At 62.0% G+C, this 54,248-nt stretch carries 57 protein-coding genes, 2 pseudogenes and 1 riboswitch (1 of these 60 running past the window's edge); of the genes and pseudogenes, 33 read left to right on the top strand and 26 right to left on the bottom strand.

Features of this window, described 5'->3' with window-relative positions:
• The first annotated feature begins 64 nt into the window (after positions 1 to 64).
• On the top strand, positions 65 to 1,054 hold the full coding sequence (locus KQ659_RS19800) for an NAD-dependent epimerase/dehydratase family protein (protein ID WP_216685751.1): 990 nt from the start codon (positions 65 to 67) through the stop codon (positions 1,052 to 1,054).
• A 147-nt stretch (positions 1,055 to 1,201) separates the two neighbouring features.
• On the opposite strand, the gene KQ659_RS19795 is transcribed toward KQ659_RS19800, so the two are convergent.
• From KQ659_RS19795 to KQ659_RS19785, 3 genes are all read right to left on the bottom strand, one after another.
• The gene (locus tag KQ659_RS19795) at positions 1,202 to 2,938 is read right to left on the bottom strand and encodes a T9SS type A sorting domain-containing protein (RefSeq protein ID WP_216690539.1); all 1,737 of its coding nucleotides are present in this window, start codon (positions 2,936 to 2,938) and stop codon (positions 1,202 to 1,204) included.
• Positions 2,939 to 3,181: 243 nt separating this feature from the next.
• Positions 3,182 to 3,949 (bottom strand): DUF475 domain-containing protein, encoded by a 768-nt coding sequence (locus tag KQ659_RS19790; protein ID WP_216690540.1) that lies wholly within the window; start codon positions 3,947 to 3,949, stop codon positions 3,182 to 3,184.
• 33 nt (positions 3,950 to 3,982) lie between these two features.
• Complete coding sequence (locus KQ659_RS19785; protein ID WP_216690541.1) at positions 3,983 to 4,945, bottom strand: alpha/beta hydrolase; 963 nt, start codon at positions 4,943 to 4,945, stop codon at positions 3,983 to 3,985.
• Between the two features lie 136 nt (positions 4,946 to 5,081).
• Here KQ659_RS19785 and KQ659_RS19780 point away from each other — a divergent pair, with 136 nt between their 5' ends.
• Complete coding sequence (locus KQ659_RS19780; RefSeq protein WP_216685754.1) at positions 5,082 to 5,822, top strand: DUF3891 family protein; 741 nt, start codon at positions 5,082 to 5,084, stop codon at positions 5,820 to 5,822.
• On the opposite strand, the gene KQ659_RS19775 is transcribed toward KQ659_RS19780, so the two are convergent.
• Entirely contained in the window at positions 5,819 to 6,646 is an 828-nt protein-coding gene (locus KQ659_RS19775) for a hypothetical protein (protein ID WP_216679511.1), read from the bottom strand. The genes KQ659_RS19780 and KQ659_RS19775 overlap by 4 nt on opposite strands.
• Before the next feature lie 165 nt (positions 6,647 to 6,811).
• Here KQ659_RS19775 and KQ659_RS19770 point away from each other — a divergent pair, with 165 nt between their 5' ends.
• Together KQ659_RS19770 and KQ659_RS19765 are read left to right on the top strand one after the other, a co-directional pair.
• On the top strand, positions 6,812 to 7,783 hold the full coding sequence (locus tag KQ659_RS19770) for a YihY/virulence factor BrkB family protein (protein WP_216690542.1): 972 nt from the start codon (positions 6,812 to 6,814) through the stop codon (positions 7,781 to 7,783).
• A gap of 162 nt (positions 7,784 to 7,945) precedes the next feature.
• Positions 7,946 to 8,956 carry a hypothetical protein gene (locus KQ659_RS19765; protein WP_216690543.1) on the top strand — a complete coding sequence of 337 codons (1,011 nt, stop codon included), beginning with the start codon at positions 7,946 to 7,948 and terminating at the stop codon, positions 8,954 to 8,956.
• 89 nt (positions 8,957 to 9,045) lie between these two features.
• Here KQ659_RS19765 and rlmN read toward each other — a convergent pair whose 3' ends face one another.
• Entirely contained in the window at positions 9,046 to 10,125 is a 1,080-nt protein-coding gene (gene rlmN / locus KQ659_RS19760; RefSeq protein ID WP_216679515.1) for a 23S rRNA (adenine(2503)-C(2))-methyltransferase RlmN, read from the bottom strand.
• 76 nt (positions 10,126 to 10,201) lie between these two features.
• Positions 10,202 to 10,300: riboswitch (TPP riboswitch) on the top strand.
• An 80-nt stretch (positions 10,301 to 10,380) separates the two neighbouring features.
• On the opposite strand from rlmN, the gene thiS reads away from it, so the two are divergent.
• The 6 genes from thiS (at position 10,381) to thiH (ending at position 16,135) form a co-directional block, all read left to right on the top strand.
• A complete protein-coding gene (thiS, locus tag KQ659_RS19755; protein ID WP_216679516.1) occupies positions 10,381 to 10,584 on the top strand; it encodes a sulfur carrier protein ThiS in 204 nt (67 codons plus the stop codon).
• 169 nt (positions 10,585 to 10,753) lie between these two features.
• Complete coding sequence (gene thiC, locus KQ659_RS19750; RefSeq protein ID WP_216679517.1) at positions 10,754 to 12,631, top strand: phosphomethylpyrimidine synthase ThiC; 1,878 nt, start codon at positions 10,754 to 10,756, stop codon at positions 12,629 to 12,631.
• 148 nt (positions 12,632 to 12,779) lie between these two features.
• Positions 12,780 to 13,523 (top strand): hydroxymethylpyrimidine/phosphomethylpyrimidine kinase, encoded by a 744-nt coding sequence (locus KQ659_RS19745; protein ID WP_216690544.1) that lies wholly within the window; start codon positions 12,780 to 12,782, stop codon positions 13,521 to 13,523.
• Positions 13,524 to 13,529: 6 nt separating this feature from the next.
• Positions 13,530 to 14,153 (top strand): thiamine phosphate synthase, encoded by a 624-nt coding sequence (locus KQ659_RS19740; RefSeq protein ID WP_216690545.1) that lies wholly within the window; start codon positions 13,530 to 13,532, stop codon positions 14,151 to 14,153.
• Positions 14,154 to 14,158: 5 nt separating this feature from the next.
• Positions 14,159 to 14,941 (top strand): thiazole synthase, encoded by a 783-nt coding sequence (locus KQ659_RS19735; RefSeq protein ID WP_216679520.1) that lies wholly within the window; start codon positions 14,159 to 14,161, stop codon positions 14,939 to 14,941.
• An 84-nt stretch (positions 14,942 to 15,025) separates the two neighbouring features.
• Positions 15,026 to 16,135 carry a 2-iminoacetate synthase ThiH gene (gene thiH, locus KQ659_RS19730; RefSeq protein ID WP_216679521.1) on the top strand — a complete coding sequence of 370 codons (1,110 nt, stop codon included), beginning with the start codon at positions 15,026 to 15,028 and terminating at the stop codon, positions 16,133 to 16,135.
• 30 nt (positions 16,136 to 16,165) lie between these two features.
• Here thiH and KQ659_RS19725 read toward each other — a convergent pair whose 3' ends face one another.
• Entirely contained in the window at positions 16,166 to 16,774 is a 609-nt protein-coding gene (locus tag KQ659_RS19725; protein WP_216690546.1) for a thiamine phosphate synthase, read from the bottom strand.
• 6 nt (positions 16,775 to 16,780) lie between these two features.
• Positions 16,781 to 17,206 carry a thioesterase family protein gene (locus tag KQ659_RS19720; protein ID WP_216685759.1) on the bottom strand — a complete coding sequence of 142 codons (426 nt, stop codon included), beginning with the start codon at positions 17,204 to 17,206 and terminating at the stop codon, positions 16,781 to 16,783.
• Between the two features lie 21 nt (positions 17,207 to 17,227).
• Here KQ659_RS19720 and mnmD point away from each other — a divergent pair, with 21 nt between their 5' ends.
• Positions 17,228 to 17,935: a tRNA (5-methylaminomethyl-2-thiouridine)(34)-methyltransferase MnmD gene (gene mnmD, locus KQ659_RS19715; protein ID WP_216690547.1), complete on the top strand. Its 708-nt coding sequence runs from the start codon at positions 17,228 to 17,230 to the stop codon at positions 17,933 to 17,935.
• A gap of 71 nt (positions 17,936 to 18,006) precedes the next feature.
• Here the strand turns inward: mnmD and KQ659_RS19710 are convergent, their stop codons facing one another.
• Both KQ659_RS19710 and KQ659_RS19705 read right to left on the bottom strand, forming a co-directional pair.
• Positions 18,007 to 18,387, bottom strand: coding sequence for a LytR/AlgR family response regulator transcription factor (locus tag KQ659_RS19710; RefSeq protein ID WP_216690548.1), 381 nt, complete (start codon positions 18,385 to 18,387; stop codon positions 18,007 to 18,009).
• Positions 18,388 to 18,808: 421 nt separating this feature from the next.
• Positions 18,809 to 19,204, bottom strand: a complete 396-nt coding sequence (locus tag KQ659_RS19705) for a hypothetical protein (RefSeq protein WP_216690549.1) — start codon at positions 19,202 to 19,204, stop codon at positions 18,809 to 18,811.
• A 279-nt stretch (positions 19,205 to 19,483) separates the two neighbouring features.
• Between KQ659_RS19705 and KQ659_RS19700 the strand changes: the two genes are divergently transcribed.
• From KQ659_RS19700 to KQ659_RS19690, 3 genes are all read left to right on the top strand, one after another.
• Positions 19,484 to 19,882, top strand: coding sequence for a DUF2157 domain-containing protein (locus tag KQ659_RS19700; protein ID WP_216690550.1), 399 nt, complete (start codon positions 19,484 to 19,486; stop codon positions 19,880 to 19,882).
• Positions 19,883 to 19,887: 5 nt separating this feature from the next.
• Entirely contained in the window at positions 19,888 to 20,769 is an 882-nt protein-coding gene (locus KQ659_RS19695; RefSeq protein ID WP_216690551.1) for a hypothetical protein, read from the top strand.
• Positions 20,770 to 20,931: 162 nt separating this feature from the next.
• Entirely contained in the window at positions 20,932 to 21,483 is a 552-nt protein-coding gene (locus KQ659_RS19690) for a GDYXXLXY domain-containing protein (RefSeq protein WP_216679527.1), read from the top strand.
• A gap of 97 nt (positions 21,484 to 21,580) precedes the next feature.
• On the opposite strand, the gene KQ659_RS19685 is transcribed toward KQ659_RS19690, so the two are convergent.
• The 5 genes from KQ659_RS19685 to pheS form a co-directional block, all read right to left on the bottom strand.
• Complete coding sequence (locus KQ659_RS19685) at positions 21,581 to 22,426, bottom strand: energy transducer TonB (RefSeq protein ID WP_216679528.1); 846 nt, start codon at positions 22,424 to 22,426, stop codon at positions 21,581 to 21,583.
• A 133-nt stretch (positions 22,427 to 22,559) separates the two neighbouring features.
• Entirely contained in the window at positions 22,560 to 23,147 is a 588-nt protein-coding gene (locus tag KQ659_RS19680; protein ID WP_216690812.1) for a 5-formyltetrahydrofolate cyclo-ligase, read from the bottom strand.
• 14 nt (positions 23,148 to 23,161) lie between these two features.
• The gene (gene bshC / locus KQ659_RS19675; protein ID WP_216679529.1) at positions 23,162 to 24,757 is read right to left on the bottom strand and encodes a bacillithiol biosynthesis cysteine-adding enzyme BshC; all 1,596 of its coding nucleotides are present in this window, start codon (positions 24,755 to 24,757) and stop codon (positions 23,162 to 23,164) included.
• A gap of 188 nt (positions 24,758 to 24,945) precedes the next feature.
• Complete coding sequence (rimO, locus tag KQ659_RS19670) at positions 24,946 to 26,259, bottom strand: 30S ribosomal protein S12 methylthiotransferase RimO (protein WP_216679530.1); 1,314 nt, start codon at positions 26,257 to 26,259, stop codon at positions 24,946 to 24,948.
• A gap of 84 nt (positions 26,260 to 26,343) precedes the next feature.
• The gene (gene pheS, locus KQ659_RS19665) at positions 26,344 to 27,414 is read right to left on the bottom strand and encodes a phenylalanine--tRNA ligase subunit alpha (protein WP_408610796.1); all 1,071 of its coding nucleotides are present in this window, start codon (positions 27,412 to 27,414) and stop codon (positions 26,344 to 26,346) included.
• A gap of 100 nt (positions 27,415 to 27,514) precedes the next feature.
• Between pheS and KQ659_RS19660 the strand changes: the two genes are divergently transcribed.
• From KQ659_RS19660 to KQ659_RS19645, 4 genes are all read left to right on the top strand, one after another.
• Entirely contained in the window at positions 27,515 to 28,150 is a 636-nt protein-coding gene (locus tag KQ659_RS19660; RefSeq protein ID WP_216679532.1) for a hypothetical protein, read from the top strand.
• Between the two features lie 267 nt (positions 28,151 to 28,417).
• A complete protein-coding gene (locus KQ659_RS19655; protein WP_216685768.1) occupies positions 28,418 to 28,747 on the top strand; it encodes a hypothetical protein in 330 nt (109 codons plus the stop codon).
• Between the two features lie 175 nt (positions 28,748 to 28,922).
• Positions 28,923 to 29,345 (top strand): hypothetical protein, encoded by a 423-nt coding sequence (locus KQ659_RS19650; RefSeq protein WP_216690553.1) that lies wholly within the window; start codon positions 28,923 to 28,925, stop codon positions 29,343 to 29,345.
• A 181-nt stretch (positions 29,346 to 29,526) separates the two neighbouring features.
• Positions 29,527 to 29,901, top strand: a complete 375-nt coding sequence (locus KQ659_RS19645; protein WP_216679535.1) for a hypothetical protein — start codon at positions 29,527 to 29,529, stop codon at positions 29,899 to 29,901.
• A 159-nt stretch (positions 29,902 to 30,060) separates the two neighbouring features.
• On the opposite strand, the gene KQ659_RS19640 is transcribed toward KQ659_RS19645, so the two are convergent.
• Positions 30,061 to 31,314 (bottom strand): M16 family metallopeptidase, encoded by a 1,254-nt coding sequence (locus tag KQ659_RS19640; protein ID WP_216679536.1) that lies wholly within the window; start codon positions 31,312 to 31,314, stop codon positions 30,061 to 30,063.
• A gap of 332 nt (positions 31,315 to 31,646) precedes the next feature.
• On the opposite strand from KQ659_RS19640, the gene KQ659_RS19635 reads away from it, so the two are divergent.
• On the top strand, positions 31,647 to 34,037 hold the full coding sequence (locus KQ659_RS19635; protein WP_216690554.1) for an ATP-binding protein: 2,391 nt from the start codon (positions 31,647 to 31,649) through the stop codon (positions 34,035 to 34,037).
• Here KQ659_RS19635 and KQ659_RS19630 read toward each other — a convergent pair.
• Entirely contained in the window at positions 34,034 to 34,753 is a 720-nt protein-coding gene (locus KQ659_RS19630) for a LytR/AlgR family response regulator transcription factor (RefSeq protein WP_216679538.1), read from the bottom strand. The two genes, KQ659_RS19635 and KQ659_RS19630, sit on opposite strands and share 4 nt — an antisense overlap.
• Before the next feature lie 491 nt (positions 34,754 to 35,244).
• On the opposite strand from KQ659_RS19630, the gene KQ659_RS19625 reads away from it, so the two are divergent.
• The 4 genes from KQ659_RS19625 (at position 35,245) to ytxJ (ending at position 38,776) form a co-directional block, all read left to right on the top strand.
• Positions 35,245 to 37,269 (top strand): alpha-ketoacid dehydrogenase subunit alpha/beta, encoded by a 2,025-nt coding sequence (locus KQ659_RS19625; protein ID WP_216690555.1) that lies wholly within the window; start codon positions 35,245 to 35,247, stop codon positions 37,267 to 37,269.
• Between the two features lie 78 nt (positions 37,270 to 37,347).
• Positions 37,348 to 37,962: a hypothetical protein gene (locus tag KQ659_RS19620; protein ID WP_216690556.1), complete on the top strand. Its 615-nt coding sequence runs from the start codon at positions 37,348 to 37,350 to the stop codon at positions 37,960 to 37,962.
• Positions 37,883 to 38,323: a hypothetical protein gene (locus tag KQ659_RS19615; RefSeq protein WP_216679541.1), complete on the top strand. Its 441-nt coding sequence runs from the start codon at positions 37,883 to 37,885 to the stop codon at positions 38,321 to 38,323. Before KQ659_RS19620 ends, KQ659_RS19615 begins: the two co-directional genes overlap by 80 nt.
• A 108-nt stretch (positions 38,324 to 38,431) precedes the next feature.
• Complete coding sequence (gene ytxJ / locus KQ659_RS19610; protein ID WP_216679542.1) at positions 38,432 to 38,776, top strand: bacillithiol system redox-active protein YtxJ; 345 nt, start codon at positions 38,432 to 38,434, stop codon at positions 38,774 to 38,776.
• Between the two features lie 77 nt (positions 38,777 to 38,853).
• Here the strand turns inward: ytxJ and KQ659_RS19605 are convergent, their stop codons facing one another.
• On the bottom strand, positions 38,854 to 39,261 hold the full coding sequence (locus tag KQ659_RS19605; protein ID WP_216679543.1) for an OsmC family protein: 408 nt from the start codon (positions 39,259 to 39,261) through the stop codon (positions 38,854 to 38,856).
• Positions 39,262 to 39,370: 109 nt separating this feature from the next.
• Here KQ659_RS19605 and KQ659_RS19600 point away from each other — a divergent pair, with 109 nt between their 5' ends.
• From KQ659_RS19600 to KQ659_RS19590, 3 genes are all read left to right on the top strand, one after another.
• Entirely contained in the window at positions 39,371 to 40,264 is an 894-nt protein-coding gene (locus tag KQ659_RS19600) for a hypothetical protein (RefSeq protein WP_216690557.1), read from the top strand.
• Positions 40,265 to 40,454: 190 nt separating this feature from the next.
• Positions 40,455 to 41,348 carry a lipoyl synthase gene (gene lipA, locus KQ659_RS19595; protein ID WP_168672505.1) on the top strand — a complete coding sequence of 298 codons (894 nt, stop codon included), beginning with the start codon at positions 40,455 to 40,457 and terminating at the stop codon, positions 41,346 to 41,348.
• 19 nt (positions 41,349 to 41,367) lie between these two features.
• Entirely contained in the window at positions 41,368 to 41,559 is a 192-nt protein-coding gene (locus KQ659_RS19590; RefSeq protein ID WP_216679545.1) for a hypothetical protein, read from the top strand.
• Between the two features lie 336 nt (positions 41,560 to 41,895).
• Here the strand turns inward: KQ659_RS19590 and KQ659_RS19585 are convergent, their stop codons facing one another.
• A complete protein-coding gene (locus KQ659_RS19585; RefSeq protein WP_216679546.1) occupies positions 41,896 to 42,501 on the bottom strand; it encodes a DUF4136 domain-containing protein in 606 nt (201 codons plus the stop codon).
• 231 nt (positions 42,502 to 42,732) lie between these two features.
• On the opposite strand from KQ659_RS19585, the gene KQ659_RS19580 reads away from it, so the two are divergent.
• Positions 42,733 to 43,062, top strand: coding sequence for a hypothetical protein (locus KQ659_RS19580; protein WP_216679547.1), 330 nt, complete (start codon positions 42,733 to 42,735; stop codon positions 43,060 to 43,062).
• A 72-nt stretch (positions 43,063 to 43,134) separates the two neighbouring features.
• Here KQ659_RS19580 and gcvP read toward each other — a convergent pair whose 3' ends face one another.
• The gene (gene gcvP, locus KQ659_RS19575) at positions 43,135 to 46,053 is read right to left on the bottom strand and encodes an aminomethyl-transferring glycine dehydrogenase (protein WP_216679548.1); all 2,919 of its coding nucleotides are present in this window, start codon (positions 46,051 to 46,053) and stop codon (positions 43,135 to 43,137) included.
• A gap of 281 nt (positions 46,054 to 46,334) precedes the next feature.
• Between gcvP and KQ659_RS19570 the strand changes: the two genes are divergently transcribed.
• The gene (locus tag KQ659_RS19570) at positions 46,335 to 47,558 is read left to right on the top strand and encodes an NAD(P)-dependent oxidoreductase (protein ID WP_216690558.1); all 1,224 of its coding nucleotides are present in this window, start codon (positions 46,335 to 46,337) and stop codon (positions 47,556 to 47,558) included.
• A gap of 20 nt (positions 47,559 to 47,578) precedes the next feature.
• On the opposite strand, the gene KQ659_RS19565 is transcribed toward KQ659_RS19570, so the two are convergent.
• The 5 genes and pseudogenes from KQ659_RS19565 to KQ659_RS19545 form a co-directional block, all read right to left on the bottom strand.
• Complete coding sequence (locus tag KQ659_RS19565) at positions 47,579 to 48,388, bottom strand: DUF1206 domain-containing protein (RefSeq protein WP_216690559.1); 810 nt, start codon at positions 48,386 to 48,388, stop codon at positions 47,579 to 47,581.
• A 180-nt stretch (positions 48,389 to 48,568) separates the two neighbouring features.
• Positions 48,569 to 48,733: pseudogene (locus KQ659_RS19560) on the bottom strand (CsbD family protein); the annotation flags it as partial.
• A gap of 75 nt (positions 48,734 to 48,808) precedes the next feature.
• A pseudogene (locus KQ659_RS19555) lies at positions 48,809 to 49,003 on the bottom strand (CsbD family protein); the annotation flags it as partial.
• 168 nt (positions 49,004 to 49,171) lie between these two features.
• The gene (locus KQ659_RS19550) at positions 49,172 to 49,819 is read right to left on the bottom strand and encodes a hypothetical protein (protein WP_216690560.1); all 648 of its coding nucleotides are present in this window, start codon (positions 49,817 to 49,819) and stop codon (positions 49,172 to 49,174) included.
• A gap of 3 nt (positions 49,820 to 49,822) precedes the next feature.
• Positions 49,823 to 50,428, bottom strand: coding sequence for a hypothetical protein (locus tag KQ659_RS19545; protein ID WP_216690561.1), 606 nt, complete (start codon positions 50,426 to 50,428; stop codon positions 49,823 to 49,825).
• Positions 50,429 to 50,558: 130 nt separating this feature from the next.
• Here KQ659_RS19545 and tnpA point away from each other — a divergent pair, with 130 nt between their 5' ends.
• Positions 50,559 to 50,987: an IS200/IS605 family transposase gene (tnpA, locus tag KQ659_RS19540; RefSeq protein WP_216690562.1), complete on the top strand. Its 429-nt coding sequence runs from the start codon at positions 50,559 to 50,561 to the stop codon at positions 50,985 to 50,987.
• 76 nt (positions 50,988 to 51,063) lie between these two features.
• On the opposite strand, the gene KQ659_RS21625 is transcribed toward tnpA, so the two are convergent.
• A complete protein-coding gene (locus tag KQ659_RS21625) occupies positions 51,064 to 51,198 on the bottom strand; it encodes a hypothetical protein (protein ID WP_262905502.1) in 135 nt (44 codons plus the stop codon).
• 220 nt (positions 51,199 to 51,418) lie between these two features.
• Between KQ659_RS21625 and KQ659_RS19535 the strand changes: the two genes are divergently transcribed.
• Complete coding sequence (locus KQ659_RS19535) at positions 51,419 to 52,567, top strand: hypothetical protein (protein WP_216679553.1); 1,149 nt, start codon at positions 51,419 to 51,421, stop codon at positions 52,565 to 52,567.
• A 51-nt stretch (positions 52,568 to 52,618) separates the two neighbouring features.
• Positions 52,619 to 52,978: a hypothetical protein gene (locus KQ659_RS19530; protein WP_216690563.1), complete on the top strand. Its 360-nt coding sequence runs from the start codon at positions 52,619 to 52,621 to the stop codon at positions 52,976 to 52,978.
• A gap of 70 nt (positions 52,979 to 53,048) precedes the next feature.
• Here KQ659_RS19530 and KQ659_RS19525 read toward each other — a convergent pair whose 3' ends face one another.
• Positions 53,049 to 53,498, bottom strand: a complete 450-nt coding sequence (locus KQ659_RS19525; protein ID WP_216685781.1) for a hypothetical protein — start codon at positions 53,496 to 53,498, stop codon at positions 53,049 to 53,051.
• 168 nt (positions 53,499 to 53,666) lie between these two features.
• Here KQ659_RS19525 and KQ659_RS19520 point away from each other — a divergent pair, with 168 nt between their 5' ends.
• On the top strand, positions 53,667 to 54,068 hold the full coding sequence (locus KQ659_RS19520) for a hypothetical protein (RefSeq protein ID WP_216690564.1): 402 nt from the start codon (positions 53,667 to 53,669) through the stop codon (positions 54,066 to 54,068).
• Positions 54,069 to 54,193: 125 nt separating this feature from the next.
• Positions 54,194 to 54,248: the start of a hypothetical protein gene (locus KQ659_RS19515; protein ID WP_216690565.1), read on the top strand. Its footprint extends 962 nt past the window's final position; 55 of the gene's 1,017 nt are visible here — the first part of the coding sequence; it begins with the start codon at positions 54,194 to 54,196; the stop codon falls past the right edge of the window.

The following is a 54,248-nucleotide window of genomic DNA, read 5'->3' as shown; positions in this document are numbered from 1 at the left end:
GACCGCGCCGGTATCTTTGCAGCCCAACTCCCACTCTCCCCATCTCAACCCGAACTCCCCGCGCATGGCCACCACTCCCGGCGACACTGAAACATCTGTATTACCCGGCTCGGTGCTGGTTATCGGCGCCTGCGGCCAGCTTGGGCTGGAACTGGTGGCGGCATTGCGCCAGCGCTACGAGCCCCACCTGGTAGTAGCTGCCGATGTGCGGCCCCCAAAAAATCCGGATTTGCTGGCTGGTGGCCCCTTCGAACTGCTCGACGTGCTCGACCGCTCCCGCCTCGACAAGCTTATCCGCCAGTACCGCCCCAAGCAGATTTATCACCTCGCCGCCCTGCTCTCGGCCACAGCGGAAAAGAACCCACTTTTCGGCTGGCAGCTGAACATGGACGGCCTGCTCATCGTGCTCGAAGCCGCCGTGGCCCACGGCGTGGCCCAGGTGTACTGGCCCAGCAGCATCGCCGTGTTCGGCCCCGATACCCCGCGCGAAAACACGCCGCAGGTCACCATCATGAATCCCAACACGGTGTATGGCATCAGCAAGCTGGCCGGCGAGCAGTGGTGCGAGTGGTATTACCGCAAGCATGGCCTCGACGTGCGCAGCCTGCGCTACCCCGGCCTCATTGGCTACAAGAGCCTGCCCGGCGGCGGCACCACCGACTACGCCGTGGACATCTACCACCGCGCCGTGGCCGGCGAGAACTACGAGTGCTTTCTCGAAGAAGATACCTACCTGCCCATGATGTACATGCCCGATGCCCTCAAGGCTACGCTGGACCTCATGCACGCCCCGGCCGAGCAAATAAAAGTCCGCACCAGCTACAACCTGGGAGCCATGAGCTTCTCGCCGGCCGAAATCACGGCCAGCATCCAGGAGCACGAGCCCGGCTTTGAAGTGACCTACAAGCCCGACGGCCGCCAGCAAATCGCCAACTCCTGGCCCGCCAGCATCGACGATTCAAAGGCCCGTACCGACTGGGGCTGGCAGCCCGATTTTGACCTCGACAAAATGACGGCCGACATGCTGCTGCATTTGAAAGAAATGAAAAGCTAAGAAAGCCCGTCTGGATTGCCAGGTTCGTTGCTCCGGTCTGACTGCCCTAAGCGGTCTGACCGGTTGTCGGCAGGGCGAAATCGTGCTCACTTCAATCGGTCTGACCGGAGTAACGAACCTGGTTCCGGATGGGCTTTCTTAACTGATTTACTCCATCTGCAGGCGGCTGGTAGCCGCGCCGCAACGTACCATGTATAATCTTGGTGCCAGCCCGGCCACATCGAGAGCCGCCTGGGCGGTGCGAGCGGGCAGCTCCTGCCGGCGTACCTCGCGGCCCAGGGCATCGAGCACCTGCACTGGGCGAGCCGTAGCGCTGGCCTCGGGCCAGGTGAGGCGCACGGCGTTGGCGGCCGGATTGGGAGCCAGCGTGAACGTTTCGGCCGGTGTGGTGGCACGCGTATTTGTAGCGAGGGCCGAGCTGGCTAGCCGGGCCGTGAAGGCGGTGCGGTAGCCCGTGGCATTGGGCAGCACAAAGGGGCCAACGCTGATGGGGGCATCGAAGAAGCCACCCACCGCGACGGCGCCCGCCGCATCTACGGCCACCGCCGAAATAGCGTCCCAACCCATGCCGCCGATGGGCATCACGCTGTCCCATTGGCCTGCAGCGCTGAGCTGCGCCACAAAAGCGTCGTAGGTTCCCGAGTTGGCAAGCTGGAAATTTCCGAAAATAGTAGGCGTAGTAGAGGCGGGAAAAATACCGCCGTACAGGCCTGCTACCACGGTTGCGCCGCTGGCGGTAGTGGCGAGGGAGGTGGCAAAATCATTGGCCGGCCCGCCGGCCCGTATGGCTTGTGTCCACTGGCCGGCGGCACTGAGCCGGGCCACAAATACATCGTAGCCCCCGGCGCTGGTGAGCAGGGTGCCACCCACATTCACGGGCTCGGCCAGCAAGCCCGCTACGGTCACGTTGCTCAGGCCATCCAAGGCCACGGCGCGGGCCTGGGGAGCACCGGCCCCGCTGCCTGCGTTGGTGGCGGCGCTCAGCGGCACCGCCTGGGTCCACTGGCCGGCCGCCGAGAGCCGGGCCACGAACAGGCCATCGTCGCGGGTGTTGAGCACGGTGCTGCCGAAGCTGGCGCTGGTGCCAAAGGTACCGGCCACCACGGCGTTGCCGGCCGCATCCACGGCCAGCGCGGTGGGGTAGGTCCGGAAAGGAACGGTGCTAAACTGGCAGGTGCTCTGGGCAGCTTGGGTCCAGGTAGAGGTGGCCAAATTGAGCCGGGCCACGAAGACGGCGGTTGTCACGCCATTGGCCACCAGGGTGGAGGTGTCAAAGCCGATGGTGTTCTGAAAGCTGCCCGCCACCACGGCGTTGCCGGCCCCATCCAGCGCCAGGGCACTGGCAGCGTCTTGGCCGGGGCCGCCCATGCCCCGGGCCATCACCCATTGGCCCGTGGGGCCGAGTTGGGCTACGAAAGCATCGCTGGCCTGGGCGGTGCCGGTAGTAGTGAGGCCAAAAGACTGAAAGGAGGTGAGCGAGCCCGCCGGGGCCGCGCCGCCAAAGGACCCGGCCACCACCACGCTGCCGCCGCTCAAAACCAGGGCATTTGCGTAGTCCTGGCCTGGTCCGCCGGCGCTCACGGCCTGTATCCACTGGCCGCCGGGGCTGAGCTTGGCCACGAAAATATCGGAGCCGCCCGCGCTGCTGAGCGTGGTAGTGCCCAGCGTGAAGGTGCCCGAGAAATAGCCGGCTACTACCGTATTTCCGGCGGCATCCAGCGCCGTGGCAGTTAGGGCCGAGCCGTCTGGGTGAGCCGCGCCGCCGGGGCCGCTGATGGCCGTGGGGGCGCTGGCCCATTGCCAGTGCTGGGCGTTGGCCAGCGCGGGTATAGCAGTCAGGGCCAGCAGGGAAAGGACCCGCAGGCAGGGAGTGTTTTTTTTCATGGGTAGCGAAAAATGAACAGTCGGATGGATGGCCTCCTGCTGCCATCCGGCAGCGGCTCATCCATTAGTGCTGAGCGCAATACTACGAGTTTGGTTGCGCTCCGCTGTTATTTTATTTCAAACCGGGTGGTTGAGCGGTTTGTGAGCCCCGTTTGCCACTTGCCTGCATCGTGCTAAAACAAGCCGATGCGCGATGCCTGCGGCCGTATCTTTTATCCGTGCCCCGCGTCGGACCTGCGTCGCTTAGTTGCCGCCAGCGCGTTGCGGCACATTGAACAGCAGCGAGGTAGCCCACGGCACCGCGAAGGTGGCCACCGTGAGCACGGTGAGTCCCACATCGGCCGCCTCGCTTTCGAGGGCCACGCTCACGGGGTGGCCGGGCAGGAAGTGCACCACCAGCGACAGCATCAGCTTGAGGCCCAGCAGGCCGATGACCACAAAAGCGGCCGTTTCCAGAAACGGGTACTTGCCCATGAGCAGCACAAAAGCCTGCGCCACCAGCCGCATGGCCAGAATGCCGATGAACACGCCCACGCAAATCAGAATCAGGTTGTCGGTGAAGGCCACCACGGCAAACACGTTGTCGATGGAGAAGGCCAGGTCCATGAGCTCAATCAGGGCCACGGTGGCCCAGAATTTCCCAAACAAGCCCAGCGTGTTGCGGTAGAGCCAGCTTTTCTGCTTGTCGATAACCTCTTCCTCCTCGGCTGCGGCGCGGGCCTTAAAATGGTCGTACACCAGGTAGAGCAGGTAGAGTCCGCCCAGCGGCTTCAAAAACCAGAATTTGATAAGGAATGACGCGAATAAAATGCACAGCCCCCGGAAAATATACGCCCCGAAAATGCCGTAGCGCAGGGCCTTATTGCGCTGGTCTTTGGGCAAATCGCCCACCATGGTGGCCAGCACGGCGGCATTGTCTACCGATAGCAGGCTTTCGATGATGACCAGGTTGCCCACGATGGCCAGCGAGGCCAGCGGGTTTTGAAGAATTTGCTCGACGTATTGATTCACGGAATAAAAGCTGTGGCATAGCCAAATGGGCCGCTACTGGAACGGCCGCTGCCCGCGAAAGATGCCATTTGCTGCGGGTTGGGGCCGCAAACTACAACGCCTACGTTGCGGCAGCCTCCAGCAGCGCCCGCATTTCCTCCAGAATTGCGGGCCAGTTTTCCAGGTACAGCATGTGGCCCTGGGCGGGCAGCAGCCGCACGGGCGCACCGCCCAGCCGCCGGGCCAGGTAGGGAATGTTGCCGGGTCCCCACACGCCATCGGCCTGGCCGTGCCAGAGCCGGACGGGCGCCCGCACGTCCTCGATGCGGAAGCCGGGCGGGCGGCACCAGGCCTGGGCATCATCAAATACGCCCCGGCCCTGGTGGGCGAAACCCTGCACGGCGGCATCGCGCAGTGGCGGACCGTGGCGTGCGCCTCGGCCGGCCGCATGCCCCGGATGAACCAGGCCAGGGTGCGGTCGGGGTGCCGGGCCCACTGCCGGCTGAGCCACAGAAACGTGGTGCGGTTCAGCCACGGAAAGCCCAGCTGGCCCCACAGCAGCCCTTTCCACACCCACGAAAGATGCCGATAAACCGCCCGCTCGCCCAGCGGTAGGCAGGTGCTGAGCAGCTGCGCCGCCGCCACCCGCGCCGGGTGCCGCGCCGCCAGCGCCAGCGCGTGCACGCCGCCCACCGACCAGCCCATCACGCCCACCGGCCCGGCTATTTCCAGGGCATCGAGCATGGCCACCACGTCATCGGCAAATGAGGGAAAGGTGAGCGGCCGGTACACGCTGGACTGCCCCACGCCGGGCCGGTCGGGCGCCAGAATCTGGAGCTGCAGCCGGGCCAGCAGCGCTGCATCATCGGGCACCTCCAGCCCCGAGGAGCCGAAGCCGTGATGGAACACCACCGCCCGGTGCGCGGGGTTGCCGTAGCGCGTGAGGCCCAGCCGGCGGCCGTCGGGCAGGCGAATGGTGAGCGGGGTGGGGCTTCCGGCGGTAGTGGGGGCAGGCATGGCCGGGGATGGTAGTGGGAAAGGTGAGCCTGGAATAGGAGTGAGCTATGTAGAATTGCAAAAGAAGCTACGGCAACCCTGGAATCGGTTTGCCAGTTGAATCTCAAGGCTGCTTTTTCCCACTGCTCCCCGCCCCATGATAGTCAACTCAACCCCCGTCGGCTGGCAAATCGTCTACCAACAGGCCCACGCCCTGCTGGCCGCGCAGCTTGCCTACGCCTGGCCGCCCACGCTGCCGCCCGCCCGCTGGGTGGGCCTGCTGGCCGCCATCGTGCAGCACGACGACGAGCAGGCCGCCTGGCTCGGGCACGGCGGCCACCATGGCCTCACGCCCGCCGGAGCTCCGGCCAATTTCACCCAAAAGGAATTTTCCATGGAGCAGGCGGCCGGGGTGCTGGCTGCCGCCCGCTTCCAGGGGCGCTGGCGCAGCCTCCTCACCAGCCTGCACCTGAGTTGCCTCTACGAAAACCTACGGGGCCAAAAAAAGGCCATTGATGCCTTCCTGGACGAATTAAAAACCAGCCAGCAGCAGTGGCGGAGGCAACTTGAAATTTCCAAAAAAGAAGCCGACCAGGCTTACGCCCTCCTGCACTGGTGCGACCGCCTCTCCCTCATCCTCTGCCGCCACGAAATCCCGGAAATGGGCCGCGCCGTGGAAATCCACCGCGGGCCCGATGGCACCGTGCATACCCTGGCCCAGCCCGTGGCCGGCGGCCCAGTGCTGGTGAAATCCTGGCCTTTTCAAGCCGCCGAAATGGAGGTGAGCGTGGAGGCCAGCGTGCTCACGCAGCTTCAATATAAAGACGATGCCGAGCTGGCCGCCGCCCTGCGCGCCGCCCCCATCGATATACTGCGCTGGACGCTGGCCGCCGGCTAGCGCAGCTTGGTGACCGGGGTGGGACTGCTCATCACGCCCTCGGGCAGGGTTTGGGCGGTGGCAATGTTGTCGAGGCGGCTGGGCTTGGTGGCTTCGCTGCGGTCGGCGGCCAGCAGGAGCTGGCCGTGGCGGGTGTAGTCGGCCCAGCGGCGGCGGAAAGCGGGCTGGGCGTCGGCGGCGGCAGGGAAATAGGCCCACTCATCCACGAGGCCGGTGGTGGGGTTCACCAGCACTTCGTAGCCGTTTTCGGGGGTGGTGCCCACGTTTTTGAAGGTGAGCTGAAGGGCTTCGGCGGGCTGGCCGGCCATGGTTTTGGCCGCGCCCTTATACTTCAGGGTCACGCCCGAATCCTTCAACTTGAAAGGCATGAGCAGCCACCAGGAATTGTTGTTCCAAATGGGCGTGAGCTTGCCAAGCAATTCCTGCCCGGCGGGCGTGGCCGAAATGTCCTTGCCCAGGCGGTAGACGTGGCCCTGCTTGGTGCCCAGGTTATAGTTGGCCACCAGCGAGTCTTTTTCCCAGTGAAAATCGCCGGTTTGCTTGTCCCAAATCTGGTACTGGCCGCCGAAGAAGCTCCAGGCTAGGTAGCGGGTGTTGTTCCAGGCATCGTAGCCCCCCATTTTACGCATCACAGTGTCGGCCAGGGCCACGGCCTTGGGGTCGGAGCCGGCTTGGTCGAAGCCCTCGGCGGCGGGGTCCGTGGCGGAGGAATTGACCGCCGGGGTCTTATTTTCGGTAGGCTCTTTGGCGGCCGGGCAGCCCAGGAGCAGGCCGCTGATGGCTACCGCTCCGGCCAAACATAAAGACTGAGTAAAGCGACGCATAATGGAATGTTGGTTTGGTGAGGCCGCCAAGGTCGGTCGGCTTTCCCGATACGCATTCGGCGGGCGAAGGTCTTGGGAACAACGAAATTTACCAACGCCGCCCCGGTGCAGCCGTATTAACAAGCACGCCTCTGCTTTTCGGCGTTGTTATCTATCCAGCTCTGCATGGCCACCAACTATAGGTTTTCCGACGTTATTGCCGTCCTCAAGTCCTCGGCGGGCGAGTTCAGTAACAATAACTCCTTTCGGCATGCGGCGGCGCTGTCGTACTACACCATCTTCTCCCTGCCGCCGCTGTTGCTCATCGTCATCACAGTAGCCAGCGCCGCGTATGGCGGCGAGGCCATCACGGGCCAGATATACGGCCAGCTGAAGGGCTTGGTGGGGTCCGATTCTGCCAAATTTTTGCAGGACAGCATTGCCAAGTTCACCGTGCAGCAGCGCGGGCCGCTGGCCACCACCATCGGCGTGGCTACGCTCATATTTGCGGCCACCACCTTCTTCGTCACCCTCCAGGAGAGCCTCAACGATATCTGGAACCTGAAGGTGAAAACCAACGGCATCGGCATCCGGGCCTTCCTCAAGCAGCGCTTTTTGTCGTTTGGGCTGATTTTGAGTGTGGCCCTGCTGCTGCTCATCTCCTTCGTGGTGAGTGCCGTGCTCAGCGCCTTCACCGGCTGGCTCCAGCAGTTGCTGCCCGAAATCGGGATTATTGCCATCAAAATCGTTGACTTCGCGCTGTCGCTGGGCGTTACCACGCTGCTTTTTGCGCTCATCTACCGGTTTCTGCCCGATGCTATTATCCGCTGGCGCGATGTAGGCGTGGGGGCCTTCATCACAGCGCTGCTCTTCGTGATTGGCAAGTTCCTCATCGCGTTCTACATCGCCAAGTCCGACCCTGGCTCGGCGTTTGGGGCGGCGGGCTCGGCCATTGTGCTGCTGTTGTGGGTCAACTATTCGTCGCTCATCATCTTCTTCGGGGCCGAATTCACCCAGGAATTTGCCGATGCCTTCGGCCAGCGCGTGCAGCCCAAAGCCCACGCCGTGCGCGTGCGTCTGGAAGAAATAGCCCCCGGCGAGTCGGACGAGGAAATGGCCACCGGCCGCCCGCGCTCCACAGGCAAGTGGCGCAAATAGGGCGGCGCAACGGCGCACTATCGGGATGCAGCGCCGGAAGGGAAATGAATTGATTGAGCCAAAAAGGCTTATGCGGCTAAAAGTTCTGCAAGATTAACGCTTGCTTTGCAACGGTTTGGCGGTGAAGAGACATCTTTGGGGAATATTTCATTTCCGCTTCATATGACTCCAGCTTTCCGCAGCCTTCTTTGTAGCCTTGCGCTGGCGCTGCCCGCCGCCGCACTGGCCCAAACCACTTCCCCGCCCACGTCGGCCTCGCCCACCACCAACGAGTACCTGCTGGGCCGCACCTACCGCGTCGAAACCACCAAAGGCACCACCTTCACCGGTAGCCTGGTGGGCCTCAGCCTCAATGGCCTGGAGTTCGACAGCCCGGAGCTGGGCCACATCAGCCTGCAGCGCGACCAGGTCCGGCACGCCGATTTGCAGGGTGAAGCCCCCGGCCGCGCCAAAGCAGGCTACTACGACATTGGCAACGGCACGCGCCTCTTCAACGCGCCCACCGCCCGGGGCGTGCGCCGGGGCGAAGGCACGCTGCTCACCACCTACCTCTTTTTTGTGGGGGGCGAATACGGCATCACTGATAATTTCTCCGTTGGAGCCACGGTTTCGCTCATTCCGGGAGTTTCGCTGTCGCAGCAGGCCTTTGTGCTGTCGCCCAAGTTCACGGCCCCCATCAGCGAGAAGGTGCACCTGGGCGCGGGCGTTATCTACGCCAACATTCCCTTCGATGACAGCAACAGCGGCGGGGCCGGCATCGGCTACGGCGCCCTCACCTACGGCGGGGCCGACGACAACCTGACCTTGGGCCTGGGCTACGGCTTCACCAGCGGCGAAATCGGCAAAACGCCGGTTATCCAGCTCGGGGGCCAGAAGCGTATCTCGCGCCGCATATCCCTGGTTACCGAAAACTACATCGTGGCCGACAGCAAAGCCGGCTTGGGCGGCCTCTACGGTGTCAAGTTCAACTGGCGGCGCACCAGCCTGGGCGTGGCGGCGGCCTATGGCTACCTCTTCTCGCACGACGAGCAGCGGACCGACTACTACTACGACCCCAACACGGGCGCGTACCTTCCCTATACATCAAACCGACACGTAGACAGTCATTTCGGCGCTACTTACATCATCCCCGTGTATCTGGACTTTGCCTTTCGCTTCGGCAGTAAGAAGTAAGCCGGTTGCGTTTGTTGTATTGACAAGAAGGCCCGTTTCCAATCTGGAAACGGGCCTTCTTCGTGAAAAATAACGCGGATAAAAGCTGCTTACGCGGCCGTCTTTTCTTCCTTCACGGCCAGCTGCCCACAGGCGGCGTCGATGTCCTTGCCCCGCGAGCGGCGGATGTTGGTTTGCACGCCGCGGTCGGCCAGGTACTTGTGGAAGGCCGTGATTTTATCGGCCGCCGCGTTCTGGTAATCAGCGTTTTCGATGGGGTTGTACTCGATGAGGTTCACCTTGCAGGGCAGCCACTTGGCAATTTTGGAGAGGTGCTCGGCATCGTCCAGCCCATCGTTGAAGCCGTCGAACACGATGTATTCATACGTGACTTTGCGGCCGGTTTTCTGGTGGTAGTACTGCAGGGCTTCCTTCAGCGCGGCCAGGGAGTTGGCTTCGTTGATGGGCATAATTTCGTTGCGCTTGGCATCCGTGGGGGCGTGCAGTGAGAGGGCCAGGTTGGCCTTCACGTCATCGTCGGCCAGCTTTTTAATCATCTTGGCAATGCCGGCCGTGCTGATGGTGATGCGGCGCGGGGCCATGTTCAGGCCGTCGGGCGAGGTGATGCGGCGCACGCTTTCCACCACGTTGGCGTAGTTGAGCAGGGGCTCGCCCATGCCCATGTACACAATGTTGGTGAGCGGCGTGCCGTACTGCGCCTCGCACTGCTCCCGAATGCGCACCACCTGGTCGTAAATCTCGGCCGCGTCGAGGTTGCGCTTGCGGTCCATGTAGCCGGTGGCGCAGAACTTGCACGTCAGTGAGCAGCCTACCTGGCTTGAGATGCAGGCCGTCATGCGTGTATCGTGCGGAATGAGCACGCCCTCCACCACGTTGCCATCGTACAGCCGGAAGGCTGATTTGATGGTGCCGTCGTTGCTGAGCTGCTTGTTTTGTACCGTCACGCCGTTGATGGCGAAGTGCTTGTCCAGCAGCTCGCGGGTGGCCACCGAGATGTTATTCATCTCCTCAAAGGTGGCGGCGGTGTTCTTCCACAGCCACTCAGTTACCTGCTTGGCGCGGAAAGGCTTCTCGCCGTGCTCCACCATAAAGGCCTTGAGCTCGTCGGACGAGGTTTTACGAATGTCGCGCTTGGTAACGGTGGGGGCGAGGGGCAATTCTAGCAGCATAGTGCAAAGATACAAGCAGGCAGGGCGTTGGGTTCCGCGTTGCTAGTTGTTTGGCAAAAGTCGCCTATCTTTGTTGCATAAACTTTAGGGGTGCTGCGCTTCGCCGTAGCTGAGATGATACCCTTGGAACCTGATTCTGGCTAATACCAGCGAAGGGAAAAGTACTGGTCCGCCCTGCGGCTGCCTTTCGGGGCGGGTCGTGGCCGACACCCACTATTGTTTATGGCTTTCTCCGTCCCAACTAATTCTGGTTGCATGGTCTGCTATATCAATAATTCTCCTCAGGAAGCGGCTGATAACCAGTCGCTCATCGACCTGCTCACCGCGCGCGGCATCACCGAGCCGCGCGGCCTGGCCGTGGCCGTGAACGACGCCGTGGTACCCCGCGCCGAGTGGTCGTCCCTCCAATTGCACGAACAAGACCGGGTTACCATCATCCGCGCCACGCAGGGCGGGTAGGGGCTTCGCCTGTCATCTCACGTCTGTTATCCTGAGCTTGCGAAGGACCTTATCACGCTCGCATCGATTGAGTTACTGCAAATTGCTCGGCGGTGATAAGGTCCTTCGCAAGCTCAGGATGACAGATGACAACCAACCAATCAACCATCACACTTTTCAACAGAGATAGATGAAGAAGAAAGACCAGGCCCCCCAGAAGACGCTGGTGGAGCGCCAGCCCCTCACCGGCTCCCGCAAAATCTACGTGCAAGGCAAGCTGCATCCCGAAATCCGGGTGGCCATGCGCGAAATCATCCTGGCTGATACCGAGCGCCAGTTCGATTTCGGCTTCCCTTCGGAGAAAAACCCGCCCGTGACGGTGTACGACACCAGTGGCCCCTACACCGACCCCAACGTCGAAATCGACTTGAAAAAAGGCCTGCCCCGCCTGCGTGAAAGCTGGATTCTGGACCGTGGCGACGTGGAGCAGCTGTCCGGCACCACCTCCGACTACGGCCAGCAGCGCGCCGCCGACCAGCAGCTCGACCACCTGCGCTTCGAGCACATCGCGGCCCCGCTGCGCGCCAAGCCGGGCTCCAACGTGAGCCAGATGCACTATGCCAAAAAGGGCCTCATCACGCCCGAGATGGAGTACATCGCCATCCGCGAAAACCAACGCTTCGACGAGCTGCCGGCTGACGACCCGTTGCGCACCCAGCACCGCGGCCACAGCTTCGGGGCCAACACGCCGGAGGGCCACATCACCGCCGAGTTCGTGCGCCAGGAAGTGGCCGCCGGCCGCGCCGTCATACCCTCCAACATCAACCACCCGGAAAGCGAGCCAATGATTATCGGGCGCAATTTTCTGGTGAAAATCAACACCAATATCGGCAATTCGGCCGTTACGTCATCCATTGAGGAAGAGGTGGATAAGGCCGTGTGGAGCTGCCGCTGGGGCGGCGACACGCTGATGGATTTGAGCACGGGCAAGAACATCCACGAAACCCGCGAGTGGATTATCCGCAACTGTCCGGTGCCAGTGGGCACGGTGCCCATCTATCAGGCGCTGGAAAAGGTGAATGGCAAGGCCGAAGACCTGACCTGGGAGCTGTTCCGCGACACGCTGATTGAGCAGGCCGAGCAGGGCGTGGACTATTTCACCATCCACGCCGGCGTGCTGCTGCGCTATGTACCGATGACCGCCAAGCGCGTGACCGGCATCGTATCGCGGGGCGGTTCCATTATGGCTAAATGGTGCCTGGCACACCATCAGGAGAGCTTCCTCTATACGCACTTTGAGGAAATCTGCGAAATCATGAAGGCCTACGACGTGGCCTTCTCGCTGGGCGACGGCCTGCGTCCCGGCTCCATCGCCGATGCCAACGATGAGGCCCAGTTTGCCGAGCTGGAAACCCTGGGCGAGCTCACCAAAATTGCCTGGAAGCACGACGTGCAGGTAATGATTGAGGGCCCCGGCCACGTGCCCATGCACCTCATCAAGGAGAACATGGAGAAGCAGCTGAAGGAGTGCCACGAAGCGCCCTTCTACACGCTGGGCCCGCTCACCACGGACATAGCGCCGGGCTACGACCACATCACCTCCGCCATTGGCGCGGCCATGATTGGCTGGTTTGGCACAGCCATGCTCTGCTACGTGACCCCCAAGGAGCACCTCGGCCTGCCCAACAAGCAGGACGTGAAGGACGGTGTGATTGCCTACAAAATTGCCGCCCACGCCGCCGACCTGGCTAAAGGCCACCCGGGAGCCCAGTACCGCGACAACGCCCTGAGCAAAGCCCGCTTCGAGTTCCGCTGGGAAGACCAGTTCAACCTGAGCCTCGACCCCGACACTGCCCGCGAATACCACGACGAAACCCTGCCCGCCGAAGGCGCCAAAGTGGCCCACTTCTGCTCGATGTGCGGCCCGCACTTCTGCTCGATGAAAATCACGCAGGAAGTGCGCGACTACGCGGCCAAGCAGGATATGACGGCTAGTGAGGTTTTGGCGAAAGGGATGGTAGAAAAGTCGAAGGAATTTGTGGAAAAGGGTAGCGAGATTTATTTCTAACGCCCTCCTGAAAAAAAGAACGTCATGCTGAGCGCAGCCGAAGCATCTCTACCGCACAAGTAATCAAGCCGATTCAACGAAGCGGTAGAGATGCTTCGGCTGCGCTCAGCATGACGTTCATCCAAGCACCAGAAACCAAGTACCACCCATGCGCCCCTACGCCCTCACCATTGCCGGCTTCGACCCCAGCGCGGGCGCGGGCCTGCTGGCCGACGTGAAAACGCTGGAAGCCAGCGGCGTGTACGGCCTGGGCGTGTGCACCGCCCTCACGGTGCAGAACGATGTGGCGTTTGAGCGCGTGCGCTGGGTGCCGGCCGCTGAAATCCGCGACCAGCTACGCATTCTGTTCGCGCGCTTTCAAGTCGACTTCATCAAAATTGGCCTTATTGAAAGCCTGCCACAGCTGCTGGAGCTGATTGGCTGGCTGAAAAGCCAGAATCGAAACCTGCAAATCGTGTGGGACCCGGTGCTGAAAGCCACGGCCGGCTACGAGTTTCACCGCGCCATCGACCGCGACCTGATCTGCGCCCTGTGCGCCGAAATGGCCCTCATCACCCCCAATCAGCCCGAAATGCTGCGCCTCTGGCCCGGTGAATCGGCTGAGGCGGCGGCGGCCGTGGCGAATTTTTGCCCGGTGCTGCTGAAGGGCGGGCACGCGGCGGGCGAGCTGTCGACTGACGTGCTGCTGGAAGGCGGGCGGCGGCATGCGTTTTCGGCGGCGCGGTTGGCGCATGGCGAGAAGCACGGCAGCGGCTGCGTGCTGTCGTCGGCGGTGCTGGCGGGGCTCGCGAAAGGGGAGGGGCTCGTGGAAGCCTGCCGGACGGGCAAGGAGTATGTCACCGCATTTCTGGCCAGCAACGATTCGCTGCTGGGGTACCATTCAAACGCATAATTCCTAATGAAAATCAATTCCCTCCACTATATCACCGCCAGTCCCGAGGCGGCTGAGCTGGCTTGCCAGTGCGGTGTGCGCTGGGTGCAGCTGCGGGTGAAAAACCAGCCGCCCGCCATCTGGAAGCAGCTGGCGCTGGAAACGCAGGCCGTGTGCCGCCGCCATGGGGCCACGCTCATCATCAATGATAATCCGGTGCTGGCGCAGGAAATCGGGGCCGGGGGCGTGCACCTGGGCCAGCAGGATTTGCCGCCTGACGAAGCCCGCCAGATGCTGGGGGCACGTTTCATCGTCGGCGGTACGGCCAACACCTTTGCCGACGTGCAGCGGCTGGCGGCGGCCGGGGTCGACTACGTGGGGCTGGGGCCGTTTCGCTTCACCACGACAAAAGAAAAGCTAAGCCCGGTGTTGGGCCTGGCGGGCTACGCCGATATCATGCAGCAGTGCCGGGCGGCGGGCATTGCCGTGCCGGTTATTGGCATTGGGGGCGTTCTGCTGGCCGATGTGGCCGCGCTGCTGGCAACGGGGCTGCACGGCGTGGCGGTGTCGGGGGCCATTGGGGCGGCCGAAAATCCGGCGGTGGCAGCCGGGCAGTTTGTTCGTGAATTAACGGGGGTAGAAGCCATTTAACGAGTATGTTGACTAAAAAACTGGTTATCGCCGGCCGGGAGTTTACCTCGCGCCTGTTCACCGGCACGGGCAAATTCAGCTCCTCGGCTTTGATGGAGGAAGCCCTGCTGGCTTCCGGCTCGGAGCTGGTGACGGTGGCCCTGAAACGGGTGGACGTGGCCAATGCCGAGGATGATATCCTGCGCCACCTCGCGCACCCGCAGTTCCACCTGCTGCCCAATACCTCTGGCGTACGCACGGCCAAAGAAGCCGTTTTTGCCGCCCAGCTGGCCCGCGAGGCGCTGGAAACCAACTGGCTCAAGCTCGAAATCCACCCCGACCCCAAGTACCTGCTGCCTGACCCCATCGAAACCCTAAAAGCCGCTGAGGAGCTGGTGAAGCTGGGCTTCGTGGTACTGCCCTACATCCACGCCGACCCGGTGCTGTGCAAGCGGCTGGAAGAAGTGGGCGTGGCGGCGGTGATGCCCCTGGGTTCGCCCATCGGCTCCAACAAGGGCTTGCTGACGCGAGAATTTCTGGAAATCATCATCGGCCAGAGCAAGGTGCCGGTGGTGGTGGATGCCGGCATCGGGGCCCCCTCGCACGCGGCGGCAGCCCTGGAAATGGGCGCTGATGCCGTGCTGGTGAACACGGCCATTGCCGTGGCCGGCAACCCGGTAGCCATGGCCACGGCCTTTCGCCTAGCCGTGGAGGCTGGGCGCATGGCCTACGAGGCGCGGCTGGCCGGGCCGGTAGCGCACACCGAGGCGGTGGCGAGCTCGCCGCTCACGGCGTTTCTGGATATGTAAAGTTGAGTCCTGATGGTACTTGAAAAGAACGTCATGCAGAGCGTAGCGAAGCATGATGTTCACGTTTAAAAAACAACCTTCAACATGAGCTTCCAACCTATTTTCGAGGCCCAGCCCTGGGACGACGTGAAGGCCAGCATCTACGCCAAAACGGCCGCCGACGTAGCGCACGCCCTGGCCGCGCCGCAGCGCACGCTGGAAGACTTCAAGGCGCTGATTTCGCCCGCCGCCGCGCCGTATCTGGAGCAGATGGCGCAGCTCAGCCACCAGCTCACGCGCAAGCGGTTTGGCAACACCCTGCAGCTGTATGCGCCGCTGTACCTGAGCAATGAGTGCCAGAATATCTGCACGTACTGCGGCTTCAGCCTCGATAATAAGATTGCCCGGCGCACCCTCAGCAGCGTGGAAATGCTGCTGGAAGCGGCCGTGCTCAAGGACTGGGGCTACGACCACGTGCTGCTCGTGACCGGCGAGGCCAACGTGACGGTGGGCGTGGACTACCTCGAAAAGGCCCTGCGTACGCTGCGCACGCAGTTCGCGCATCTCTCCATGGAAGTGCAGCCGCTGGACCAGGCCGACTACGAGCGCCTGATTCCAGAGGGCCTGAATACGGTGCTGGTGTACCAGGAAACTTACCACCGTGCCGACTACAAAAAGCACCATCCCAAGGGCAAGAAATCGAACTTCGACTACCGCCTCGACACGCCCGACCGGCTGGGCCGGGCCGGCATCCACAAAATGGGGCTGGGCGTGCTCATCGGGCTTGAAGACTGGCGCACCGACTGCTTCTACACCGCTCTGCACTTGGATTATCTCGAAAAAACCTACTGGCAGACCAAGTACAGCTTGTCGTTTCCGCGTCTGCGGCCGGCCGAAGGCATGCTTCAGCCCAAAGTGGAAATGAGCGACCGCGAGCTGGTGCAGCTCATTTGCGCCTACCGCATCTGGAACGGCGAGGTGGAACTGTCGATTTCGACCCGCGAAAGCCCGGTTTTCCGCGACCACGTCATTAAGCTGGGCATCACCAGCATCAGCGCGGGCTCCAAAACCAACCCCGGCGGCTACGCCGTGGCCCCGGAGTCGCTGGAGCAATTCGAGATTTCCGATGAGCGCACCCCCGCTGAAGTGGCAGCCATGCTGCGCCGCCAGGGCTACGAGCCGGTGTGGAAAGACTGGGACGCAGCCCTGGCCTAAGCCACCGCGCCGCGTACTGCAAAGCACACACTACACCTGCTCCTGCAGCTGCCGCAGGGCCGCCACCGGGTCCGGGCTTTGCCAGATAGTGCCCAGCACAGCCGCGCCCGCGAAGCCAGCCACCTGCACCAGCGCCAGGTTGGTGGCCGCAATGCCGCCCAGCGCCAGCACCGGCGCGTGGTAGCCGGCCCGGCCCGCCTGCCGCTGGAAAAACGCCCGCAGCTCGGGCAGCTTGAAGGTGCTGCCGTAGCCCTCCTTGCTGATGCTGTCGAAAATCGGGCTCAGAAAAACGTAGTCGTAGCGGCGGCGGTGCCGGTCGATTTCGGCCAGCGAGTGGAAGGACGTGGAGAGCGTCTGGCCGGGCAGGAGGGTAGGGCGGCGCACGGTGGCGGCGCGCTGCTGCCCCGTGAGGTGCAGACCGCCGAGGCGGTAACGCCGTACCAGCTCGGGGTGCCCGTGCAGCACCAGCCGCGCGTGAAACTGCGCGGGAATGGCCTGAATCAGGTCTTCGACCGGTGCGGCGGGCCAGCCGGGCTTGCGCAGGTGCAGGGTTTTGGAACCCGCGCCGAGCAGGGCAGCGAGCAGGCGTGCCTCATCGGGCAGGGCCGTGGGCGCGGTGAGGAGGACGAGGCGAAACACGGGCGGCTATTGCAGCTGCGCGGCCAGCTCCTCGGGCAGCAGGCGCAGCTTATGGGTGTTGTAGTCGAAGCAGAGCATCCCGGTTTTGGCGCGGGCCACCTCCTTGCCGGCCTGGTTGTGCACGTGGTACACCACGTCGAAGCCGTATTTATTGAGGTCGTTGCCGGCCATCTGCACGCGCAGCACGTCGCCGTGGAAAGCTTCACCCTTGTACTCCACGGCCACATCCACCATGATGAGGCCGAGCTTGGTGACGGCATCGTAGTCATTCGGCACACCGATGGAGCGCAGGAAATGCACCCGTGCCTCGTGTAGGATTCCCAGCATGGCGTCGTTGCCCACGTGCCCACCGTAGTTGAGGTCGGTGATGCGAACCGGAATTTCGGTGATGAAGGAGAAGGTATCGGGCAGGGCTACTTTTACGCGGGGCATATTTTTAATGAAGAATGAGGAATGAAAAATCAGGAATTCTCCAGCGAGCCAAAGGTAGAGGTGCGCCGCACGGCCGACGGCTCGGCCACGCTTTTCGTGCCGGCCCTGAATGAGCATTACCACTCGCAGCACGGGGCGCGGCAGGAGTCGGCGCATGTCTTCATCCGGCACGGGCTGGCCCCGCTGCTGCCCGCCGCCGCCGCAACCGGCCAGTCCCTACGCATCCTCGAAATCGGCCTCGGTACCGGCCTGAACGCGCTATTAACGCTGGAAGCCGCCCAGGCCGCCGGCGCTTTCATCGAGTACGACGGCCTCGAAACCTTCCCGCTGCCGCCCGCCGTGGTGGCCGCCCTGCAACCCGAGTGGGACGAGCGCGGCACCCCCATCAAAGAACTGTTTGCCGAGCTGCACGCCGCGCCCTGGGATGCGCCGGTGGAATTGCTGCCCGGCTTCCGGCTACGCAAGCGGCACCAGTCGCTGCAAGCCGCCGCGCTGCCCGCCGGTCAGTACAACCTGTTTTATTTCGATGCCTTCGCCCCCGAAAAGCAGCCCGAGCTGTGGACGGAAGCCGTGTTTGCCCAGCTCTACGCCGCCGCCGCGCCCGGCGCGGTACTGGTGACCTACTGCGCTCAGGGTCAGTTTCGCCGCAACCTGCGCGCCGCCGGCTGGCTGACGGAAAAGCTGCCCGGCCCCCCCGGCAAGCGCGAGATGACGCGGGCCGTGAAATAGGGTGTAGCGTGGACTCTGCGAGTCCGCGTGTTGACCGAACGACATGCGCACTCGCAGAGTCCACGCTACAATTACCCTTCCAGCCAGCGGCGGAACTCGGGGGTTTGGGCGGCGCTGGTGGTGAGGGTGAGGCCGGGGGCGCGCAGCTTCACGGCGAGGCGGTTGTTGAAGTACGGCTCGGCCCGCTCGATGAAGGCCACGTTTACCAGCTCGGAGCGGTTGAGGCGGCCGAAGCGGCTGGGGTCGAGCTGGCGCTCCAGCTCGGCCAGCGTGCCGCTGAGGGGGTAGCGCGTGCCGGCCCCGTCCACGGCGAAGGTTACGCCCTCGTCGGCCTGCAGGTAGGCAATGTCGGCGGTCTGGAGCAGGTAGAGGCCGTTGCGCATCCGCACCGAAAAGCGCTGCTTGTAGGCCGGCTGGCTGTGCTGGCGCAGGGCCTGGGTGAGCTCGCGCATCACATCCGGGGGCAGGCTGGGCGTGGGCGGGGGCGGCGCGAGGTTGGTGCGCAGCCGCTCGTATTTGGCCAGGGCGGCCTGCAGCTGCTCCAGGGTGAAGGGCTTGAGCAGGTAGGCAATGCCGTTGCCCTGGAACGCGGCCAGCAGAAACTGGTCGTAGGCCGTGGTGAAGATGATGGGGCAGGCCGGCCAGCGCCGGGTTGGCCGTCGGCTGCCGCAGCATGGTAACCACCGAATCCAACTGGGGGCGGAGGGATTGGGACGGTGGGCTTTTCCGCAGCAGGGCCGCCAGGTAATCAGCGGCCAGCGGTAGGTCCTGGAGTTGGTCGAGGCCGAGAAAGCGGACTTTGCGGGTTGCGGGCAGCGTCAGGTTCCAGGCCCGGATGCGCCGGAGCTTGGCCCGGAAATCCTGGTTGGCCCACTAGGAGGTTTCCGCCAGCCAGCTGCGGAAAACCAGGTCCAGGGTTGCTGCATCGCCCGTGCGCAGGTACTCGTTCAGGTAATAGGCCTTGGCGCAGTCTACTTCGGCCACGTAGGTACGCACGCCGGCCCGCTGGTTCAGGTGCTTGAGCAGGGCGAAATCTAACTCCTGGGGCCGCTGCACGCCGTGCGCCTCGCCCAGCAAAAACAACTGGTTGTCGTAGAACGTCTCGTCGAAGAGCTGGAATGCCGGGGCCTCGCCCGCGATGGTTTCCTGCGGCACCCCGGCAAAAACTGTTTCAGGTTGCGCCGGGGTGGGCGTTTGGGCAAAGCTGGCCAGAGGCAGCCAGAACAACGGGGCCAGGGCCAGCCGGCGAAGCGTGTGCAGCAGTTTCATAAGCGTAGGGCTTGGGAGTGAAGAATGCCCAAAACAAGCCCCGCTGCCTACCTGCCGCCGCTAGTACCGCCCTCAATCCACTGAAATCAGCCCCGAACCCCGGCAAAAACCCCATGAGTTGCCACCCGGTCTGCGCGAAATGACGCGGCCGGAAGGTGGGATAGGAGGATGCGGAGGCAAGCGGGTGCAATGGGGAGAGCATCGCAACGCGTTGGGGATTCTCCTACCTTCGCACTTACCCTCCTGCCTCCATATCCGCTTACCCCCACATCCTACCCCTTGTCCCGCAAATTTCTCGATACCGAAAGTCCCGGCTGGGTCACCGATGGCCTCATCAGCGAGGCGCAGCAGCAGCAACTGCTGGCCCGCTACCCGCAGCAGGCCCCGGCCCTGGGCCTGCTCCCCATCCTGGGCAGCGTGCTGGTGGGCCTGAGCGGACTGAGCGTGGTAGCCGCCAACTGGCAGGGCCTGCCCACCGCCCTGCGGCTGGCGCTGCTGCTGGGCAGTTTGGTGGGCAGCTACGGTGCGGGTGCCTACTTCCTGCGGCGCGGTAACCCCGACCTCGGCCACGGCCTCATCGGGCTTGGGCTACTGCTGTTTGGGGCCAGCATCATTCTCACCAGCCAGCTTTTTCAGCTGGTGGGCTACGATGCCAGTGGCCTGCTGGCCTGGGTATAGCAGGTGTGGGCCTGAGCTACGTATACGGCTCGCGGCTGCTGGTGCTGCTCACGGTGCTCATCGGGGCAGCGGTGCAAACGTACTGCGTCGAGTCGCTGGGTATCTTCAGCTACGTCACGGCGTGGCTGGTGGTGGGCGGCATGGGCTACTACTGGTGGCGCCGGCCCGATGTGGTGGGCAGCTACGTGCTGGCCGCCGGCCTGCTCTGGCAGGTGGGCCTGCTCATCATCGTGCTACACGCCAAAATTACCTGGTTCTTTGTGCCGGCCATGGCCATCTACACGGCCGGCGACTGGCAGCTCAACCGCCTCGGTGGCCGCGCCCTACAGGTGCCGCCGCTGGTGGCGGCCTATCTATTTATGTTCGGGCTGGCGGTGTTTGGCGAAGCCGATGCCTATGCCAACGTGCTGCGGCCGCCGCTGCTGCCTTACCTGGGGGCGCTGGCGGCCGTGCTGGCCCTATCGGTAGCCGGCAAGCGGGCGCGGGGCAGCCTGGCCACCCTGCCCGAGTGGCTGCTGCTGCTGCCGGGCTTTTACTTGTCGGGCGGGTTGTCGCTGGCCGTGGCTACGCTGGTGGTGCTGTATGCCCACGCCGGCTCGGTGCTGGCCCGCGCCAACCGTGACCACGACCCGGAGCAGCTCACCATCGGCGCGGTGCTGTTTGTGGCCGCCACCGCCGTGGCCTACTTCAAGCTCACCTGGGGCTTCATGGATAAGTCGCTGTTTTTCCTGATTGGCGGTATTCTGCTGCTGGCCCTGAGTTGGTACCTGCGCCGCCGCAACGCCCAGGTACTGGCCGCCGCCGCCCCGGCCGTAGCGCAGCAGACGGGCACCCCACCCATCCCGGCCAATGACTCCGAAACCGCAGAGCCAATTCATAATTTATAATGGAGTTGTTTAGAAAGTCACAAAAGGTCCTCAAACGGTCATGCAGAGCGCAGCATCTTGCTCGCATCGTTGAACGGACGTGACGATGCGAGCAAGATGCTGCGCTGCGCTCTGCATGACCGTTCGGGGACTTTCTAAACAGCTTCAATTCATAATTATCGAATGACTGACCTGCTCTCTTGGTTCTCAAGCCCGGCGCGCCGCCGCCCGATGCTGCGCGCCCTGGTGGCCGCGCAGGTGCTCTACGTGCTGGGCGTGGCCGGCGCAGGCTACGCCACCACGGCCCTGGGCCAGAAAGTTATGCTGGCCACCACGCCCATCGACCCGCGCGACCTGCTCTACGGCGACTTCGTGCGCCTGCACTACGCCATCAGCGAAACGCCCCTGAGCCGCTGGCAAGGCCCCGCCGCCCCGCAGCGCCGCCAAGCGGTGTTCGTGCTGCTGGCCACCGGCTCCGATAGCTTCAGCACCGCCGTGGGCGTGTATCCGCAGGCCCCAAAGCCCGGCGTGGGCCAGGCCGTGCTGCGCGGCTGGGTCACGGATGTGTACCGGAGCTCGTTCAACCTGCGCTTCAACCTGGAGCGCTACTACGTGCCCGAAGGCAGCGGCCTACGTCTCGAAAAAGCCGGCCGCCTGCACCCGCTGCGGGTGCGCGTCAGCATCGCGCCCTGGGGCCAGGCCCGCATCACGGGCGTGGAGGCGGAGCTGAAGTAGGCAAAATAAGCAGCATAAAAAATGTCCGGCTCTGCTCGCGTTCGCACAGGCGAAGCAAGCGGAGCCGGACGTTTTTTATGCTGCCGGTCCGAAGTGCTTATTGAATTTTGAAGCTAATGGGCACGGTGTAGGCCACGCTCACCGCCCGGCCATTTTGCTTGCCCGGGGTGAACCGGGGCAGGGTTTTTACAGCGCGGATGGTTTCCTCGTCCAGGCCATAGCCTAGGCCTTTCACCACCTTCACATCGGAAACATCGCCCAGTGAGTTCACAATAAAGCTGACGTATATTTTGCCCTCTATCTGATTGCCAAGTGCTAGTGCCGGGTATTTCGCTGCCTTCTGGATAGCCGCTACAATGGCTTTCTGGCCACCGCCGCCCGGTAGTTCCGGCATTTGCTCCACATAAACGTACGTCGTTTCTTTTACCACATCGGCCCCAATCTCTTTGGTGCCGCCAGTATCGGTCAGCGGCCCCAGGTCGGTTGCGGAAGCCTCGCCAATGCTGGTGATGGTGGAAACGGTGGTATTGGCCAGCAGCTTCTGGTCGGGTACGTCCTCCGTAGCCTGGTCATCGGGCGTCACCTTCATTTCAACGAAGCGCGTGGCAGCCAGGTGCTGAGCCGGTGCGGCCGGAAGTACCGACTTGGGCGGGGCCGTTGTCGGGGGAGGCGTAATCACCCTTTCGGGGGCCAGCGGCGGCGCAATGAGCGTCACCTTGCCTTTGTCAAGGTCAGTCGGTACCACCAGCACATCCTCCTTCAGCAGCTGCGCTACCAACGGAAAAACCAGCAGCAAAGCCAGCATGACCGAGCCGATAATCAGTGCCCGCGTCATGTGGCGCTGGTAGTGGGCGCGGAGCTGGTAAGCCCCGTACTGGCGGTTACGACCATCGAACACGATGTCGTCGAGGCTGGCCGTCGCCAGCTGGGCATTAGTCATCATAAGGCTGCGAGTATTAGGTGAAATATACCCGGGAAACGCAATACCTTATTATCTTATTGTGAGACTGTTATGAATAAAAAATATTCCTGCCCTGAATAATAAATAGCCTGATATTCCGTTTTATCAAGATGCCTCAAAAATGCCACACCCCACCCGGCATGAGGCAGGCCGTGAGCGGCACATCGGTGGGCAACACATCGGCAATGGTGGCTACGGGTGCCTCATCCAGCACGCTCAGGCCGATGAACTGCGTTTCTGGCCGGCACCGGGCCAGAAACCGGTCGTAGAATCCTCCCCCGTAGCCCACGCGGTGGCCGGCCCGGTCCATGGCCAGCAGGGGCACCAGCACGGCATCGAAAGCGGCAGCCGGTACTTCCGTTTCGGCGGTAGCGGCAGGCTCGGGAATGCCCCAATGGCTGGGGTGCAGTGGCGTGTCCGGCGTCAGCTCGTAATGGCGCAGCGAAATCCCATCGGCCTGCACCATGGGCATGGCCAGCCGCACCGCCAGCCCCTCGGCCCAGATGCGATGGATAATTAGCCAGGTGTCCGGTTCATTGTACCGGGCCAGCGGCAGAAACAGGTGCAGCCAGCGCCACTCCGCCACCGGAAAATGCTGGAATAGCTGGTCGCACAGCTGCTGGCTATGCTGCGCGATTTCGTCGGCAGGCAGTGCTTTGCGGCGGAAAAGGGCGGCGCGGCGCAGTTCGGCTTTATCCTGCATCACAACGCGCTGTCTTATTCTTCCTCCAGCACCGTAAACTCCAGCGCCAGCGGCTCAAAGGATTCCACCAACTGCTCAATAAAGCTGGGGTTGTTAATCAGAATGCTGAGTACGTTTTCGCTGCGTTCCTGCAGGCCGCCGCCGGGAAATAGCTTTTCCTTGAGCGCCGCCAGTTGGGTGTAGGCGGTTTCGTTCTTGGTTTCGGCGGCTTTGCTGAGGCGTTTTTCCAGGCCGGCGAGGCTGGCAGCGGCTTTTTGGGCTTCAGCAGCCACGGTTTTTACCAGGGTAGGGTCGAGGCGCTGGGCTACGTCCTGCACCTGCTGGAAGGCGGCAGCCAGGGCCTGCTGCTGCTCCTTCAGGCTGATTTCTTCCTGGCCCAGGGCGGCACCCACCTGCTTCTTGAGGTCCGGCAGAGACCGGAAAATCTCGGGCGTGGTCAGGCCCAGCTTTTTCAGCTTGCCCGCGTTGGCCCGGCTGATGTACTCGGCCGAATTGCGCGGCAGCACCATCGGGAACGGCACGCCAAAGGCCGCAAACACGTCCTTCAGCTGGAACCAGTACGCCACCTCAGCCCCGCCGCCGATGTACACCAGGTTCGGCATCAGGATTTCCTGGTACACCGGCCGCAGTACCACGTTGGGGCTGAACTGCTCGGGGTGCGCCTGGGCCAGAACCAGCAATTCGGCCTGGCTGTGGCACTTGGCCGTGTTGCGAATGGTCACTTCCACGCAGTCGGCCCCGCTGGCGTCGGGCTCCAGGCGCTCGCGCTTGCCCTCGTCGGTGATGAAAAACAGGTTGATGGGCCGCGAGTACACCTGCGGCTTGTAGCCGGCGGCTATCAGCCGCTCGTTGGTGGCCTGCACGGCGGCGTTCGAAACCTGCGCCTCAATTTCTTTGGTCAGCAGCGGCACCAGTGCCTGTTTCAGGGCCGGGCGGTCGGCGTCGAGCGTCACCAGGCCGTATTCGCCAAACAGCGAATCGGCCAGCTTGCGGGTGGCTTCGGCCAGGTTCTTCGACGTGGAATACGCTTCGTGGAAAGCGGTGGGCACTTCGGGCGGCAGCTGGCTCAGCAGCTGCTCACTCAGGCCGTCAAGCGGGAGGCGGCCCACCGGGCCGCCGGTGCCGGCGGCATCCCAGGCATAGGTTTTACCGAACAGCGAGAAGTGGTTGATTTCGGCGAAATCGTGGTCCTCCGTGGCCATCCAGTACACCGGCACGAAATCGTACTGCGGGTATTTCGCCTTCAATTCCCGGCTCAGCTTAATGGCCGACACGATTTTGTAGATAAAGTACAGCGGCCCGGTGAGCAGGTTGAGTTGGTGGCCAGTGGTGACGGTAAACGTCGTTTTCTGCGCGATTAATTGAATGTTGGCTTCAATGGCCGGAACAGGATTCGAGCCATATTGCTCACGCAGCGTCGTTACCAGCAGCTGCCGTGCCTCGGGCGAGTAAGCAGCTTGCTTCTCCTCAATTTGAGCGGCGAAATTCTCGAGTGCCGGAAAGCGGTTATAAAACGGGGCCAGGGCCGGGTTTTGGGCAATATAATCAGTCAGCAGGCCCGAAAAAGCGCCGGTTTCGGCGTAGGGCAGCGTGGTACAACGAGTAGGCATGGGGGTAATACGATCGGGGCCGGGTTCGGGGCGAACCTGTGCCAATGGCAAAAGTCCGCACAAAACCCGGCCCCGCCGGAAAAGTTGCTTTTGGTCGGTCTGAACGGGGTAGATACGCAGCATTTTGCGTCTCGTCGTTTGCGCCGTTCTCATGTCGTCGTCCAACGACGAGACGCAAATATGCGTTTCTACACCAGCTTGCCGTACAAATCGAAGTCCGTTGCGGCGGTAATCTTCACGTTCGCAAAATCGCCGAGGCGCACGAACGTGTCGCGTTCCACCGGCACCAGCACTTCGTTGTCCACCTCGGGCGAGTCGAACTCCGTACGGCCCACAAAGTGGCCGCTCTCCTTGCGGTCGAACAACACCTTGTAGGTCTGGCCCACGCGGGCTTCGTTCAGCTCCATCGAAATCCCCTGCTGCAGCTCCATGATGGCGTCGGCGCGCTCCTGCTTCAGCTCGGCCGGCACGTCATCCACGAGGGTGTGCGAGTGAGTATTCTCCTCGTGCGAGTAGGTGAAAATGCCCAGGCGCTCGAAGCGCGTCTGCTCCACGAAATCATACATCTCCCGGAAGTCCTGCTCCGTCTCGCCGGGATGGCCGGCGATGAGCGTGGTGCGCAGCGCAATGCCCGGCACCCGCTGCCGAATGGTGTCCACTAGCTCGATGGTACGGCGCTTGGTGATGCCCCGGCGCATGCTTTTCAACATAGCATCGGAGCCATGCTGCAAGGGCATATCGAGGTATTTGCAGATGTTTTCGCGCTCGGCCATCACATCCAGCGCATCCAGCGGGAACTGCGAAGGGTAGGCGTATTGCAGGCGAATCCAGTCGATGCCGTTCACGTCCGACAGGTTGCGGAGCAGGTCGGCCAGCTTGCGCTCGCCGTAGGCCTCCAAGCCGTAGTAGGTCAGGTCCTGGGCAATGAGAATCAGCTCCTTGGTGCCCATGCTGGCAAGGCGCTTAGCTTCCTTCACCAGGTCCTCAATCTTGCGGTCCACGTGCTTGCCACGCATCAGCGGGATGGCACAGAACGAGCAGGGACGGTTGCAGCCCTCCGCAATTTTGAAGTAGGCGTAGTGCTTGGGCGTGGTAATCAGGCGCTCGCCGATGAGCTCGTGCTTGTAGTCGGCGTTGAGCACCTTCAGCATCTGGGGCAGCTCCAGGGTGCCGAAATAGGCGTCGACCTGCGGGATTTCCACCTCCAGCTCGTCCTTGTAGCGCTGCGAGAGGCAGCCCGTCACGTAGAGCTTATCCAGGCGGCCGGCCTCCTTCTCGTCGGCGTAGCGCAGAATGGTGTCGATGCTCTCCTGCTTGGCATTGTCGATAAAGCCGCAGGTGTTGATAATGACGATGTTGGCGTCCGACTTCTCGGCCTCGTGGGTCACGTCGAAGTCGTTGGCCACGAGCTGGCCCATCAAAACCTCGCTGTCCACGATGTTTTTCGAGCAGCCAAGGGTGATGACGTTTACTTTATTGGTGGTCTGATTTCTAACCTTCATGAATCACTGAGTTATCGGAGCCGGCCCGCAAGGGCCGGTTGTATAGAATGCCCGCAGGCATAGATTGGTTCGGTTGTGCTTGATTTAGAGGGTCTCAAACTGCCGCAGGAAGCGCATGTCATTCTCCGTGAACAGGCGCAAGTCCTTAATCTGATACTTGAGCATGGCAATGCGCTCGATGCCCATGCCCCAGGCGTAGCCGGAGTATTTCTCAGGGTCGATTTTGGCGTTTTCGAGCACGGCGGGGTCCACCATGCCGCAGCCGCCGATTTCCACCCAGCCCGAGTACTTGCAGATATTGCAGCCCGCGCCCTTGCAAATAAGGCAGGTAATATCAATTTCCGCGCTGGGCTCGGTGAAGGGGAAGAAGCTGGGCCGGAACCGGATGTTGATATCGGCCCCGAACAGCTCCTGCACGAAGTAGTACACCGTTTGCTTGAGGTCGGCGAAGCTCACGCCCTCGTCAATGAAAATACCCTCCACCTGATGAAACATCATGTGGGCGCGGGCCGAAATAGCCTCGTTGCGGAACACCCGGCCCGGCATCACCCGCCGAATGGGCAGTGGCTCGGTTTCCATCACGCGCACCTGCACGGTGCTGGTGTGGGTTCTTAGGAGGTGGGGCAGGTCGGGCGCGCCGGTGGGCACGTCGCCGGGCGTGGCCGTGCGCGAAGCCGGGGCCACGAAGAACGTGTCCTGCATATCGCGCGCCGGGTGATTCTCGGGGAAGTTGAGGGCCGTGAAGTTGTGCCAGTCGTCCTCGATTTCCGGCCCTTCAGCCACCGCGAAACCAATGCGGCCGAAGATGCGCAACATCTCCTCGCGCACCAGCGAGAGCGGGTGGCGGGTGCCCAGGGCATTGGGCACGGGGGGTAGGGTGTAGTCGAAATCCGGGTTGGCGGGGGCGTTGTCGGCAGTGGCTTCGGCGGCCTGTTGGGCCTCGTCGAAGCGGGCCTGGGCCTGCTGCTTCAGGGTGTTTAGCTGCTGGCCCACAGCGCGTTTGTCCTCGGCTGGCACGGTCTTCAGCTGGTCGAACAAGTCGGCCAGCCGGCCCTTGCGGCCGAGGTAGCTGATGCGAAAAGCATCAAGTTCGGCGGAATTATTCAGTTCGGCCGTCGTAATTTCGGCCGTCAGCGCGGCAATGGATTCCTGCATCATAGCCCGCAAAGTTACGGCAAGGGTCCGGCCCTGGCCGAACGTTTCGCAAACACATTCAGTTACGCCATTTATAAATCATCTACAAAAATCTCCTGCCATGAAGCGCGCTCTATTCTTTTTACTTATCAGCGGAGGATTAGCTACTTCCGCCGCCGCCCAAAGCGGAGGCTGGGATGCTCCGAGTGGCTGGGATACCCCCAAAAAGGCTCCGGCTAAGAAAACCACCAAAAGTAGCTCGTCGGCTGCCGGCCAAAAGGCTGCCCAGAACGGTGGCGCGGCCGCAGTAGCACCCGAAATGCCGGCCGCTGCGCCGGCCCCCGAGGCTGCGGCCCCGGCCGATAAAGGTGGCTTTAGTGGTGGCGGCGGTGGTGTATCCGGTGGTGGCGTGGCCAGTGGCCAGGGCATTTCGGTAGCGCCCGGCGCGCCCGTAATCATGCGCGGTGGCCGTAGCGTGATGGCCGATGACGCCGCCGCCATGCGCGAGCGCCGTCTCAACCGCAAGCCGCGCCACGAGAAGCCCTGGCCCCCGCGCCCGGCCACGGCCCTCATGCTGGCCGAGCCCGCTCCCGCCGCTGCTGCACCAGTAGCCGCCCAGGCCAGCACCGGTGCCGGCAATGCCGCCAACGGAGCCGAAATGGCTCCCATGGCCGCCGCGCCCAAAGCCGGTACGCCCGCCAAAGCTCCTGCCAAGGCAGCCCCCAAAAAGAAAGCGCCCGAGCCAATGGGCTGGTAATCGTAGTGCTGGGTAAGCTGAAAGGCTGTTTACCCGTTGAAATCTTCAAAACAGCAGAAAGCCCGGCCGGGTCCTGAAAAGGGCCGGCCGGGCTTTCTGCTGTTTTTCATACTATCTCTGATGAGTATGGTGCGGCGGCGGGCTGATGGCGCTGGGTAGGCCGTGGGCGTGGACCCCGCCTCCGGGTTTCGCGTATGCCTGGAACCGGGTCGCTCTGCGGCGCGGATTTTTTGAATCTCCTGTCCCTCATTACCCAAACTCTCGCTTATGATTCGCTCCATCCTAACGCTGACCCTGGCGCTGGCCCTGGCTACGGAAGCCTCCGCCCAAACGGCCCCTGCTACCAAAACTGCCGCCCGCAAAACCACGCGTACCAAAGCTACCATGCGCCAACCGGCCCGCACTGCCCGGCCGGCTACCACTACCTCAACCGGTACCATGGCCGATTTGCCGACGAGCACCAAAGGCCAGACGCAAAGTATTTATGCGGCTCCAGGCCAGCCCATTATAGTGCCGGAGGGCAAAGTTGGGCCGTATGATGGTAAGGCAGCCGGCCGCCACACCACCAAAGGCGGCACAACGCTGTCGCCGCGCTGAGGTCTTATTCCAGACTTTGTCGATGAAACGGCCCGATTAGTATGCGTTTGCGCACCAACCGGGCCGTTTTGTGTGGGCCGGGCAGGAAAAACAGAAAGTTGGCACGCTTTTCGAAATGTACCCCAACAGCTAACCGAACCAACTGTTATTCCCCCCACTGCTTTTTCCTTCAGCCATGTTCCGCTCCATTCTTACCCTTGCCTTGTCGGTGTTCATATTGGCTGAAGCCAGTGCCCAGACCACGCCCGTCGCCGCCAAAAAGAAGACCACCAAATCGGTAAAAGCCACGGCCCGCGCCGCCAAAAAAGCCCGCCGCGTAGCCCTCAAAACCACCCCTACCACGGCCGTGATGAACGACGGATGGCCTCCCCTCGAAACCACGCAAACTGCCGTGGCCAGCACCACCTCCGCCACCGACGGCGGCTGGGGCGCTGTTACCCCAGGCGCGAGCACCTCGCGGGGCGAAATCGACAACGCCAACGTGTATGCGGCCCCCGGTATGCCGGTGCACATGCGCACCAGCAATGGCATGGTGCCCTACAGCGTGCGCCCGCCTCGCAAGTCGGCCACCAGCAGCCAGACCACGCTCGGCAACTAATTCGGCCTGGTGGCGGCTTGGTTGGGTAAATCCCGACCGGGCCGCCTTGCGTATTGCCATTCGGCTTCCGTCGTTCGACTTCACCCACTGTGGGCCGTGGTGCGTATGACGGGAGCCGGTTCGCTTTCGGCCTGCCGGGGCAGTCACTTTCCCATCACTTCACTTTTTTAATAATCCATCGATGCTACGCTACTTTTTCGTCACGCTGCTGCTGGTTATGTTTGCCGTAACCGGTGCCAACGCGCAAACCGGAACCCGTACCGCCCGCAAAAAAATCGCGCCCTACTCCACGCGGGGTGCTCGCCGGGCCCCCAACATCAACCCCCACACCGGCAAGCCCTACGGGGCCGGCGTGTCGCAGGATATCAAGGATGGCACGGCCTACCTTGCGCCCGGCGTGCCCATGCGCAAGCAGGTGGGCTACCAGAACAACGGCGGCTACAACGACAACCGCACCCCGCGCCTCCGCTACGTGAAGCCCGCCAACAGCAGCCTCAGCCGCGACAGCAACGTGCCGGCAGCCCCCGGCAAAACCAAGGCAAAAATCAAGCGCTAGTAAGACATTTCTTGGTCGTCTAGAGCCACAAAACGGTCATGCAGAGCGCAGCGAAGCATCTTGCCCGCAGTAAGTAATCAATGATGATTGGATTACTTACTGCGGGCAAGATGCTTCGCTGCGCTCTGCATGACTGGTTTTAACAACACGTTCTAAACCCTACGCTGGTTCCGCCACGGCGGTGGCTTCGTAGTAGAGCGTGTTGCAGTTTTCGGGTCGGAGCACCAGCTGGGCCATGGCGCGTACGTCGGCCACGGTCACGGCCTGAATGCGGCGGCTTTCGTCGTTCACCAGGTTGGTATCGCCTTGCAGCTTGCTGTAGGCCAGGTTCATGGCGCGGTTCAGGAGGTCAATTTCACCGAACACCAGGCTGCTTTCGGCCTGGTTTTTTACTTTTTCGAGCTCGTAGGCGTCCACATCCCCGGTCAGGAATTCGGCTACCACGGCTTCTACGGCGGCATCGGCCGTTTTCAGGTCCACGCCCTCGTTCAGCTTGCCGCTGATGACGAGCAGGCCGGGGTCGAGCGAGCCGGTGAGCGACGATGAGATGTTGTTGAACAGGGCCTGCTCCTTCACCAGCCGCTGGTGCAGCCGCGCCGATTTGCCGTGGCCCAGCATGTCGCTGAGCAAGTCCACGGCGTGGTAGCGGGCATCGCCCCGGGCGGGCATGTGGTAGGTCTTATACAGGGCGCTGAGCGGTACTTCGGCCTGGGCAGTGAGGTGCCGGGCCTCGGCCTGGGCGGGCTCCTGGGGCAGCTGGCGCTGGTAGGCCGGCCCGCCGGCAATGGGCCCGAACCACTTCTCGGCCAGCTGGCGCACGGTGGCGGCACTCACGGCCCCGGCCACCACCAGCACGGCATTCTGCGGAGCGTAGTGCTTCTTAAAAAAGCCGCGCACGTCGTCCATCACGGCGTTTTCGATGTGCGCAATCTCCTTGCCGATGGTGTTCCACTGGTAGGGGTGGGTGTGGTAGGCGAGGGGCTTGAGCTGGAGCCACACGTCGCCGTAGGGCTGGTTGAGGTAGCTCTGCTTGAACTCCTCCACCACCACTTTGCGCTGCACTTCGAGGCCGTTTTCGGAGAAGGCCAGGTTCAGCATCCGGTCGCTTTCGAGCCAGAAGCCGGTTTCGAGGTTGGCGGCGGGCAGCGAGAGGTAGTAGTTGGTGACGTCGGCCGAGGTGAAGGCGTTGTTTTCGCCGCCCACGCGCTGCAGCGGCTCGTCGTAGCTGGGAATGTTGACGGAGCCCGAAAACATCAGGTGCTCAAACAGGTGCGCGAAACCGGTGTGCTCGGCATCCTCATCGCGCGAGCCCACGTCATACATCACGTTGAGCACGGCCATGGGCGTGCTGAAATCTTCGTGCACGATGCAGCGCAGGCCGTTATCGAGGGTGAATTCGGTGAAATGAATCATAGGAAAAGTAATGGAAAGGGTTAAAGGTACGAGCCACGCCCAAGGCTCTTAACCCCGGAAAAGCCCGGCGGGTTTGCGGCGGCTCCAAAAACCTGCCGGGCTTTGGAAACCGGCCCGCCAATGCTGCTGCCTTTGCTGGCGGTGCCCGGGCATTTGGAGGGGCGCGCAGCCACATACGCGAAATCGATGACCAAGGCGTTATCAGGAACCGCGCCCGGTAGTTCAACCAGAAAAAAACGCCGTTGGTCTGGCCAAATCGACCGTTGGCGTACTTGCCAGTCGCTAAATACGGCTTCTTCCTGACCTTTATTACCTACCCTTTCCTTTGTTTTATGCCCGAAATGCTGCCTGCTGCCACTGCTATTGAAGCCCCTGCTACGCTTGCCGGGGCAGCGGCTCGTATCGCGGCCCTCGAAGAAGCACTGGCACTGGCCCGCCAGGAAGCTGCGGCAGCCGCGCAGCAGCGGGATTTCTACGAAACTATTCTGCATAGCCTGCCCTCTGAAATAGGAGTTGTAGATACCGAATTCCGCTTTCAATACCTCAACCCTGCCGCCATGGCCGACGCCGCCGCCCGCCAGGCCGCCCAGGGCAAAACCCTGGCCGAGTTAGCCCCGCAGCCCAACTGCCCACCCGAACTCACCCCCCGGCACCGCGCCCTGTTCGACCGCGCCTGCGCTGGCCAGGTAGTGGAGTGGACCGAAGTGGTGGCCAAGCCCATCGGCCCGCGCCAGTTCCTGCGCCGCCTGCAACCGGTGTTTGGGCCGGACGGGGCGTTGGTGTGGTTTATCGGCTACGGCTTCGATGTAACTGACCAGGAACAAGCCCGGCAGGCCCTGGCCGACGAGCAGGCTTTCACGCGGCAGGTGCTGGACACTACGCCCAGCATGATTTTCGTGCGCGACCGGGCCGGTAATTTCTTGTTTCAGAACCGCGCCATTCAGGAGCTCCACGCGGCCGCCCGGCTGGAGGGCGATGCCGATAGCCGCCGCCAGACCCGGGATGCTGAGCTCGCCCGCTTCGCCGCAATTGATGCCCAGGTGATGGATGGCAACCAGGAAATAGTGGTGGAAGACTGCTTCACCCTGCCCGATGGCAGCGTGCGCTGGTACCACTCGATGAAGCGCCCGCTGCACCGCCCCGACGGCACCGTGCACGTACTGGGCGTGAGCACCGATATCACCGAGCTAAAGGCGGCCCAGCTGGCCGCCGAAGCCGCCGCCACGGCCCGCCAGAACTTTCTGGCCAACATGAGCCACGAAATCCGTACGCCCCTCAACGGCGTGCTGGGCATGGCGGCCCACCTGGCCAAAACGCCGCTCGACCCGCGCCAGCAGCAGCTCATCGACATTATGCAGCGCTCCGGGCAGCACCTGCTGAGCGTGGTGAACGATGTGCTCGATATGGCCAAAATCAGCTCCGGGAAGCTGGAAATGGAGCAGGTGGCGTTCAACCTCTGCGAGTCGGTGAGCGCCGCGCTTCAGCCCCTGGCGTTGCAGGCCACCGAGAAAGGGCTGCTTTTTGAGGGCAAGTCGCTGCGCGCGAGCTGTCCCCAGCCCTGGGTGATTGGCGACGCGCACCGTCTCAACCAAATCATCATCAACCTGGTAAGCAACGCACTCAAGTTTACCGAACGCGGCACCATCAACGTATCGAGTGAGCTGGTGGCGGAAACTGCCGACAGCCTCACGGCCCGGTTCAGCGTGGCCGATACCGGTATTGGTATCGCCCCGGCTCAGCAGGAGCGCATCTTCGAGAGCTTCACCCAGGCATATGCCGATACCAGCCGCCAGTTTGGCGGTACCGGCTTGGGCCTGAGCATTGCCCGGGCGCTGGTGGCGCAGCTGGGCGGCACCCTCACCATGACCAGCGCCGTGGGCCAGGGCACCACGTTTGTGTTCAGCGTGATGCTGCCCAAAGCCTTGGTACCGATGCTGGACGAAGGCTTCACCGCCGCCTACGACACCCGCCAGCTGGCCGGGGTGCGCGTGCTGATGGTGGAAGACAACGAAATAAACCGGGCCGTGGCCCAGATGACGCTGGCTCCCTGGGGCGTGGTGCTGGAAGAAGCCGCGGACGGCCCCGCCGGCCTGGCCTGCCTCGAAGCCAATACCTACGACCTCGTGCTGATGGATATCCAGATGCCCGGCATGAGCGGCGTGGACGTGACCCGGCACCTGCGCCAGCTGCCCGATGCGCGCCGGGCCAATACGCCGGTTATTGCCCTCACCGCCAATGCGTTTCAGTCTGATGTCGAGCATTACCTCGCCGCCGGCATGAACGACTACCTGGCCAAGCCCTTCGATGAGGAGGTGTTGTACCACAAAATGGTGGCCTTGCTCGAAGTGCCGGCAGCGCCGCTCTACGACCTGTCGCGCCTGCGCCGCCAGTCGCAGGGCCGCCCGGCGTTTGTGGAGCAGATACTGCGCTCCTTTCTGGCCAATATGCCGGTGAGCCTGGCGCAGCTGCACGCGGCCGCCGCCACCCGGCACTGGGTGCAGGCCGCCGAAATAGCGCACCACATCAAGCCCAATTTGCTGGCCCTGGGCGTTGCGGGCGTGACTGCTCCGCTGGATATTCTCAACCAGGCGCATCCCAAGGCGCAGTGCCCGGTGCCCGCGCCGGAGCTGCTGGCGGAAGCCGTGGCGCAGCTGGCCACCGTGGTAGGCCGGGTACTGGCCGCCTTGCCGGCCGAGCTGGCTACCCTGGACGCGGCCCGCTAGAGCGGGGCCAGCCGCCGCATCAGTTCCGCTTTGTGGAGCTTGCCCACGGGGATGGTATAGGGCCCCAGCACCAATTGGTGGTCGTCTACCGCGTCGATGCGGTGGGTGTTGGCGATGTAGGAGCGGTGCACCCGCACGAAGTGGCTGAACGGCAGCCGCTCCTCCAGGCTCTTGAGCGTGACGTGCACAATGTGCTTGTGCGTGGCCGTGACCAGCACCGAGTACGTGGACAGGGCCTCGATATAGAATACTTCGTCGAAATTGATGCGAATCAGCCGGCCGTTGACTTTGGCAAAAATGTTGGCATTATCGGCAATGGGCGCAGGGGCGGCAGCGGCCCGCGGCCAGAAGTCGCGCACCTGCTGCACGGCCTGCAAAAAGCGAACGTAGTCCACGGGCTTCAGCAGGTAATCGGCCACGGGCAGCTCGAAGGCCTCGGCGGCAAAGTTCTGGTGCGAGGTAACCAGCACAATGGCCGGCAGCGGCTGGGGCAGTATCCGAATCAGCTCCAGGCCGTTGAGGTGGGGCATTTCAATGTCCAGCAGCAGCAGGTCAACCGGTGGGTGCGTTTGCAGGAAGTGCAGGGCGGCCAGGCCGTCCGGCAGCGTGGCGGCCAGCTCCAGGCCGGGGGTGAGGGCCACAAAATGCTCCAGGGCCAGGCGGCTCATCTCGTTGTCGTCTACGATGACGCAGGTAAGCGGGATTAAGTCGACCATAGATAGACGGCAAGCAGCGGATAACTGCCCGGAAGAGTGGGGTGCGCCGACAGCGGCAGGTAATTACCACGGTAAGCTGCTGGGGATTATGATGAAAAATTAGCAGATAAACACGATTGCAGCGTTGGGGGAAAAGAAGGAATGGATGTCAGGCCTCAAGGTGCTGATTTTCCCTTGAGATTCCTACGTTTTTTGCCCTCCCATGCATTTTTGCTTACTCGTGCTCATGCCCCGGAAGCTGCCCGGATGCGGGTTTTGCGGGCGATAATGATGCTGCCTGGCAGCTCATTAGCCGGTCGGGATGGGTTTGGCGGAGCCCCGCTACTTCACCAGTAAACAATTGCCAGCACAATAAAGGTGCCTCGACAAGCTGAGCCTTACCGCCAGGGTGCGGACGAAAAGCAAAGCGCCAACCGATAGCCTGCGCAAAAGGTAGCCCGGCGCGGCCCCTGCTTTCCTACCTTTGCCCACCCTAACCCACCCACTTCGTCATGACTTTTGACCGCCACGACCTCTCCAACGAAACCCTCCTGCACCTCTACCAGCACTTGCTGCGTCCCCGGCTGATTGAGGAAAAAATGCTGATTCTGCTGCGCCAGGGCAAGGTGAGTAAGTGGTTTTCGGGCATCGGGCAGGAGGCCATTTCGGTGGGCAGCACCCTGGCCCTGGAGGCCGACGAGTACATTCTGCCGCTGCACCGCAACCTGGGCGTGTTCACGGGCCGCGAGGTGCCGCTGGGCCGCCTGTTTGCGCAGTGGCAGGGCAAGCGCCTGGGCTTCACGAAGGGCCGCGACCGCAGCTTCCACTTCGGTACCAACGAGTACCACATCGTGGGCATGATTTCGCATCTCGGCCCGCAGCTGGCCGTGGCCGGTGGCATTGCCCTGGCCGATTTGCTGGATAAAAAGCCGAAGGTGACGCTTACTTACTCCGGCGACGGCGGGGCCAGCGAAGGTGACTTCCACGAGGCCCTGAACGTGGCCGCCGTGTGGCAGCTGCCCGTTATTTTCATGATTGAGAACAACGGCTACGGCCTGAGCACGCCCAGCAACGAGCAGTTCCGCTTCAAGTCCTTCGTAGACAAAGGTCCCGCCTACGGCATGGAGGCCGTGCAGGTAGACGGCAACAACGTGCTCGAAGTGTACACCACCGTGAAGCGCTTGGCCGAAGACCTCCGCCAGAATCCGCGCCCCGTGCTGGTGGAAGCATTGACTTTTAGAATGCGCGGACACGAGGAAGCCAGCGGCACCAAGTATGTGCCCCAGAGCCTGATGGAGGAATGGGCCGCCAAAGACCCGGTGGAAAACTTCGAGAAATGGCTGCTGGCCGAAGGTATCCTCACCGAAACCGCCAAGCACGGCATCCGCGAGAAAATTAAGGCCGCCATCGAGGCCGGCCTCCAGGAAGCCGACGCTGAGCCGATGCCCACGCCCGACATCGCCGAAGAAATGGCGGATATGTACGCGCCAGTTGGGGAGTTAGGAGTGAAGAGTGAAGAGTTAAGAATTGGTGGAAATTCTACAGCTCCTGACGCTTCACTCTCAAATCCTAACCCCAGAGAAATTCGCTTCATCGATGCCATTTCCGAGGGTATGAAGCAAAGTATGACGCGCTATCCCGAGCTCGTGCTCATGGGGCAGGACATTGCCGACTATGGCGGCGTGTTCAAAATCACGGAAGGCTTTGTGGCTGAATTCGGCAAGGCGCGGGTGCGGAATACGCCGCTGTGCGAGTCGGCCATTGTGGGCATCGGGCTGGGCCTGAGCATCAAGAAGAAGAAAAGCATGGTCGAGATGCAATTTGCTGATTTCGTGACCTGCGGCTTCAACCAGATTGTGAATAACCTGGCCAAGAGCCACTACCGCTGGGGCCAGAACGCCGATGTAGTGGTGCGCATGCCCACCGGCGCGGGCAGCGCAGCCGGCCCCTTCCACTCGCAGAGTAACGAGGCGTGGTTCACGCACGTGCCCGGCCTGAAGGTGGTGTACCCCAGCAACCCGCACGACGCCAAGGGCCTGCTCTGCGCCGCCTTTGAAGACCCCAATCCGGTGCTGTATTTCGAGCACAAGATGCTGTATCGCAGCCTGTCGGGCCCCGTGCCGGAGGCCTACTACACCACGCCCATCGGCCAGGCCGCGCTGGCGGCCGAAGGCACTGAGATGAGCATCATCACCTACGGTATGGGCGTGCGCTGGGCCCTGCAAACCTGCCAGGATTTGGGCGTGTCGGCCGACATTCTCGACCTGCGCACCCTGCTGCCCTGGGACCAGGAGGCGGTGCGCAAAACGGTGGAGAAGAACGGCCGCATCCTCATCCTGCACGAAGACACGATGACGGGCGGCATCGGCGGTGAAATCGCGGCCTGGATTGGCGAGAATTGCTTCGAGTACCTCGATGCGCCCGTGCGCCGGGTGGCCTCGCTGGATACCGCCATTCCGTTTGCGCCGCCGCTGGAGGCCGCGTTTCTGCCCCAGCAGCGCCTGCGCGAGCAGGTGCTGGCCCTGCGCAACTACTAGCCGCCGGGTTGGCGCGATTTTTGCGCGTGGCCCGCGTATCTTTCTGTCTCTGATTTAATTGGTTCTACCCGCTGCGTGGTGAAATACTGTTTACCCTCCGTCGTGTTTCGGTCCTTGCTGGGCGTGCTGCTGCTGGCCGCGCTGGGCAGCTGCACGCTCTACCACAAAGTGTTTCACCCGTACCGGCTGCCCACGCCCAAGCCGTCGCCGGAATACATTGCCCAGCAGAAACAAAAAAAGGAGGACGAAAAGCTGAAGAACGACTTGGCCAAATCGGTCGTCTCGGCCCGGAAAAAATCGGGCGATGCGACCCCGGAAGCTGCTACTGATGTCTCGACGCCCAGCAACGCCGGGGCCATCGCCAGCGCCAGCACCGCCGATAGCAAAGGCAGCGTGTACCCGGAGCGCTCCACGGTGCGGTACGACAAGCACGGGCTCATGAAAAAGCCTAAGCTGAACCGCCGCAAGCGCCACAAAGTGAGCAAGGGCTTCCATCCCATCGAGTCTATCCGCAACTTCTTCAAATACGGCCTCCATGCAAAACCCAACTACAGCCCCGACCACCGGCCGGCGCCCAAGCAGCCCAGCGCTACGCCCGAACAGGAATTGCCCGATGAAGCCATGCCCACTCCCGCACCAGCAGCGCCCACTACGGAGCCCGCGCCAAGCTCCGCACCTGGCGGCAAGCCTTAGCCGGCTGCTGGGCCTGCTGGCCGTAGCCGTCTTTCTACTGAGTACCGCCCCCGCCCAGGCCCAGATTGAGCCCACTAAACCCGGCAAAATAAAAGCCGCCAACCGCCGCGCCCTGCGCGAAGACCGCACCACCGAATCGCCCTATAAGGACAGCCACCTCGACGTGACCCGCGTGCAGCTCAAACGCGGCCAAAGCACCCAGGCCGTGCCCGAAACCCGCAAAGACTTCGACTACAAAACCGGCACCGCGCCCAACGTGCAGCCTTCTGGTTTCTTGGGCCTGCGCCGCAAAAAGAATAATCTGCAACGTCCGTTCGCCCAGTCCGGCAACAAAAAGGACGCGGCCCACGAAAAAGAATGAGCCGCGCGGCGGGAATCTACCGGCCGTAAGTTGTTGTTGTGTACCAGCGCGCCGGTCCAGTTTCTTTTATTCGGCCCGCAGGCCTCCTCATCATCACTAATTATTGCAATGTCCACTCCCTGGCTTCCCCTCACCCAATCCGACGAAATTACCCAGCTGGCGCAGGCCTCGCACGAGCAGCCGGTGCTCATTTTCAAGCACAGCACTACCTGCTCCATCAGCGCGGCGGCCAAGGGCAAGATTGAGCGTCAGTGGGCCGATAGCGGCCTCACCCTGCCCATCTACTACCTCGATTTGCTGCGCTTCCGGCCCCTCTCGGCCCAGATAGCCGAGCAGTTTGGCGTCACCCATCAGTCGCCGCAGCTCCTGCTCATTCAGGCCGGCGAGTGCACCTACGACGCCTCGCACATGGGCATCCGCCTTGCCGATGTGAAGCAGGCCGTGCAAGGCTAGCAACCCGTAGTAAAAAGTGAACGGCTGCCCGGTTTCATGCGTTGAAACAGGCAGCCGTTCATTTCTTTTATTCTTTTTTATTTGTACTCGAACACGATGTTTTGCCGCACGTCCGGGTGCAGGCTCAGGCCCACCGGGCAGGTGTGGGCGGCGCGTTCCAGGATGGTCCGCTCGTTGGGGGCCAGGGCGGCGGGCAGCGTAAACGTCACGTCGATTTGGGCAATGCGGCGTGGGGCTTCCGCGCTCATGTGCTTCTGCACGGCGAAGGTGCTGTCCACCAGGTTCCACTGGTGGCGCTCGGCCACAATGCCCATCACCGTCATCATGCACGAGCCCAGGGCCGTGCTCACGAGGTCGGTGGGGGAGAAGGCTTCGCCCCGGCCGTGGTTATCGAGAGGGGCATCGGTTTGAATAATATTGCTGGAGGCCACGTGCGTGGCTTCGGTGCGGAGGTGGCCCGCGTAGCGGGCAGTGGCGGTGCTCATCAAATCAGGAAGTTACCTTTACGAAGTTGTTTGTTATTTTGCTAAATTACGTATTACGTGGTGCGCCGTGTCTGCGGCGTCGGTTCGGGTCCCCTTTCGGTTGAAGATTATGCGTTTTTTTTCTACACATACTTACCGCTGGGGCCTGTTGGCTGCCGGCTTGCTCATGGCCGCTGGCGCGCAGGCCCAGGACCGCCCCACACCCGCGCCGGCCGCTGCACCGGCTCCCGCGTCGGCGGTGCCCGCTTCCCGCTCCGCATCAGCCCCGCTGCGGGCCGATATGATTTCCGACGTGCCCTCCGATGAGCAGTCGTATCAGAAGGAATTTGTTTTTGGGGTGAATTTTAATACCCAGGGCGGCCTGCTGGGCGGCGCGTCGGTGCGCTCCTCGCGGGTGATGGATGACCGCCTGCTCCGCTTCTGGAGCGTGGAGGGCGTGATGCTGAAAAACGCCAAGGAAGAGCGCATCAATTCGTTCATTGGTGGCACCTACATCAACCGCAAAACCAACTACGCCTTTGTGTTGCGGCCCTCTGTGGGCATCCAGCGCATTCTGTTCCGCAAGGCTGCCGATGCCGGCGTGCAGGTGAATGGCCTGCTCAGCGTGGGCCCGTCCTTCGGCCTGCTGATGCCTTACTACATCAGCTACGACCGCACGGCCACGCGCACAAACGTCATCAATCTCTCGACCGATGAGATTGTGAACGAGCAGTACGACCCCTACAAGCACACCATCACGGGCGCTATTCTTGACCACGGCCCCCTATTCAGCGGTATCGGCCAGACGCAGGTGGTGCCCGGTTTCCATCTGCGTGGCGGCCTCAGCTTTGAGTACGGCCGCTACCGCGATGCCGTGACGGGCCTGGAAGTAGGCTTCCTGGTCGAGGGCTTCACCAAGCGCCTGCTCATCCTCAGCCCCAGCACCCTCTCCGATACCGACGCGCTGAACCGCAAGTTCTTCTCCTCGGTGTACCTCACGCTGTATTTCGGGCACCGCTCGTAATGCTGCGCTCAATGAGGAATTGAGAACCGAAGGAAGGCGGAGCCAATGAAGAATTAGGAATGGGTAATTTGGACTGGTACGTTGCCGGATAGGCGAGGCGCATCAATTGCGCCGTAAATTTGTTTGTGCTTAGTATTGAATGGGCCGAGGGTAATTCCTCCTTCTTCATTCCTCATTCCTCATTGAAAAAATGATTGATTTGCCCGTTATCCAGCCCGAAACGGCTGCTCCCGCCCGCCCCCGCAAGCCCGACTGGTTGCGCGTGAAGCTGCCCGTGGGCGAAGAATACGCCGCCGTGCGCCGCCTCGTCGACGAGCATAAGCTGCACACCATCTGCGAGAGCGGCAACTGCCCCAACATGGGCGAGTGCTGGGGGGCCGGCACCGCCACGTTCATGATTCTGGGCAACATCTGCACCCGTTCGTGCTCGTTTTGCGCCGTGGCCACCGGCCGCCCCACCGAGTACGACCTCGACGAGCCCCGCCGCGTAGCCGAAGCCATTTCGCTGATGAAGGTGAAGCACGCCGTGCTCACCAGCGTGAACCGCGACGAGCTGAAGGACCGCGGTGCCAGCGTGTGGCGCGAAACCGTGGTGCTCACCAAGCAGCTCTCGCCCACCACCACCATCGAAACCCTGATTCCGGACGTGAAAGCCAACTGGGACGCGCTCGACGTAATGATTTCGGGGGGCCAGGAAGTGATTTCGCACAACGTCGAAACCGTGGGCAGCCTCTACCGCCTCGTGCGCCCCCAGGCCCGCTACGACCGCAGCCTGGAGCAAATCCGCCGCACCAAGGCCGCCGGCCACCGCACCAAATCCGGCATCATGCTGGGCCTGGGTGAGAAGCCCGACGAGCTGTACCAGGCCATGGACGACCTTGTGGCCAACGGCCTCGACATCCTCACCCTCGGCCAGTACCTGCAGCCCACCAAGCGCCACCTCGAAGTAGCCGAGTTCATCACCCCCGACCAATTTGCTCACTACAAGGAAGAAGGCCTGCGCCGTGGCCTGAAGTACGTGGAGAGCGGCCCGCTGGTGCGCAGCTCCTACCACGCCGAGCGCCACGTGAACGTGCCGATTTAAACTCATTTCTCCCCTCACCATGGAAGCAACGTTGAAAGAGAGAGCGCATCAGTTGCTTGAGCAACTGCCCGCCAGTGCCACTTTTGAGGACTTAATGCACGAGCTGTACGAGTTGCGCTCTATCGAGCGGGGCTTGGCCGATGCTGAAGCTGGACGGCTGACTCCGCACGATGAAGCGCGTCGCATTGTTCTTCAAGGCATTAAGAAATAGTGAGGGTTATTCACTGGACTGATGAGGCCCTCGACCAAGCCTTGAAAATCCGGGAATATCTGTCAGTTACTTCTGCCGAGTATGCAGTTCAGGTAGTAGACACCTGATTCTCTCGCATCGACCAGCTGGTTGCTTTCCCGTTTAGCGGCCCGTTGTATGCCAAGGCAGGCCTTCCACAAATCAGATAATTATTGGTGAGGCCTTATAGAGTAATTTATGAGGTTACTGACCGCCAGATAAGAATTCTGGCCGTATTTAATCAGCGTCAGCAAGGATAGACAACAAAAAGCCCGCTCAAATTGAGCGGGCTTTCTGTTGTCGAATAGCAAGCGGCTGTTAGCGGCGGGCGTTGTTGTCCTGCGGCGGGTAGGTGCTCAGAATGCCGTTTACGATGCGGTGGGTTTCCACTTCGTCAATGGTGTTCTGGTTCACCTGGGCCTGGCCGGTGCCGCGCCACGCCAGCTCCTTGCGCTTAGCATCGATGATGTCAATGACCACGGTACCTGCCTTGTACTGCGTCACGGACGAGTAACCACGGTAGCCCCCGAAGCCGCCATAGCCGTAGCCGTAGGGGTAGCCCAAGCCACCGTAGCCGGGCGAAACCTGCTGCTTTTCCTCCACGCGGGCACTGTAGGCCACGTAGATGTCGGGCGCGGTGGTTACTTCGGTGAGGCCCTTCTGGGTCATTTCCGATGCTACCGAGGCACGCATGCGCTTATCGAGGAACGATTCGTAGCCCTTGGCCGGGCCGCCCTCGGCATCCTTGGGCTGCTGCGGGTACCAGGACCAGGTTTTGAAAGCCCGGAAATTTACGGCGTGGTCAAAATCATTAGTTACACCTACGCGGGAGGCCGTGGTGCAACCGCTGGGACCCAGTAACAATACTAAGCTGGCGGCAACCATGGCCACCGGATGGACCAGGAAACGGGTGATGCGGTTCATAAAAAGGAAGAATGAATACGGATGGATTTGAGCCCCTAAAAAGTGGTCAATCAGGATGAATGGGCAGTTTTTGGCAGCTATGATAATAACGAAAAAGAGGGGTGCAGTGTTCCATTTTCAGGGGGCTGGGCCGGATATTAAGCGAGTGTAAATAAGAAGACAAAATATTGACATCACGCGAATTTGTCCTACCTTACCTCCAAAATCCTCATCCTTGCTTTTTCCTTGTTGATGAAAAGAACTGCCCTACTCTTTTTGGTTGTTTCCAGTCTGCTTGCTGCCTGCACCTCCACCCGCGACGAAATGGGCAAGGCGGCGGTCGACCGTACCCCCATAGTGCATAACACTATTGTGGACTGCCCGGTATACGATGGCATGAAAAAGACGTCCACTGTGCTGGCCCAGACCACCAGTGGCAATGAAGTACAGGTGACGGATACCATCAATGCCTATTTCGTGCGCGTCCGGCTCGAAAAGGATGGCCAGACCAAAGTGGGCTACATGGACCGCCGCTGCTTCGGCGAGCGAGGCAACGAGCGGGGTAATCGTAAGATGAAGTAAATGAGTTAAAAGTTAGGAGTTAAAAAGCCCGTCTGAATCGTCAGACGGGCTTTTTAACTCCTAACTTTTAACTCAATAGGACGGGCCTTTGTCGGCCTGCACCAGCTCTTCCTGCTGGTCGGCGTATTCCTCCATCGGCGTGCAGCTGCAAATCAGGTTGCGGTCGCCGTAGGCCGAGTCGATGCGGGCTACGCTGGGCCAGAACTTGTTGGCGCGGACGTACTCCATGGGGTACACGGCTTGCTCGCGCGAGTAGGGGCGCGTCCACTCGTGCACCAGCACGGCGGCGGCGGTGTGCGGGGCGTGCTTCAGCACGTTGTCCTTGGCATCAGCCTTGCCCGATTCTACCTCGGCAATTTCCTTGCGGATAGAAATCATGGCGTCGCAGAAGCGGTCGAGCTCGGCTTTACTTTCGCTTTCGGTGGGCTCAATCATGAGCGTGCCGGCCACGGGGAACGATACGGTAGGCGCGTGGAAGTTGTAGTCCATCAGGCGCTTGGCAATATCTTCGACTTCGATGCCAGCCTTTTTGAAGTGGCGGCAGTCGAGAATCATCTCGTGGGCGCAGCGGCCGTGGCTGCCGGTGTACAGCACCGGGTAGTGCTCCTCGAGGCGGGCCTTGATATAGTTGGCGTTCAGAATGGCAATTTCCGTGGCGCGCTGTAGGCCGTCGCCGCCCATCATCGAAATGTAGGCGTAGCTGATGGGCAGGATGCTGGCCGAACCCCACGGCGCAGCCGAAACCGAGCCATTGGTGCGGCCTTCTACCGGTACCACGGCGTGGCCGGGCAGGTAGGGGGCGAGGTCGGCCACTACGCCGATGGGGCCCACGCCGGGACCACCGCCACCGTGGGGGATGCAGAAGGTTTTGTGCAGGTTGAGGTGGCATACATCGGCCCCGATGGTGGCAGGGGAGGTGAGGCCCACCTGGGCGTTCATGTTGGCGCCGTCCATGTACACGCGGCCGCCGTGCTCGTGAATCAGGTTGCAGATGTCGATGATGGTTTCCTCGTACACACCGTGCGTACTGGGGTAGGTCACCATCAGGCAGCTCAGGTTAGCGGCGTGCTTGTCGGCCTGGGCCTTCAGGTCGGCCACGTCGATGTTGCCGTCCTCGGTGCTCTTCACCACTACTACCTGCATGCCGGCCATGACGGCCGAGGCGGGGTTGGTGCCGTGAGCGGAAGAGGGGATGAGGGCCACGTTGCGGTGATGGTCGCCGTTGGCTTCGTGGTAGCCGCGAATGGCCAGCAGGCCGGCGTACTCGCCTTGCGCGCCCGAGTTGGGCTGCAGGCTCACGGCATCAAAGCCGGTTACCTCGCAGAGCCAGGCCTGCAGGTCGGAGAAAATCTGCTCGTAGCCTTTGGCCTGCTCACGCGGGGCGAAGGGGTGCAGGCCGCCGATTTCGGGCCAGGTCACGGGAATCATCTCGGCGGTGGCGTTCAGCTTCATGGTGCACGAGCCGAGCGCAATCATGGAGTGCGCCAGGCTCAGGTCCTTGTTTTCGAGCTGCTTCATGTAGCGCAGTATCTCGTGCTCGGCGTGGTGGGTATTGAACACCGGATGCGTGAGGTACTCGCTGGTGCGCACCAGGTTGGATGGGACGTGCAGCTCGGCGGCTTCAATTTCTTCGGCCAACTGGTCGGCTTCCTTGCCCAATACCTTGGCGAATACGTCCAGAATATTGGCCACGTCGTGCAGCTCGGTGTTCTGGTTCAGCGAGATGCCTACGCGCACATCCTCAAAATAGCGGAAGTTGATGCCGGCGGCTTCGGCTTCCTTTTGCAGGGCCTGCTGCATTTCGGCGCTTTCGAGGCGCAGGTTCAGGGTATCGAAATAAGACGTGTTGGTTTGCTCGACGCCCAGTTTCTTCAGGCCGGCTTCCAGGGTCTGGGCCAGCAGGTGGGTATTAGTGGCAAACTGCTTGAGGCGCTGCGGGCCGTGGTACACGGTGAACATGCCGGCCAGCACGCTCAGCAGCACTTGGGCGGTGCAGATGTTAGAGGTAGCTTTTTCGCGGCGGATGTGCTGCTCGCGGGTTTGCAGGGCCATGCGATAGGCTTTGTTACCGGCTGCGTCGATGCTCTGGCCAATGAGGCGGCCCGGAATGACGCGCTTGAACTGCTCGCGGCAGGAGAAAAAGCCGGCGTGCGGCCCGCCGTAGCCCATCGGTACGCCGAAACGCTGGGAGTTGCCCACGCACACATCGGCCCCCAGCTCGCCGGGCGAGGTGAGGAGCGTGAGGGCCAGCAAATCGGCGGCCATCACCACGAAAACGTTGTTCTTCTGCGCCTGGGCGATGAAGTCTTTGTAGTCAAAAACTTCACCGTCGGCGGCGGGGTACTGCACCATGGCACCGAAGAAGCCTTCGTTGCTCAGGTCAATCTGGCGGTGGTCGCCTACTACCAGCTCGATGCCAACCGGCGTGGCGCGGGTGCGCAGCAGGTCGATGGTCTGGGGCAGCACCTGCTCCGATACGAAGTACTGGTTGGCACCCTTTTTCTTGGTCTGGCTATGCAGCATGTGCATGGCCTCGGCGGCGGCGGTGCCTTCATCCAGCAGGCTGGCGTTGGCGATTTCGAGGCCGGTGAGGTCGATGACGACCGTTTGGTAGTTGATGAGGGCTTCGAGGCGGCCCTGGGCAATTTCGGCTTGGTAAGGCGTGTAGGCGGTGTACCAGCCCGGGTTTTCCAGAATGTTGCGCTGGATAACTGGGGGCATGGTGGTGTCGTTGTAGCCGAGGCCGATGTACGACTTAAACACCTGGTTCTGGCCGGCAATCTGCTTGAACTTCGCCAAAAAAGCCCGTTCGCTGAGGGCGGCGGGCAGGTCGAGCGGTTTCTTCAGGCGGATGGCGGGCGGCACGGTTTCGGCGATAAGCTGCTCGATGCTGTCCACGCCGATGGTGCGGAGCATGGCGGCCTGGGCATCGGCCCCGGGCGCATTGTGGCGGGCTTCAAAAACGTCGACTGGCGAGAATTTCAACGACATAATGAGGGGAATAGATTGGTGGATAGCCGGTTAGGCGGGTGGGATTACAGAGTTTGATTCCGTAACAAAGGTACGCCCGAAACGTCCCGGCGAACTGTGGGTAAATCTGTAATTTTGGCTGTCTTATAGCAATGAAGACCGTCATGCAGAGCGCAGCGAAGCATCTTTACCGCTCAATGCAATTTAATTAACAGGTTTACTTCCTGCGGTAAAGATGCTTCGCTGCGCTCTGCATGATAGCCTACATCTCTCGCCTCACCCAATTCCCACCACTCCCACCCATGTCCCTCACCATCGGCCTCATCCGCGAAGGCAAAACCCCGCCCGATAAGCGCGTGCCCCTCACCCCCAAGAAATGCGGGGAAGCGCTGTCGGCCTTTCCCGGCCTGCGCATCGTGGTGCAGAGCAGCGCCATCCGTAGCTACACCGACCAGGAATACCGCGACCTCGACCTGGAAGTGCGCGACGATATTTCGGACTGCGATGTGCTGATGGGCGTGAAGGAGGTGCCCACCGACCAGCTTATTCCGAATAAAACATACCTCTTTTTCTCGCACACCGTGAAGAAGCAGCCGGCCAACCGCAAGCTGCTGCAGGCCGTGCTCGAAAAGAATATTACCCTGATTGACTACGAGCGGCTGACCAACGCCCAGGGTGAGCGCATTGTGGCCTTTGGGCGCTACGCCGGCATCGTGGGGGCCTATAATGGCCTGCTCACCTACGGCCGAAAGCACAGCCTCTATAACCTGAAGCCTGCCCACCAATGCGTGGACATGGACGACATGCAGGAGGAGTTTTTTAAGGTGAAGAAGCTGCCCCCCATTAAGATGGCCGTGACCGGCTCGGGCCGCGTGGCGCAGGGCGCGCTGGAAGTGCTCGACCGCATGGGCATCCGGCGGGTGAGCGTGTACGACTATCTGTACCTCAATTTCAACGAGCCGGTGTACACGCAGCTGCGCAGCTCCGACTACAACCGCCGCCGCGACGGCCGCGTGTGGGACACCTCCGATTTCCACCAGCACCCCGAGGAGTACGAGTCTACGTTCGGCAACTTCCTGCCCGTGACCGACCTGCTCATTGCCTGCGCCTACTGGCACCCGGCCGCCCCGCTGCTCTTCAGCGAAGCCGATACCCGGCGGCCCGATTTCCGCATCAATACCATTGCCGACGTGACCTGCGACGTGAACGGCTCGGTGCCCACCACCAAGCGTAGCAGCATCATCGCCGACCCGGCCTTCGACTACAACTCCGTCACCGGCGAGCTGGAACCGGCCTACTCCCGCCTGGAAAATATCACCGAGATGGCCGTGGACAACCTGCCCTGCGAGCTGCCCCGCAACGCCAGCCGCGACTTCGGCCGCCAGCTCATCGACATGGTGCTGCCCCACCTGCTGGGTAACGATGCCGAGGGCGTGATTGCCCGCGCCACCATCGCCAAAGGCGGCCAGCTGACGGAGCCGTACCAATACCTGCGCGACTACATGGCCGAGCCCGTGCGGGCCTAGCCGCTACACGCTCCGCAGCACTAGCCGCTACACGCTCCGCAGCATGGGATAGCGGGCCTGTACCAGCGAATTGAGGCCGTAGGCAATGAGGCCGGCGCAGTGGCCAGAAAGTCGAAGGCCTCATCGGTGCTGCCCACTGCGCCGGCCCGCGACTGCTGCCCCGCCTGCACAAAGAAATAGCCGATGATGCCCACCACAATGCCCCGGGCCGTGACGCCCACCTGCGCGGCCCGGAACACGAGGCGGTGCTCGGCGGCCGAAAGTTGGCGGGCACTTACATCCGACTGCAGCTGCCCCGAAAAGGCGCGGTACCCCTGGTACAAGCCGATGAAGATGGTGACCACACCCCCCACAATCAGGAGCCAGTCGCCCCCAGGCCAGCTCAGCACCTCGGTGGCCAGTGTTTTCGTGGCATCGGTGCCTGCGTCGGCGTGGCCCTGAAGGGCGAGCCTGGCGGCGTAGATAGCCAGGCCGCTATAGAAAAGCCCGCTGCACACATACCAGAACCGAAAGCTCAGCCCTTTCAGGCTGGTGCCTTTGCCCTCGGTATCGAGCAGCGCCTGCGCGAAGCGCCACAGAATGTAGCCGAGCAGGCCCAGTGCAATCAGGCCCAGCAGCACGCTGCCGCCGGGCACCTGCTGCAGGTGCTGCATGGCTTCCTGCTTGTCGGCACGGGCCCCACGCTGCACCCCCATAGCAGCCAAAAGCGCCAGCACGCCCATGAGCACATACACCACGCCAATGGCGGCAAAGCCGAGCTTCGCCAGCGCTTTAATGCCGGACGAAGGCAGGGGAGGAATAGTGGTAAGCAGCTTATCGGTGGCAGACATAACAACGGCAGAAGGCAAAATACTGCATTTTCTTACGCAGCAATCCGGCGCAAAGGTTGAGGCAGTGCCATGCGGATAGATGCAAAAAAGCCCCTTCTGCTGCCAGAAGGGGCTTTTTTTATTAATGAAACAAGGCGGTGGAATTGGGAAGGCGCGTTATTTCATCGGGGAAAAGTCAATTTAGAACGTGCGCTGGAACCAACCTTTGATGTCGTCGATGGTGTGGCCCGTTTTCTCCTGCAGGCGGCCGTACCACTCGTCCTGCTTGCCGTCTTCGTAGTCGAGGTCGTTGTCGGTGAGGTTGCCCCACTTCTGCTTGGCCTGGCCTTTAATCTGATTCCAGTCGCCGCGAGCTTTCAGCTCAGTGCTGTTGCCGGTGGCGGCAGCGCTGGCATCGTTGGTGGTGTTGCTGAACCAGTTTTTAATATCATCAATGGTTTCGCCGGTTTTTTCCTGCAGGCGGCCGAACCATTCGTCCTGCTTGCCTTCGCTGTAAGTCAGGTCGTCGTCGGTCAGGTTGCCCCATTTCTGCTTGGCGGCACCTTTCAGTTGGTTCCAGTTGCCGCGGCCTTGCAGCTCAGTATTGTCACCGATTTTATTGTTGTTAACGTCCATGATTGAAAGGGAAGTATAATTAGAAAGAAATGAGGGTGGGAGGGGAAGTAGTTGCGAGCTTTGTACGCAAGGCATTTGGGGCGCGTTGAGGACGCGGGACGAATGCCAGAATCTTACACCCCCATTGCTGCGCATCCGTAGCCCGGGCCGGCCACATTGCGGCAGCTGCTATAAATTGCCCGCTACGAGGCTGCCCAGAAGCACTATCCACAGGCCCGCGCCCACGCTGTAGCCGCCCCAGGCTCGGCCGCGCTTGCGGTGCTGGGCCTCTTCGCGGTAGGCGTGGCTGTAGGTAGGGTCGGCCAGCAGCCCGGGGTCGGGAGCCTTCAGGTTGGCCGCCGTTATGGCGTGAGGCGCCATGATAGCCGGGGCCATCACGCCCAGAAATGGCCCCCCGTAGAGCGTAGCAGCCAGCGAACCCCAGAACGGGCCGCCGCTGGTGTAGCTGCGGGCCGCATCCTGGCGGCCCTTGGTGCGGCGCTGGGCATCGCTCAGGCCCGGTAGAAGGTCGGACGTCAGCGGCTTTTCGGTTGCAGGGGCCGGGTGGAGCACCTCGCGGGTACCATTGGCATAGCGTACCAGAAACACGTCGGCCGTAGTCAGGCGCAAGGTGTCGGTGCCAGCGGGGGGCAGGTAAGTCAGGGCCAGGGGCGAGATGGTGAGCACCCGGCCCGGTACTTCGCTGCCATCGGCACATAGGATAACATCCGTAGTTCCGGCTGCCTGCGCACGGGCTTGGCCCACCCCGGCTAGGAGCAGCAGGAGCAGCAGGAGCAGCAAATGCCACAGGGCTGTGGGTTTGGCAATGGTGCGCATGACCTAGCGATGGCGGGCGTTGAAGCCAAGCATCAGGCTGACGCGGGTGCCGCCATTGCCCGGCACCACGGCCACGTTCACGGGGAAATTGATGCCGTTGGAGCGAAACGAGGTGCCCATGGCCAGTACCAGGTTGGCCCCCAGAGGCGTTAGGTTGGGGCCCACGCCGAACTCGAAGCCCTTGGCCCCGCGCATGCCCAGCAGGCCGCTCACGCTGGGCAGAAACTTGCCCTGCTCCAGCCCGCCCACCAGCGGCACGAATTCGACCAGCCCGCTCACCCCATTGGGCAGCCGAAACAGGCGGCTCTCGAACTGCCAGCCAAACTGCGTCAGGAAGGGGTTGAGGTCGGGAATGCTTTCGCGGGCCTTGTCCAGCACGTTGGCCGAGAGAATGGTGAAGCCAATGCGCGGCCCATCGAGCCGGATGGGCTCGTCCAGAATGGCATCGTCGGGCGACTGGTTATTAACCGTGGGCACATCGGCCGGGAAAGCCGTGTGTGCTGCTGCCGTCGATACGGGCACGCCGCCGCTGGCCGTTGCCGGGGGCGCGTTGAGCACTTCCTTGGTGCCGTTGGCGTAGCGAATCAGGAATACATCGGAGCGCCACACGCTGATGAGCGGGCCGTCGGGGTTGTCGGCGCGGCGGTATTTTACTTTTTAAGCACGCTAGTTAAAGCTATGCCCTTTAGGGCAAGACTTTAGTTGCTACTCACTTCCAGGCGTCGGGTACCTTTGTGAGATGAAGCAGCGAACAGGCAGCCATTCGGTTCACAAGCTGGAAGTGCATCTGGTGTGGAGCACAAAATATCGCTACCAGGTGCTGACGGGGGATGTGCAACTGCGCTGCCGGGACTTGCTGCGTCAGACGTGTAACACGCTGGATGTGTGCATCTTGAAAGGGGTAGTGAGCAAAGACCATATCCATTTGCACGTCTCGTATCCGCCCGCCTTGGCTGTGAGCGAATTAATGCGTCGCTTGAAGGGACGCAGCGCCAAGTTGCTCTTGCAAGAGTTTCCCGAGTTGAAGCGGCGGTATTGGGGCGGTCATTTCTGGGGCATTGGCTACGGGGCCTGGAGTGTCGGTAACATCACAGACGAGCTACTCGAAGCGTATTTGAATCATCACAAGGACCAGCCCAATGGGGACGAGAATTTCATTCTGGAATAGCCCACTTACAGTGGTTGTCTTTCAGTCGGCTTGAGCCGAAACCCGCGAATTTCATTCGCAATCCAAACCTATGGACTTACAGTCCATGGTCGTTTAGTTCGGAAGGCGTGATTTCGACCACCTTCACTGCAACTTCGTCGCCGTTGCGCTTGGTGAGCAAGTCCTGGGCGCAGGCCGGGCCAACCACCAGCAGCACCAGCAGGGAACACAATAGGAGTAGGCGTATATAAACATGGCGCGGGGGGCTAAGGGTGAAAACATGATGAAAGGTGGCGTATTCACTACCCGAATTCAACCGTATTTTGCACATTGTTAGACCTTATGCAGTGGGTGATTTTATTATTAAGTCGATGATTGATAGGTTTTAATGATGTGATAAAAGGATATTAATATGCGCTCCAAATAATCAAAAAAACCTATTTACGGCATCAATGGACGACCTGCGCACCGCGCTTCTCACCCTCAGCCCCGACGACCGGCGCGATTTCGGCCGCTTCATTCAGCGGCAGCGCCGTAAAACCATCGGCCGGCTCGATTCGCGCCTCTACGAGCTGCTGGTGCGGGTCAAAGAGCTGAAAATCGAGCAGCTCATCGCCCAGCTCTACCCCGCCGAGCCCAACCCCGTGGCCTACTACGCGCTACGTAAGCGCCTCATGCGCCACCTCACCGACTACCTGCTGCTGCGCCAGCGCCAGCTCGATACCGCCGCCGCCGCCACCGTGCGCGGCCACCTCACCCTGGCCCAGTACCTCTTCGAAGCCGGTATTCCGCGCCTGGCCTGGAATACCCTGCGCAAGGCCGAAAAGCTGGGCCGCGAAACCGAGCAGCACGAGCAGCTGAACGCCGTGTACAACCTCCAGATTCAGCACGCCAGCTCGCCCTACGCCGAGCCGCTCGACGAAATTCTGCCCCGCTACCGCCTCAACAAAAAGGCCGCCGACGAGGAGGAGCGGGCCAACATTGCCGACAGCCTGCTGCGCCAGCGCCTGCGCGAGTCGCGGGTGCGCGGCCGGGCCGTAGTGGCCGTCGATGCCATTCTGCAAAATATTCTGGCCGAATACGACTTGCTGGAAGCCTTCGCCCGCTCGCCCGCGCTACTCAGCCGGCTCATGTCCATCACGCGCAACGCCATGCTGGTGCGGCGCGATTTCACGTCGTTTGCCGTGTTTATTGAGCGGTGCTACAACCTTATGGAGCGCCGCCACGGCTTTGCGCCGGCCCAGCGCGGGCACCAGCTCAAGCTGCTCTACATGCTGGCCCACGCCCTGTACCGCTCGCGCCGCTTTGCCGAGTCGGTGGCATATCTGGAAAAAGGTGCTGCCCTGCTGAGCGCCGGGCCGGGCCGTCCGTTCAGCGAGTTTACGCCGCGCTTCACCTTCTTGCTTGCGGCCAACTACGCGTTTTTGCGCCGCAATGCCGAAAGCATTGGCCTGCTCGAAGCCGCTTTGCGCGGCCCCAAAGCCCTCACTGCCGCCGACGACCTCACCGCCCGCCTCCAGCTCACGTTTCACTACTTCGCCGAAGGCCAGTTTGCCAACGCCAACCAGGCCCTGCTCAGCCTGAACCGCACCGACCACTAGCTGGAGCAGCACCTGGGCCTGGAGTGGCTGCTGAACCGCAACATCGGCGAAATGCTCATTCAAATCGAGCTCGACAACGCCGAGCAGGCCCTGACCCGCCTGCGTACCATCGAGCGCACTATCCGCGACCTGTTTCCCGCCGTGCCCGCCGACGCGGCTACCGCTACCGAAGCCGTGCCCGCCGGCGGCCCCTATCGCCCCGTGCTCACCTATCTGAGCCTGGTGCGCGAGCTCATCGAAAACCCCGCCACCGCGCACACCCACGACTTCGGCAACCGGGTAACGCACCTACCTCCGTTCATTTCCCAGGAGCGCGAAGATTTGCAGGTCATCAGCTTCTACTCCTGGCTGCGCGCCCGCACCCTGGGCCGCCCGTATTACAACGTGCTCCTGGAAATTGCCAATGCCTGAGCATTTCGCATAAAGAAGCCCCGCGCAATTTCCTGCGCGGGGCTTCTTTCATAATCAGGGCCGGCTGAAATTACTTCTTGGCGGCAGCCTGCATGTTGTCTTTGGTCTGCTGGGCCGATTTGGCGGCGGCGTCGCCCATGGCGTTCATTTTGTCGCCGGCGGCGTTCATTTTGGCGTTCATCTTGGCACCGGCGGCATCCATTTTGTCACCAGCGGCTTCCATTTTGGCATCCATTTTGGCACCAGCGGCTTCCATCTTGGCATCCATTTTGGCACCAGCGGCATCCATCTTGGCACCGGCATTCTGCATGCCTTCTTTCATGTTGGCCGAGGCGTTGTCGACGGCAGCGCCGGCGGCGGCACCAGCTTCGGTAGCTGACATGGCAGTGCTATCGGTCACGACCGTAGCGGTGGTACCGTCGGTGGCCACGGTGGTTTCGGTGGTTTTGGTCTGCTCGCAGGCAGTGGCGGTGAAGGCAACGGCGGCGGCTACGAACAGTGCTTTAACGGAAATTTTCATGGTCTGTGGATTTGAAAGTGAGATTTGACCGTTAATCAATACTAGTCAAAAAGGTAACCCATCCGCTAAGTTGGCCTGCGCCCGGGCCAGCCGCCCCAAACCGCTTAGCTAACTTTTATCGGCCGGTAGCAGTATAGCCCTCACGCATCTTTTCAATCTCGCATTCCCATGGATTCCACCGCCGCCACTCCGCAAACGCCCGCCACGCCCGCCGTGCCCATGACTGTTAGCGACCAGCAAAATACCGCCCTGCTCGACGATACGCTCACGTTCCTCACGGCCAGCACGCCCACCAACTCCGGCCCGGAGGGCATCGTTGAAATTGAGCGCTGGGCTGCCGTGCTGGCCGCCTCCGAACGCACCGGGCTGGCCAAAATCAAGCAGGAGCTCGGCCAGCTCAGCGATATGCTGGCCGATGCCAAAACGCCCGCTCACGACATCGCCGAAATCCTCGCCAGCCTGGGGGCCGAAACCGCCAAAGTAGCCGAAGAGGCCGGCGGAGACTACGCCGCCCCGCTCACCAACCTGAGCAAGCAGCTCATTAAAGCCGGTAATACGCTCTCGAAGTAGCCGGCTCCGCCTCGCCGTAACCATTGTAGCGCGAACTTTGTAGTTCGCGTCCTCGCAGCTGCCCGGAAAGTTCCGGCTGGCCGCGTGGCGACGCGAACCACCAAGTTCGCGCTACTGCTTTTTCTATGGCCCCTCTCACCCCCGCCGACCTGCTGCCCTACGACCCGTTTGACGGCATGC

Origin of the sequence: Hymenobacter siberiensis, from assembly GCF_018967865.2 — a bacterium.
Lineage (GTDB): Bacteria > Bacteroidota > Bacteroidia > Cytophagales > Hymenobacteraceae > Hymenobacter > Hymenobacter siberiensis.
This window is presented reverse-complemented; position numbering and strand designations above follow the sequence as displayed.

Excerpts from the sequence above, each read along its gene's own strand:
- thiH (WP_216679521.1), top strand. The coding sequence starts at position 15,026 with ATGAGCTTCCAACCTATTTTCGAGGCCCAGCCCTGGGACGACGTGAAG.
- KQ659_RS19685 (WP_216679528.1), bottom strand. The coding sequence starts at position 22,426 with ATGATGACTAATGCCCAGCTGGCGACGGCCAGCCTCGACGACATCGTG.
- thiS (WP_216679516.1), top strand. The coding sequence starts at position 10,381 with ATGGTCTGCTATATCAATAATTCTCCTCAGGAAGCGGCTGATAACCAG.
- mnmD (WP_216690547.1), top strand. The coding sequence starts at position 17,228 with ATGAAAAATCAGGAATTCTCCAGCGAGCCAAAGGTAGAGGTGCGCCGC.
- KQ659_RS19525 (WP_216685781.1), bottom strand. The coding sequence starts at position 53,498 with ATGAAAATTTCCGTTAAAGCACTGTTCGTAGCCGCCGCCGTTGCCTTC.
- KQ659_RS19625 (WP_216690555.1), top strand. The coding sequence starts at position 35,245 with ATGACTTTTGACCGCCACGACCTCTCCAACGAAACCCTCCTGCACCTC.
- KQ659_RS19780 (WP_216685754.1), top strand. The coding sequence starts at position 5,082 with ATGATAGTCAACTCAACCCCCGTCGGCTGGCAAATCGTCTACCAACAG.
- KQ659_RS19590 (WP_216679545.1), top strand. The coding sequence starts at position 41,368 with ATGGAAGCAACGTTGAAAGAGAGAGCGCATCAGTTGCTTGAGCAACTG.
- KQ659_RS19550 (WP_216690560.1), bottom strand. The coding sequence starts at position 49,819 with ATGCGCACCATTGCCAAACCCACAGCCCTGTGGCATTTGCTGCTCCTG.
- KQ659_RS19520 (WP_216690564.1), top strand. The coding sequence starts at position 53,667 with ATGGATTCCACCGCCGCCACTCCGCAAACGCCCGCCACGCCCGCCGTG.
- KQ659_RS19635 (WP_216690554.1), top strand. The coding sequence starts at position 31,647 with ATGCCCGAAATGCTGCCTGCTGCCACTGCTATTGAAGCCCCTGCTACG.
- KQ659_RS19605 (WP_216679543.1), bottom strand. The coding sequence starts at position 39,261 with ATGAGCACCGCCACTGCCCGCTACGCGGGCCACCTCCGCACCGAAGCC.
- KQ659_RS19570 (WP_216690558.1), top strand. The coding sequence starts at position 46,335 with ATGTCCCTCACCATCGGCCTCATCCGCGAAGGCAAAACCCCGCCCGAT.
- KQ659_RS19530 (WP_216690563.1), top strand. The coding sequence starts at position 52,619 with ATGCTCATTCAAATCGAGCTCGACAACGCCGAGCAGGCCCTGACCCGC.
- KQ659_RS19600 (WP_216690557.1), top strand. The coding sequence starts at position 39,371 with ATGCGTTTTTTTTCTACACATACTTACCGCTGGGGCCTGTTGGCTGCC.
- bshC (WP_216679529.1), bottom strand. The coding sequence starts at position 24,757 with ATGCCTACTCGTTGTACCACGCTGCCCTACGCCGAAACCGGCGCTTTT.
- KQ659_RS19535 (WP_216679553.1), top strand. The coding sequence starts at position 51,419 with ATGGACGACCTGCGCACCGCGCTTCTCACCCTCAGCCCCGACGACCGG.
- KQ659_RS19735 (WP_216679520.1), top strand. The coding sequence starts at position 14,159 with ATGTTGACTAAAAAACTGGTTATCGCCGGCCGGGAGTTTACCTCGCGC.
- KQ659_RS19740 (WP_216690545.1), top strand. The coding sequence starts at position 13,530 with ATGAAAATCAATTCCCTCCACTATATCACCGCCAGTCCCGAGGCGGCT.
- KQ659_RS19800 (WP_216685751.1), top strand. The coding sequence starts at position 65 with ATGGCCACCACTCCCGGCGACACTGAAACATCTGTATTACCCGGCTCG.
- KQ659_RS19655 (WP_216685768.1), top strand. The coding sequence starts at position 28,418 with ATGATTCGCTCCATCCTAACGCTGACCCTGGCGCTGGCCCTGGCTACG.
- KQ659_RS19580 (WP_216679547.1), top strand. The coding sequence starts at position 42,733 with ATGAAAAGAACTGCCCTACTCTTTTTGGTTGTTTCCAGTCTGCTTGCT.
- KQ659_RS19690 (WP_216679527.1), top strand. The coding sequence starts at position 20,932 with ATGACTGACCTGCTCTCTTGGTTCTCAAGCCCGGCGCGCCGCCGCCCG.
- rlmN (WP_216679515.1), bottom strand. The coding sequence starts at position 10,125 with ATGCTGCTAGAATTGCCCCTCGCCCCCACCGTTACCAAGCGCGACATT.
- KQ659_RS19645 (WP_216679535.1), top strand. The coding sequence starts at position 29,527 with ATGCTACGCTACTTTTTCGTCACGCTGCTGCTGGTTATGTTTGCCGTA.
- rimO (WP_216679530.1), bottom strand. The coding sequence starts at position 26,259 with ATGAAGGTTAGAAATCAGACCACCAATAAAGTAAACGTCATCACCCTT.
- pheS (WP_408610796.1), bottom strand. The coding sequence starts at position 27,414 with ATGCAGGAATCCATTGCCGCGCTGACGGCCGAAATTACGACGGCCGAA.
- KQ659_RS19710 (WP_216690548.1), bottom strand. The coding sequence starts at position 18,387 with ATGCGCGAGCTCACCCAGGCCCTGCGCCAGCACAGCCAGCCGGCCTAC.
- KQ659_RS19795 (WP_216690539.1), bottom strand. The coding sequence starts at position 2,938 with ATGAAAAAAAACACTCCCTGCCTGCGGGTCCTTTCCCTGCTGGCCCTG.
- KQ659_RS19785 (WP_216690541.1), bottom strand. The coding sequence starts at position 4,945 with ATGCCTGCCCCCACTACCGCCGGAAGCCCCACCCCGCTCACCATTCGC.
- KQ659_RS19630 (WP_216679538.1), bottom strand. The coding sequence starts at position 34,753 with ATGGTCGACTTAATCCCGCTTACCTGCGTCATCGTAGACGACAACGAG.
- KQ659_RS19775 (WP_216679511.1), bottom strand. The coding sequence starts at position 6,646 with ATGCGTCGCTTTACTCAGTCTTTATGTTTGGCCGGAGCGGTAGCCATC.
- thiC (WP_216679517.1), top strand. The coding sequence starts at position 10,754 with ATGAAGAAGAAAGACCAGGCCCCCCAGAAGACGCTGGTGGAGCGCCAG.
- KQ659_RS19640 (WP_216679536.1), bottom strand. The coding sequence starts at position 31,314 with ATGATTCATTTCACCGAATTCACCCTCGATAACGGCCTGCGCTGCATC.
- KQ659_RS19650 (WP_216690553.1), top strand. The coding sequence starts at position 28,923 with ATGTTCCGCTCCATTCTTACCCTTGCCTTGTCGGTGTTCATATTGGCT.
- ytxJ (WP_216679542.1), top strand. The coding sequence starts at position 38,432 with ATGTCCACTCCCTGGCTTCCCCTCACCCAATCCGACGAAATTACCCAG.
- KQ659_RS19660 (WP_216679532.1), top strand. The coding sequence starts at position 27,515 with ATGAAGCGCGCTCTATTCTTTTTACTTATCAGCGGAGGATTAGCTACT.
- KQ659_RS19765 (WP_216690543.1), top strand. The coding sequence starts at position 7,946 with ATGACTCCAGCTTTCCGCAGCCTTCTTTGTAGCCTTGCGCTGGCGCTG.
- KQ659_RS19565 (WP_216690559.1), bottom strand. The coding sequence starts at position 48,388 with ATGTCTGCCACCGATAAGCTGCTTACCACTATTCCTCCCCTGCCTTCG.
- gcvP (WP_216679548.1), bottom strand. The coding sequence starts at position 46,053 with ATGTCGTTGAAATTCTCGCCAGTCGACGTTTTTGAAGCCCGCCACAAT.
- KQ659_RS19585 (WP_216679546.1), bottom strand. The coding sequence starts at position 42,501 with ATGAACCGCATCACCCGTTTCCTGGTCCATCCGGTGGCCATGGTTGCC.
- KQ659_RS19705 (WP_216690549.1), bottom strand. The coding sequence starts at position 19,204 with ATGAAACTGCTGCACACGCTTCGCCGGCTGGCCCTGGCCCCGTTGTTC.
- lipA (WP_168672505.1), top strand. The coding sequence starts at position 40,455 with ATGATTGATTTGCCCGTTATCCAGCCCGAAACGGCTGCTCCCGCCCGC.
- KQ659_RS19680 (WP_216690812.1), bottom strand. The coding sequence starts at position 23,147 with ATGCAGGATAAAGCCGAACTGCGCCGCGCCGCCCTTTTCCGCCGCAAA.
- KQ659_RS19745 (WP_216690544.1), top strand. The coding sequence starts at position 12,780 with ATGCGCCCCTACGCCCTCACCATTGCCGGCTTCGACCCCAGCGCGGGC.
- KQ659_RS19615 (WP_216679541.1), top strand. The coding sequence starts at position 37,883 with ATGAAGCCATGCCCACTCCCGCACCAGCAGCGCCCACTACGGAGCCCG.
- KQ659_RS19770 (WP_216690542.1), top strand. The coding sequence starts at position 6,812 with ATGGCCACCAACTATAGGTTTTCCGACGTTATTGCCGTCCTCAAGTCC.
- tnpA (WP_216690562.1), top strand. The coding sequence starts at position 50,559 with ATGAAGCAGCGAACAGGCAGCCATTCGGTTCACAAGCTGGAAGTGCAT.
- KQ659_RS19720 (WP_216685759.1), bottom strand. The coding sequence starts at position 17,206 with ATGCCCCGCGTAAAAGTAGCCCTGCCCGATACCTTCTCCTTCATCACC.